We start from the raw sequence: 57,671 nt of genomic DNA, 5'->3' as shown, positions 1-57,671 counted from the left end.
TCTTTTTCATATCTGGAACCGAACTGGTACAACGTGTTGCCACCTTACCAGAACGGCAATTCCTATCACCCGCCATCGAATGTGCTGCCGGGCGAAGTGTTCCTGAAGGAGCTGTATGACGCCCTGACCCGCAACACCAAACTGTGGCAGAAGACGCTGCTGATCATCACCTTTGACGAACATGGCGGCACTTATGACCATTTCCCCCCGCCCTGGGGAGCAATCCCGCCTTGGGGCACCGGCCGGGCACCCCATAAATGTGAGCAGGATTTTGGCTTTGACCGCTTCGGGGTTCGGGTGCCGACCCTGCTGATTTCGCCTTGGATTGATGAGGCGACGGTGTTCCGGTCCACCACCGATGTGCCGTATGATCATACATCCCTGATCGCCACTATCCTGAAATGGAAAGGGATTCCCAAGGATAAATGGGACATGGGGGAGCGGGTCTACCACGCCCCAACCTTCGAAGGGGTGCTCACCCGCGCCACGCCGCGCCGCGATCTGCCGAAAATCGAGGTGTCGGAAGATGAATGGGCGCATCTTGCCGCGTTGGAGGCAAGTACCCATTGCCCTGTAACGCCAATGCAGCTGAAATTTTTGCCCTTCGTGCTGCGCCATCTCTGCGATGACACCCTGGACGAAGCCGGTCTTCTCCAGGCCCTGGCGGATATCCTGAAAGACGCGGAATGTGCGGCTGACCTGAATGCCAGGGTTAAGGATTTCGGCGCCCGTTACGGCAAAGTGTGAGGCCCTGTCCCGGTGATCGGCAGTGATCGCCGGGACCCTTTGAATCTGTTCAGCCGGCGGTTCTGGCGGCATTGCAGCGCCTTCAGCACGAAGGCTGCCAGAACCCCATGCCCGCCCCGCCGATACGGGTGGAAATCTGGGCAAAGGGCATCAACCCCACGCTGCGTAATCAGGCGGCGGTCACCGCCTTCACCAGACTGTCGGCTGAAATCTCGGCGATGGAGCGGGCACCGGTCAGCGTCATCGCCACCTGCATTTCCTTGGCGAACAGATCCAGCAGGTTTTCGACACCGGCGGCACCGGCCGCCGCCAGCGCGTAAACAAAGGCACGGCCGATCATGACGCCATCAGCACCTTGTGCCAGCATCCGCACCACATCGAGCCCGGATTGGAAACCACAATGCCGTCAGCACCGAAGCGAACGGCGTCGCGGGCACCGTCGGGGTCCAGAATGCCCTTGATGATCATCGGGCCTTTCCAGAAGTCACGAATCCATTCCAGATCCTGCCAGCCGATGGAAGGGTCAAAATTCTGGCCGCGCCACCCGACATAGTCGGCCAGATTGGTCTTCTGCTGCCGATAGGCGGAAACATTGCCCAGATCATGCGGCCGGCCCAGCAGCCCGACATCAATCGCCCAGGCGGGATGCATCACCGCCTGAACCATGCGCCGCAAGGGGGCATTGGGGCCCGACATGCCGGAATGGGCATCGCGGTAGCGGCTGCCGGGCACCGGGCGGATTTCCATGACATCCTGCCAATAGCCGCCCTCTGCCTGGGCAAGCGGCTGCCGGGGTTGCATCGCCTGTTCCAAGGCTCGTTCGGCACTGCCGGGGGCGACGGAATTCCCGCCGCCCCGGCGGCTGGCGATCAGGCCGAGGCTGATCAGTTGCTGCATCGCCTCCCGCAGCCATGAGCGGGATACGCCCAGCTCCGCCCCCAGCGTCCGTTCTGGCGGCAATCACGGCCTTGATCTGATCTGTCAATGGGGACATGGATGCTTTTCTTGATATTGGTCATACCAAAACCAGGAGAACTTGCAATATCCTTCACGTATCTAGCCAAATACCGCCGATTCTTCGCAATGGGTTGATATTTGGTGGGACCAATTTTGTTTAGGGTGGCATTCCTTATATTCTGCCACCATGATCAAAATAGCCCAAGGCAGAGGCAGCAACACCCCGCCCTCAAAAGGCCGTGTTCGCCCCTTGATCTGCCCAATGGGCGGCCTTGCTTGTCTGCCCGATGCCGGGGTTAAGGCAGTTGCAAGGATCCAGCGCCTTGTAGAACGCCCGCAGGGCGGGCTTTGCCTGATAGAGATGCCCGACATTGTGCTCTGCGGGGTATTCGGCCCGCCGGGCATCCAGCAATGTCCACATCTGATGTTCAATGGCCAACGGATCACATCCCGGTGCCACAATATAATCCTGGTGAAAGACGTGGCAGAGGAAATGCCCGTAATAGAGTTTGACCGGCAGCAGCCGATCCAGCTCGGCGGGCAATTGTTCTACCCAGTCCGGATCATTTCGGCGCAGCGCCACATCCAGCGCCACCAGGCCCCCCGTGCTGCTGGCATGGACAGCGCAGTAACGTATGGCCGCCCCGGCGGCGGCAAAGCGATGCAGAAAGGCCTTCGCCCCTTCTTCTGCCGTGCATTCGAAATACGCACCCTCGGCCGACTGGAAAAATTCCTTCAGGAAGGCCGCTGTTTCCGCGATGCCGGGGCCGGCCACTTTCAAGATCAGATGATGTTCGTACCGGTCGCGGAATTCGGCCATCCGCCGGGGCAGATGCGGGGGAAACAGCTGGCTGATCGCCTGCAGCACCCGGTCACTGAGATGGGCGGGCAGGAAACCCAGCCGGTCGGCCAGGGCATCGAAACGGCTTTTCAGGCCGAACAGGAGTGGCATCCGCGCGGTGCCGAAATGATTGATGGCCAGGAAAGTATCCTTGCCATACCGTTCCGCGATGTCATAGGCATCGCGGTGCATATATTCACCTGCCACCGGCATATGCTTGAAAGCGGAGAGAATGTGGCGGCGGATGCCGGTCAGCGTTTGGGGCTGGTTGCTGCCAATATAGAAAACCCTGGTTTCCGGTTCGGCCGGAAACGTATCCAGCCGCACGGCGAACATCAGCAACTTGCCGGCGCAACCCGCCACTTCCCGCAATCGCGACGGATCGGCATTGAAACGGGCCGGGCTGTCGGCATCAATATCGCGCACATGGTCCTTGTAGAAGCGGTCTGACGCGGCCCCGGCATCGGGATCAATATCGGACGGCGCATAGGCACCCGCCTCCAGCCGGGCCAGCATCTGTTCCGGATCATCGGGCAGCGTCACCCCCAGATGATTGACCAGCCGCAGCACCCCATCCGCCCCGACCTGACCGAACAGCGACAGTTCGGTATAGGCCGGACCACGCTGAACCAGGGAACCGCCGGAATTATTGGCAATACCGCCAAAGACCGAAGCGCCGATGCAGGAAGAGCCGATGACGGAATGGGGTTCACGCCCCAGGGGTTTCAGCAGCTTCTCCAACTGGTCCAATGTCGTGCCCGGCAGGCAGATGACCTGCCGGCCGTCCTGGATCAACTGCACCTTCCGCAGGCGCAGGCAATTGATCAGAATAATGTCGCGGTCATAATCATCGCCGTCAGGGGTGGAGCCGCCTGTCAGGCCGGTATTGGCCGCCTGCATGATGATAATCTTGCCGGCGGCCACGGCGGCCTGGGCGACCCGCCATTGCTCCACCAGACTGCCGGGCCGGACAACAGCCAGCACCCGCCCCCCACCGAACCGATAGCCCATGCGGTAACGCCGGGTGGCGGCATCATCGGTCAGCACATGCCGGCGCCCGACAATGCCCCGCAGCAGCGCCAGGAAAGCGCCAGCATCGGGTGAGGCGGGCAGGAGGGATGACGTCTTGTTGGTCGATGGCGCCAGTGACATCAGGTTTCTCCATGCCGCGTTGCTATAAGCGAAAGCTATGCAGTTGCGAAATCAGCGTTCAACCGGCAAATACGCCAAAGAAGCCGGCAAACCTATCCAGGTGCTATATCGCTTTCCATTGATATTCATCAGGCCTTTGCAGCCCATGCAGCATACGGCCCAAGGATAACATCCTTCGGCCGTCCGGCAACCGAATGAACTCTGATCTCTGTCAGTAAAGGATCAGGACGTGAAGTCGATGCGCAACATCGCCGCACGCGGGACGCTGTAGGCACGGATCGTCATCTTCTGGCGGTGGCCCCGGTGAGACATTCTCACCGGGGCCGGACAGTCAACCGGCCTGCTGCCACTGGCGTAAGGCTGGCAGCACGTGGCGGCCGAACAGGTCGCATTCGGCCGCGTGCGGATAACCGGACAGCACAAAGGCTTCCAGCCCCAGCGCGTGATAGGCTTTCAGCTTGGCCAGCACCTGATCGGGGTCGCCGACAATGGCCGCCCCACAGCCCGAGCGGGCGCGGCCGATACCGGTCCAGAGATTTTCCTCGATATAGCCATCCTGCTGGCTGGCGGCCTCGCGCAACTCCGCCTGGCGGCGCACACCGTAAGACTGGGCGTCCAGCGACTTGGCCCGGATGGCCGCCCCGGTATCCGCATCCAGCTTGGAGAGCAGCCGGTCGGCGGCGGCGCGGGCCTCCGCCTCGGTTTCCCGCACCACCACATGCACGCGATAGCCGAACCGCAAGGTCCGGCCGTGCTGGCTGGCACGCGCCCGCAAATCGCTGATGATGCCGGCGATGCCGTCCAGCGTGTCGGGCCACATCAGATAGACATCGGCCGCCTTGGCCGCGGCCTCCCGCGCCTCCGTCGACAGGCCGCCGAAATAAAGCGGCGGGCAGCGGCCGGAAACGGTGCGGACGCGGGGCGGCTCCAGCGTCAGCTTATAGAATTCCCCCTGATGATCCAGCGGCTGGCCATTCAGCAGCGTGCGCAGGATGTTCATCACCTCCACCGTGCGGTCATAGCGGGGGCCGGCCGGCAGGCTCTCCCCCGGCAGGTCGCTGGAGATGATGTTGACGGTCAGCCGCCCGCCCAGCATCTGGTCGAGCGTGGCCACCTGCCGGGCGATCTGCGGCGGCCAGAACTCCCCGCAGCGGATGGCCAGCAGCAGCTTGATCTGTTTCAGCAAGGGCGCGATGCCGCCGGCAAAGGCGACATTGTCGATGCCAAGCTGATAGCCGGACGGCAGCAGCAGATTATCATAGCCCAGCTTGTCCGCCGTCTGGGCGATGGTGCGGCAATGGTCGAAGCTGGATTGCAGGGACGGGTCGGGCTGACCCAGGAACTCAAAATCATCGTCGCACAGGGCGGAGAACCAGGCGACTTCAAGCGGGCGGCTGGACATGCGGGCGGACCTTTCGCAAAGGGTGCGTATCGGGCGGTCGGGCTGGATCAGGGCAACGGCCCGCCCATGGCCGCCTGCAGCACGGCGTACCAGTCGGCATCGGTGAACTGCACCTTGAAGGCGTCCGTGGCCTCCCGAATGCGGGCCGGGGTCTGGCTGCCGATCAGCGGAATGGGCCGCGACGGGTGGGCCAAAATCCAGGCATAGGCAACCGCCGACCGGCCCACGCCATTGGCGGCGGCGATCCGGTCCAGTTCGGCGATGACGGCCAGGGTGCGCGCGTCATCCGTCGCACCCAGCAGGCGGCCACCGGCCAGCGGCGACCAGGCCAGTACGGCCAGATCGCGTTCCATCGCCTGATCCAGCACCCCGTCAAACAGGATATCCACGGCGCGGGGGGAGAATTCCGGCTGGATGGACACCAGCTTGAACGGCAGATGCGCCTGCAGCGCCGCCACCTGGGCCGGGCTGTGGTTGGAAACACCGGCGGCCTTGATCTTGCCGTCCTGGCGCAGCTTGTCCAGCGCAGCCGCCACTTCCGCCGGGTGGGCCAGCAGGTCGGGGCGATGCACCTGATAAAGGTCGATCACATCCGTTTGCAGCCTAGCCAGCGAGGCCTCTGCCGCGCGGATCAGGTAATCACCGCGCGAGATATAGGGGATGCCGGGGATGATGCCGCCCTTGGTGGCCAGCACGATCTTGTCACGCAGCCCCGGCGTGGTCTTCAGCACCTGACCGAACAGGGCCTCTGCCGCGCCAAAGGTTTCCAGATTATCCGGGCCATAGACATCGGCGGTGTCGAATAAAGTAATGCCGCTTTCCAATGCCGCTACAGCAAGATCGCGCGCAGAGTCAATATTCGTTCCACGAAAGCGCCACATTCCCCAGCCAAATGGAGAAATGGACGGTGCATTTTCAATAATGGGGCGATATTCTTGATGGACAATGATCTTATTCACTGGTAGTTCTCCTTCATATCCATTCGGATGGCTGTGCATCTCTCGATGGGAATTGGGTGACTTGATGTCTAAGTTGCGGTTCGCGCTGATCGGTACCGGCATGATGGGTGTCGAACATCTGACCAATCTGGCCTTGTTCGCGGAGGCTGAACTGGTGGCGCTGGTGGACCCGGAACCGTCCTCCCTGCGCTATGCGGCGGCGGCGCTGGGGGAACGGGCGGCGGGCGTGGCGCAGTTCGCCAATGTGCCGGACCTGCTGGCGGCGGGGCTGAATCTCGATGCCGTCATCATTTCTTCCCCCAACCATACGCATCATGATGTGCTGGGGCCGCTGTTCGGCACCGACCTGCATATCCTGTGCGAAAAGCCGCTCTGTTCCGATCTCGACGATGCCAAGCGGGTGGCCGACCGGGCAGCCGCGCACCGGGGTGTGTTTTGGGTCGGTATGGAATACCGCTTCATGCCGCCGGCGGCGGAGTTCATCCGCCAGATCCATGATGGCAAGGTCGGCCGGCTGGTGATGCTGGCCATGCGCGAACACCGGTTCCCCTTTCTGCAGAAGGTGGGCGACTGGAACCGGTTCAGCCGCAATACCGGTGGCACCATGGTGGAGAAATGCTGCCATTTCTTCGACCTGATGCGCCTGATTGTGCGGGCGGAACCGGTGCGCATCCATTGTTCGGGGGCCATGGACGTCAACCATCTGGACGAACGCTATGGCGGCGAACGGCCGGATATCATCGATAACAGCTACACCATCGTTGATTTCGACAATGGTGTGCGCGCCATGCTGGACCTCTGCATGTTCGCCGATGGGGCGGAGCAGCAGGAGGAGATTGCCGCCACCGGCGACAAGGCCAAGCTGGAAGTCTTCGTGCCGTCCGGCGAACTGGTCTTCAGCCCGCGCGTCGGTTTCCGCCAGCCCAAGCGGGTGGAGCGGAACATCATCGGCGTGGATGAAACGGTGCTGGCCGCCGGTTCCCACCATGGCGCCACCTACTTCCAGCAGCGCGCCTTCATCGATGCCATCCAGAAGGGCGCGCCGGTACAGGTGACGGCGCGCGACGGGCTGCGCGCGGTCGCCATCGGCACGGCGGCGGAGATCAGTGCGCGGGAAAAGCGCGTGGTGGAATTCGCCGAACTGAATGTGGGGTGAGCCTTCACGCATGGCGTCAGCGGGCTTCCGCTGACGCCGGCGCATCCAGCAGCCGTTCCAGGATCGCCCCTTCCAGGGCGGCGAAGGCGGCATCGCCCCGGCGGCGGGGGCGGGGCAGGTCGATGGGTTGGTCAAGCGCCACCCGCCCCGCATCGATCAGCAGCACGCGGTCGGCCAGGGCCACCGCCTCGCCCACATCATGGGTGACCAGCAGGGCGGTGAAGCCCTGCGCCTGCCAGACATTTTCCAGCAGGGACTGCATTTCGATCCGGGTCAGCGCGTCCAAGGCACCCAACGGCTCATCCAGCGCCAGCAGGGTCGGGTGGCTGACCAGGGCGCGGGCCAGCGCTACGCGCTGACGCTGACCGCCCGACAGGGTGCTGGGCCATTCATCGGCCTTGGTGGCCAACCCGACATCGGCCAGGGCCTCGCGCGCGGCGGCGGTTCCTTCCGGCCCGTCGCCGCGGTCGCCCAGCCCCACCGCCACATTGGCGGCAACACTGGCCCAGGGCAGCAGGCGCGGTTCCTGGAACACCAGCCGCGCATGGGCGGCGTCGCTGTCGCTGCTCACCGTGCCCGTGCTGGCCGGTTCCAGGCCCAGGATCACCCGCAGCAGCGTGCTTTTCCCGCAGCCGCTTTTGCCGATGATGGCAACGAAGCTGCCCGGTTCGATGGACAGCTCGATGCCATGCAGTACGTCCGTATCCCCAAACCGCTTGCTCACCTGGGAGAGGGTCAGGGCGGCACCCTTATGCTTGCTCATCATCCCCTCCATCACCGGCGATAGGCCGGGTTCCAGCGCAGGAAGCGCCGTTCCAGCGCCTTGGTGGCGCTGTCCGCCAGCTTGCCCAACAGGGCGTAGATCAGGATCGACAGCACCACCACGTCCGTGCGCATGAATTCCCGCGCTGCCATAGCCATATGGCCGATGCCGGATTTGGCGGCGATGGTTTCCGCCACAATCAGCGTCAGCCACATGATGCCCAGCGCATAGCGCAAGCCCACCAGGATGGAGGGCAGGGCACCCGGCAGGATGACGCGGCGGAACAGCCGGCGGGGCGACATGCCATAGACCCGCCCCATCTCAATCAATTGAGGGTCAACATTGCGGATGCCGTGCAGCGTGTTCAGATAGATGGGGAAGAACACCCCCAGCGCCACCAGGAACAGCCGCGCCTCCTCCTCGATCCCGAACCAGATGATGACCATGGGGATGAGCGCCAGATGCGGCACATTGCGCACCATCTGCAAGGTGGGGTCCAGCAACCGCTCACTGAGGCGGGACAGGCCGGTCAGCAGGCCGAGGCCAAAACCGATACCCCCGCCGATCACCAGCCCGGCCAGCGCCCGCAAGGTGCTGACGCCCAGATTGGCCGGCAGGGTGCCATCCAGGGTTAAGGCCCAGCCGGCGGCCAGCACCGCAGACGGGGCGGGCAGGATATTGGCCGGCAGCCAGCCCAGGCTGGCGCTGACCTGCCACAGAAACAGCAAAACCCCCGGCACAATCCAGGCCAGGGGGAAGCGTTCCTTGCGATCTTGAAAACGGCTCATGCGCCTTTCCATCCCGTCCAGGCGGCATCAGCGATTTTCACGGGCACAGGGATGATGCCCAGCCGGTGGAACCGGTCGGCCACCGTCTGTTGGGCGGCAATCACTTCCGCCGTGATCGGCGTATAGGCGAAATCAGCCCGTTCCACGGTATCGCGCAGCAGCTCAAGCGACAGGCCGGTCTCCCTGGCCATCAGCTCCGCCATCGCGCCGCGGTTCTGTTCGGCCCAATGGCCATCGGCGGCCAGGGCGTCGAGCGCTGCCGCCAGCAGGGCAGGGCGCTTGGCGGCGAAATCCCGGTGGGCCAGGGCATAGGCGGCCCCACCGGTGCCCGATGCCCCGCCCGGCAACAGGATGCGGGCATTATTCTGCTGCTGCGCCAGCGTGTAATAGGGGTCCCAGATCACCCAGCCATCAATCCCGCCCTGGGCGAAGGCCGCCGCCGCATCCGCCGGCCCCAGATTGACCACCTGCACATCATCCAGCGTCAGCCCGGCACTTTCCAGCACCACGACTGCGATATTATGGGCCGATGAACCGCGCGTGAAGGCCAGCTTGCGCCCCTTCAGGTCGGCGATGCTGTTGATGCCGGAATTGGCCTGGGTGAGGATGCCCCCCGCCTTGCCGGACAGTTTCTGCACAGCGGCATAGAGCAGCGGTGCACCGGCCGCCTGGGCGAAGATGGGCGGGGTGTCGCCCGTCCCGCCCAGATCGATCCCGCCCACGGCCAGGGCTTCCAACAGCGGCGGGCCGGCGGCGAATTCCAGCCATTCCACCTTGGCGGCACCCGCCCGCAGCAGCGCCTTGTCGAATTCACCGCGCTGCTTGGCCAGCAGAAACACACCATTTTTCTGATAGCCGACACGGACCACCGCCGCCCCGTCATCCCCCTTGCCGCAGCCGGCCAACAGGGCCAGCCCGCCAAGCCCGGCGGCGGACAAAAGGGAACGTCGGGAAAGTCTGTTGGAAGCCTGCACCATATTAATCCCCAAACTTCACGCGCAAGGAAACGCCGGCATAGCGATCCGCCTCACGCGGGATAACGTAACGCAGGGCCCCGCCCGGACCACCGGTGACAATCTGCAGCGGGAAGCTCTGGTCGAACAGGTTATTCACGAACAGCGACAGCCGATAGCGGTCCGTCTTGTCCGAAATGGCGATGCCGACATTCACCAGATCATAGGCATGGATATGCAGCAGCGGGTTGTTGCCCAGGTCAGAGGTCTGGCCGCTGGTATAGCTGTAGCTGCCGGTCAGGTGGAAATCGACGGGCAGATTGTCAGGCGCGATGGTGTAATCGCCGCTGACCGACAGCTTCCATTTCGGGGCCAGCGGCAGCGGTTCGCCCTTGCGGGCATTGCTGAGCACGCCGCTGGCATCGCGGAACTTGTCGATCTGCGCGTCGGTATAGGCGACACCGGCCGACAGGTTGAAATCCTGCGTCACGCGGAACTGGCTGTCCAGCTCGATCCCCTTGGTGGAAACCTCGCCGGCATTGGTCAGGCGGGTGATGACGATACCGTTCAGCGTGTCGAAATTATTGGCCTGGAAATTATCATATTTCGACCAGAAGCCGGCAATGTTCACCAGGGCGCGGCGGCCGAACAGTTCCGATTTCAGCCCGACCTCATAGGCATCCACGGTTTCCGCCTCGATCAGGTTGCGCTGATTGGCGGCCTGATTGAAGAAGACGTTGAAGGCTGGGCCCTTATAGCCCCGGCTGTAGGTGGCATAGGTCGATACCGCCTCGCTCACCTGATAGGCAAGGCCGGCCTTGCCGGAAATATTGTCCTTCGACGCCTCGTCCTGCCAGCCGGACAGGTCGCGGCGGATACCCGGCAGATCGATCGGCGCCCTGGATGGGATGCGGTTGTGATAGGTTTCCAGCTTGTCATGCGTCAGCCGCAGGCCGGCGATGGCCGAAAGCTGGTCCGTCAGGCGCAGCGTGCCCTGGGCAAAGCCGGCCACGCTCTCGCTCTTTGATCCGAAGGTGGCGGTGGAGGTGCCGGCCACATAGGTGGAGGCACCGGGCAGGCAGGGGCGCAGCCCCGTGGCATCCACCGCCAGGGTGGTGGCGGTGCAGACGGTGGTATCGCGGGTGAAGGTACGGTCGGCCTTGGCATTGGCGTAATAGACGCCGGCCACATATTCCAGCGTCTGGCCGGAGGGGGAGGCCAGCCGCAGTTCCTGGCTGAAGGTGCGGCTGTCCTGCGGGCCGTAATCATGCAACTGGGCAAAGGCATTGCCGACATAGGCGGCGGTGCGGTCCAGCCAATCGCCTTCGCGCTGGCCCCAGATATCCCATTCGCGCCAGGCGGTGATGGAGGTGATGGTATGGTCACCCAGCGTATAATCGGCCTGGGCGGAGAAGCCCCAGCCTTCTTCCTGCGACAGGCTGGCCTCATTATGGCGGACCTGCCGGGTCTTGTCGCCGCGCAGATCAACGCCGGACAGCAGCGACAGCAAGGCCGCCTGGTTGGGGCCGGCCGTGGGGCTGCTGCCGATCACCTCCGCCAGGCTGTCATCATCGGCCTTGCGGTAATCGCCGATGAAGGTCCATTTCAGGTTTTCCGTGGCATCCCATTCCACCACGCCGCGCACGCCCTTGCGGTCATAGCCATTGACCTTGGACTTCTTGGCGGCCGGATCGGCGGTATAGAGGTTGGTGATATTGCCATCATAGGTGCCGGTGAAACCGGTCAGCCGGGCGCGCACCGTTTCGGACAAGGGCAGGTCGACGGCGACCTTGCCCTTATATTCCCGGCCCTGCGCGGCGGTCAGTTCGACCGTGCCGCCGAATTTATCGCCCGGCCGCTTCGTCACCAGATTGACCACGCCGGCAGAGGCATTCTTGCCGAACAAAGTGCCCTGGGGACCGCGCAGCACCTCGATCCGCTCCACATCATACAGGTCGCCGAAGGCTTCGCCGGCGCGGGCCAGCACCACCCCATCCAGCACGAAGGCGACGCTGCTTTCCGCCGCGATGGCGAAATTGATGGTGCCGACCCCGCGCAGGAACAGCGAGCTGTCCAGCGCCGTGCCGCCCTTGCGGAAATTCAGCGACGGGATCAGCGTCTGCAACCCTTCGATATTGGTGCCTGGCCGGTTGTCCAGCACGCTGGCCGGGACAACGGCGACGGAGGCCGGAACGTCCTGCAGGTTCTGGGTCCGCTTCTGCGCGGTGACGATGATCTCTTCCAGCACAAGGGGGGCATCGCCGCTGGCCTGGGCCAGGGCGGGCAGCGGGGCCAGCGCGGTGGCGCCCATCAGCAGCGAACCGGTAAGGGCGCGGTGGGTCCAGAGCGTCAAGGTCTTTTGTGTCATTTCTTTTCAGGCTCCCCAGAATTCACACAAGCATCGTGTGACGTGGCCGGGATCGTGCCGTTTCATTCCTATATCGTCAATAGGAATTAAATGGAAAAAATGTGGAATGCAAATAATTACAAAATTTTTGGTGTTGTATTTTAAAATGCCAAACACCCGGTCATGAAATTCATGCCGGGGGTGAAGGGAAATGGGCATCCGGAAGGGATGCGCGGGGCTGGATTGATTGGGATGGATCATCATTCTTGGCCGCCCACCGGTCAGATAACCTGCGGATGCCCTTTCATCTCCTTGCTCTTATAGTGAAACCTGCTCAGCCGAAGGTCACCTGCCGCCCGCTGCGCAGCAGCGGGATGGCGTCGCGGCGCAATTGTCGGGTGCCCGGGTTCAGGATGACTTCCGGGCTGTATTGCGCCAGATAGACGCGCCGCATCTGGTCGCTGTGGTTCGGGCCGGAGGCGTGCAGCAACCGGGAGGAAAAGGCGACGACGCTGCCGGCCTTGGCCTCAATCACCACACCCTGATCATCCCCGGCCCAGCCGACCAGATCGTTGGTTCCCGGCTGGCGCACATGGGGGACGATGCCGTCGCGGCTGGCCGGCACGCGGCTGAAGGGCAGCAGGCGGATGGTGCCATTTTCCACTGTCGCATCATCCAGCGGGCACCAGCAGGTGAGATAGGGGGCGTGATCCGCCGGCCCGCCATTGCCAACGACATAGCCGCTATCCTGGTGCCAGGCGAAGGCCATGCCGCCGCCGGACCCCTTCACCACATATTGGTCATAGAAGAAATAGGCCTCATCCCCCAGGGTGGTGCGGCAGATATCGGCCATCACTGGGGCAAACAGCATCCGGCGTAGGGCCGGCTGCACCCGCTGGCACTCCCCGGCGAAATAGCGATTGCCCCGGTGGGTGATCCCGTCGCTATCCACCCCCAGCGCATCCAGATGCGCATCGGCGCGGGCCACCATCTCCGCACATTGGCTGCGCAGGATATCCAGCAATTCGCCCGTCAGCACCCGTTCGAACACGGCATAGCCTTCCTGGCGGAACTGTTCGCGCTGTGCTTCGAAACCCATATTCACACTTCATGAAGTGTTGTTATTGAAAATATCCTCTTACAAAATGGGGTATTCGCTCCAATCCAATTGCTTTGGTCGCCCATACGTGAATACTATGGGTGCATGAGAATGCGACAGATTGAGGCGTTTCGGGCAGTGATGATGAGCGGCGGGGTAACCGCCGCGGCCGCCATGCTGTCCATTTCCCAGCCATCGGTCAGCCGACTGATCGCCGATCTGGAACATGCGGTGGGCTTTCAGCTTTTTGACCGGCGGGGCAGCCGGATGCATCCGACCAAACAGGCCGAAACCCTGTTTGAGGCGGTGCAGCGTTCCTTCACTGGGCTGGATATGCTGGCCCAGGCCGCCCGTCGCATCCGGGCGCATCCGGTGGGCACCGTGCGGCTGGCTGTCTTGCCGACCTTCGCCATCACGGTTCTGCCGCCGGTCCTGGCGGATTTCCAGGCGCTTTACCCCGATGTGAAGGTGACGGTGGAGGTGTTGGGCCATCGCGGTGTTGAAGATCGCCTTTTTCTGGGACAGGCTGATCTGGGAATCGGCGTCACCGCCCCGCCGCGCGATGGCATCCGTACCGAGCTTCTGGCCCGTGCCCATTATCTTTGCGCCCTGCCGCCCGCCCATCGCCTGACGGCACAGGAAGTGGTGCGCATCACCGACCTTGCGGGGGAGCGGTTCATCGGCCCGATGCATGAGGCCGATGCCTTGTGGAACGGTATTGATGCCGCCCTGCTGGCTGCGGGGGTGGAGCCGGTGCGGATGCTGGAATGCCAGCAATCCATGCCGATGTATGCCTATGTCGCGGCGGGTCTGGGGCTGTCGATCGTGGAGCCGTTTTCGGCCCGGCTTTATCGCCGGCTGGGGGTGGTGACCCGCCCGGTGGCACCCGTCATCAGCCTGGATTTCACCTTCCTGGAACCCGATATCGGCCCCACCCCGCCACCCATCCAATGGCTGCGGGATGCCATCCGCCGGGAAGCGGCTGCGGCTATGCTGGAAACCTGAACCGCACGGCCCTTATCGGCGGTTTACCATGAAACCCGCAGGGAAAATTCTACGGCCCGACCGGGCAGGGTACGGGCCGTGATCAGGTTGCCATTGCGTCTGGCCAGAATTTCCCCGCTGTTCGCATCACCCTGCATCACGGCCAGCGCATTGGTCAGGTTACTGCCCCGCAGGGAGAGTTCCACCCCCTCCGCAGGGCGAACGACAAGCCCGGCCCCCAGCAATCGTGCCGATGGCAGGGGCAGGCTGTTGGCATCGTCCCCATAGCGGCGACCGAGATAGCGCCAGTCTGCCTGTACCGTCAGCATCCCATCAAGGAACAGCCATTGCGGGCGGATACCCATCATGGCGCGGGGGATGCGGCGGGGCAGGTTGCCATTGTAATTTTGAAGCCGAAATCCACCCTCCGCCAATGACTGGCGGAACAGATAGTGGCGGAACCGGGCATCCTGGAGCGTGACATCGGCGGCCAGATCAAACCAAGGCGCGGGCTGCCAGTCGGCCTCCAGTTCCAGCCCGACGGTGCGGGCCTTGGCGTTCAAGGTGCGGCGCACCAGTCGGCCCGCTTCATCATCATATTGATCGCTGAAGGCGATGTTGCGGAAATCATTCCAGAACAGGGTCGCATTCAGGCGCAGCTGTCCCGCCGCCGGCAGCCGCTCGCGATGGTTAAGCCCCACTTCGCCTTGCCAGACATGCTGCACCCCCAATCCCGGCGGATTGGTATCATTGCGAAAATTACCCGGTCCCGGCATCCGGAATGTATAGGTTCCGCGTGCGAACAGGCCGGTATCGGGCGACAGTCGATGCATCAGCCCGACCGAAAGCGCGGTGGCGGCAAAATGCCGGCCAAACCCCTTTTCCTCCCCGGTGCCCTGGGCGACCGCGTCATCGGCCAGGGTGGCGGCGTCACCAAGATCAACCAGGGTCCATGGCTCGACAGTGCCATTGAAGCCCAATCTTTCATGTCGCACCCCGCTATCCAGGCGCCAGCCGGGGGCAACGCGCCATTCATCGGCCAGATAGAGTGCCAGGGTGCCGCTTTCCCCGGTTGTATGTTCGTAGGTGGCCAGCGGGTTCAGCACACCGCCATCCGTCGCCCGACCCAGGATGCGGCCGTCACCCGCCAGGGCCAGCACGTCCAGCAGGCGCGGTGATTCCCGCATCTCCACCAGGGCACTGGCGATGCGGCGGCGATAATTGAACCGCGTGCCGGCGGCATAAAGGCCGGCGGTAAAATCATGTCCGCGATCCCCGTCCCCGGTGCGCTGGCCCACAGACAGGTCCAGCACAGCCTCGCGGATGCTGATGCTGGCCAGGGTCGGGCTGACACGGGCCACCAGCCGGCCGGGGGCGGCCGCCGATCCATCATCGCTATAGGCCAGGGTCCAGGCTGTCTGACCGGCAAAGCGGGGGGAGAGGCCGGAAAGTAAATCCACGCCGGTCAAGGGCGGGCCAGCCGAGGCGATGGAATAACGGTCGGTATCCGACTGGCGCAGACGCGCCTTCACCGACATTCTGGTACCCCCGCTCAGGGACTGATCCCAGAGCAGGGTGCCGGCGGTCAGCCGGTTGACATTGTTGCGCCCGAAGGGAACCGCCTGGCCCTGATCTGCCCAACCTTTCAGGCGGAGATGGGAGAGGTCTGGCCCGAACCAGCTGCCATAGAGCGGGTCGAACCCCGCCAGTGCCGAGACCTCTCCGCCCTCCAGCCGCAGCGGGAAGGAGGAGGTGTTGAAGGTCCGGTCATCCAGCCGGCGGAGATTGAGGCGTAATGCCCCGCCTTCCAGCGGATGGGCCAGGGAAAGCCGGACCTGTCCGCCCTGCAACGGTGCCACATGGTCGCGCACCCCGGCATCGCGCGCCCAGAAACCGCCCAATGCCGCCGACCAGCCCTCTTCCCCCTCGCTTGCTGACAGGGGGCCGGCAATCTGCGCATCCAGCCGGCGCAGCTGCCGGTCTGACAGGGTGATGGCGGCACTGCCGCCCGCCTGCTCCGCCGGGCGGGTGGTCAGGTTCAAAGTACCGCCCAGGGCACCGCTGGCGAACAGGGAGGCGGGTCCGCCCCGCACATAGTCGCTGCGGATGATCGTATCATCCAGGCGGAAGAACTGGTCGACATCGGCCCAGGGCAGGCTGACATCCTGCTGTACCGGCAACCCATCTTCCAGCACGGCGATGCCGCTGTAGCCATCCAGCGGAATGCCGCGCGCCCGGATGGTGTTGGCGGCCACCCCAGCGGATGTGTCGGCCCAGATGCCGGGAATGCCCACCAGCAGGGCCGATCCCCCGGCCGAGCGGGGGATGCCGGCCAACTCTTCCAGCCCGCGTGACGACAGGGAATAAGAAAGGTCCAGCCGGTCCAGGGGGGTGATGCCCCGCCGGCCGGTCACCACCAGTTCCTCCATCGGCTCCGCCGGGGTGGATGGGAAAGGGGGGAGGGCGGCGGCCTTGCGGGGGGCGGGGGCTGCCGGCAATACCAGGATGCCGCCCGCTTCCAGTACACAGGACAGGCCGGCCGGCGCGCAGACCCGGGCCAAAGCCTCCCCCAGCGACAGGGATGTCGGCAAGGCCGGGGCCTGCCGCCCGGCCATATCGGCTGGCCGCATCACCAGCGCCAGACCGCTGGCGGCGGCCAGCTGGTCCAGGGTGCGTTCCAGCGGGCCGGCCGGCATGGCGGGTATCTGGGGTTCTGCCGCGCGCACGGGCGAACAGGCCAGCGCCAGGGTCAAACCCAGGCAGAGGCGAACCCGTGAAATGGCGACCCGTTGGGGCATGGGTGGCAGACAATCGGCTGGTCAAAGGCCAGCGACTATAGGGGCGCATACATGACAGTTCCGTGGCGCTGCCCCTGCGACAGGGGCAGCCCGGGGCTGCCTTCGGGTGCCACCTCATTAGAGCGGATCGGTCAGGGATCGGGCTGCGTATATTGCCGACGGGATTCCACGAACCACGCAGGAAAAGCTATCAGCACATCCTCTGTTTCCGGTAAACCCTCTGAAATCGTGGATGCGATACGGACAGTTTCAATCGAATACTCAGCCTCGATTGAATAAATAATTTCCTTTACAGAAGAAAGAGTAATTTCCATTCCGCTGGCTTGAATTCCAGCCAATGACTCCGAAATCCCGTTGATCAAGATAACGGGCGTCCACAAACTGTCGCGAAACATCGTGCGGATAATCCGCAGCTCTTCCAGTAATGGGTAAGGCGTGGAACCTGCCAGAAGCTGCCCGTCCGGAAGACGGAATGGCCGGGCATCAAGCCAGAAAACAATCATGCCACTTATGGCATCAACCATCCCAGCTTTGACCGATGCGCAGATCGCTGGCAGCGATGTTACCGAATCGCCCTGATAAAGCATGATGCGGCTCGGCGTAGGCGAAATACTGGCCGCCTGTTGTATTCTTCCATGGGCGACAGAAAAGACATCATGAAATAACTCAATACTATGAATAGCAGGAAAACCCAGGCGCATCGCCTCTATGACGCGATCCCCCAGACCCGTTCCGGTTTCAACAAGCACACCGAGCTGGAATTCAGCTAGATCAATAACACGCGTCATAAGCTCTGGCTTTCATCATCTGTCAAAAGGCGGTTTGCCTTGGTATGCTCGCGGAGAATTAAGCTGCGTAACCGACCCACCCAGTCCCAGTATCGCTGACTGCGGCGGAAATTATCACGCATTGCATCCATCCGACGCCAATAGTCAGCGGGGGAAAGATTGTTAATTATTTCCACAGCATGTGCATGGGAATCAGCAACAATAATGCCATCCATATTAAAATATTTACTTATATTCGGACAGCCATAATATATGGGTATTGTATACGTGGCAAAACAGTCGCATAGCTTCTCAGTGAAGTAATTTTCATGTCGTGTGTTTTCGATGCAAACATGAAACATGGATTCGAAGAGCTGGTCTTTGCGATCCCCCTCCAGATGCGGCAGATGATCTGCCACCCCTGGCGGAACCCGCCGGCTACGATAGAAGCGTTTGGGAATATTGATTTTATCGGCATTCTCCATAACGCCTGTGCGCTCTGCATAACCGTTGACCTGAATGCCAATCAGGCCAAGGCTATAAAGAAAACTCACCGAAAAGCTCTTCAGCTGCGGCAGGGATTTGACCCATATGCCGCCATAAACATCAAATACGGAATTTGAAAAATTCAAATGTTGTGGATGGCAACTGATTATAAGGTCAAAATATTTATGAGACTCTGAGAGAAGGTCGTGATTTATGCAAAAATCCAAAGGCTCCGTATGCATAAAAAGAACTTTATATTTATCGTTATCTTCTGTCTTATATATCTCTCGACAATGAATTTCACAGGGAAATGGCAGATCCAGAACCAGCCAACTGGCCCCCAAAACTGTCGTCAACATTGGGAGTGATCTTTCTAAGGAACGTTGCCAAGGTAGGTCTTAAAAATGAAAAATTATTATATCGCAGATCTCACGCCGTGTCTATCGTCGCGGTATGCGATCAATAAAAATCCAAGCTCTTCCGATTCTAAATAAAATCATTTATGATTATTTTATAAGATAGTAATTATTTTTCTATATTTAAATTATATTGTATCATTTTTTATAATGATTAATTTATTGTAACCTACAAGTAGATTATCAATCTGACCGTAATCTATATGGCGAGTCGCGCCGGAGTTGGTGCTCACACCTTTTGGCTGAACATCGCACGGTTGACAGCGCGGGTGTCTATCAGCGCCCGCAGGGTTTAATCGCTAAAACCTGCGGGCACTTACGATACAAATGGCTTTCTTATCCCAGCACCATGCCGTCCGCTGTCTCTGCCAGGGGCAGCTTGTGCAGCCGGGCCAGCAGGCGCAGGCTGTCGGCCGGGCGATCCAGGGCGAAGCGACCGCTGACGGGCAGCGCCGCCAATTCCGCCCGCGCCAGCCGCAACCCCGTCGGGGTATAGCGGGCGAGGCGAGCCAGCACCATATCCAGCCGCTGTTCATGCACCACCAGCCAGCCTTGCTGGAAGGAAGGCGCATCAGTCAAGCGGCCGCGTTCCGCCCGGTCGCCCGCGGTCAGCAGCCGTTCCCCGGCAGTCAGATCATAGGTTCGGCCGGCCAGCCGGGCCTGCAGACGGCCGGTGGTGACAGACAGGTCCAGCCGGCCGGCGGCCTGGTCCAGGGTGAAGGCACCATCCGGCATCTCCAGCTCCAGCCCGCCAGCACCGGCCCGGAAAGGCTGCTCGGCCGCCGTGACGGCCAGCGCCATCTGCCCTTCCAGCAGGGTCAGCAGACGTTGTCTGTTCCCAAAACGCCCGGTCACCCGGCTGGCCGCGTCCAGCACCAGCCGGCTGCCATCGGGCAGGATGGCGTCCCGCCGCTGTCCGTGTGGGCTGCTCAGGTCATAGGCTTGGGCTGGCGTGCCACGCAGCCATAGCCCCCCGGCCCCCATGACAGCCAGCCCGGCCAACCCCGCCGCCAGCAGGCGCCGCCGGTCCAGCCCCGTTATATTATTAGCTGGCTGTGCCTTCGCCAGCGGCCGGCTGGGGAAGGGCACCACCCTTTCGGCCGCCGCCTGCCGCAGCAATTGTTCCAGAACGGGGTCATGCCAGGTGGCGCGCACCTGTTCCATGGCCGGGGCATGGGCGGGGTTGGCCGACAGCCAGGCCAGGAAACGGGCCTGGCGCTCCGGCGTCCATTCCCCTTCCCCCAGCAGCCAGTCGGCTGCTTCCTCCAGCGCGGGATCGGCGTCAATCTCCAGATCGAAGCGGTTCATCGCGCCACCCGCCGTACCGTGCCGGCCTGCGGCCCGTCGCAATCCTGTTCCTCCAGCGAACGGGCCAATTGTGCGAGCGCCCGTGTCAGATGTTTTTTCACCGCTTCCTCATTCATGCCCAATGCCTGGGCGATCTCCTCCCGGCTCTGCCCCTGGATACGCTTGCGGGTGAACACCTCCCGCCGCAAAGGCGGCATGGCATCCAGTGCGCGTTTGAAGGCGGCCAGCCGTTGCCGGTCGGAAAGCCGCTGTTCGGCCCCCGGCTGGTCGCAGGCAATATCTTCGTCCAGCAGATCGGACGCGGGCAGCGCTGCCCGGTCCAGGATGACGCTGTGCGCCACCCGCAACGCATAGGGGACGGGTTGCTGAAGCCCGCCCGCCCGAGCGCGCTCCAGCATACGGACCATGGTTTCCTGATAGACATCCTCCGCATCGGCCGGATTGCGAATCCGGTTGCGGATATAGGTCAGCAGCCGGCGATGGCCGGCCATCAGGTCTGCGATGATCGTGGATTGGCCCATCATCGACAGGATTACCCCGCTCCCGTTCCCCATACGCTTGTACCCTGTTGCCATGATCAGAACTTCTTGGTTCTGATCATGGCCCTCAATTGCCGGCGGCGGTCGCTGCCGGGTGCTTACCTCAGTAGCTGTAACGGACGCCCAGCAGATACTGCGCGCCGCTGCGGGTGAAGCTGTAAACCCGGTCGCCGACCGAGTCCACATATTGGTCTTCGGCCTGGTTGGTCAGGTTCACCCCTTCCAGGGTCACCTTCAGCTTTTCATTGATATTGTAGAACAGGCTGACATCCAGGTTGAGCGAGCTGTGATAGCCGGAGACGTCATTGCCATTGCCGCCGGGAATGGATTGCAGATAGCCGTCACGGTAATTGACCGAGACACGGCCACCATAGACATCCGTTTCATAATAAAGCGTGGCATTGGCCGAATTACGCGACAGGCCCGGCAGGTCGTACTTCTTGGTCACGCCCGCCGCCGGCTGGAATTCCGCCCGCGAATAGGCATAGGTATAGTTCAGGATATAGCCCAGCCCGTCAAACGGGGCCGGCAGGAAATCCAGCCCCTGCTGATAGATCAGTTCCAGACCATAGATATTGGCACCCTTGCCATTGACCGGCTGGTTGAAGCTGTAGGTCACATCCAGATCGTCGGCCGGCACCAGGGAGGTCGGCAGACCGGACTGGCGGAAGGTCATGGTCTGCACGCCATCGACGATGAAGCTCTTCACCTTCTTGTAGAAGGGCTGGGCCGCCAGGATGCCCTGCTTGCCGAAATACCATTCGGCCGACATATCCACGCTGTCGGCGCGGAACGGGTCCAGGTCCGGGTTGCCATAGGTGATGGTCTTGCCCGAGGTGTTGACGCTGGAAATGGCCGGCACCAGGGAGTTCAGGCTGGGCCGGGTGACATTGCGGTTGGCCCCGAAGCGCACCCGCGTCTCCTCGCTGGTCTCCAGAACCACGTTGAAGGAGGGCAGCCAGTCCGTATAGGAACGGCTGATCGACACGGCCGGGAAGGACGGGTCGCGGTCATAGGCGGAGGTTTCGGTGCGGATGGCACGCAGGCCGATATTGCCCTTCATCGGCAGGCCGAACAGGCTGCGATCCCAATCGGCCTGCACATAGGCAGCCTTGGTGGTTTCCGCCACCCCCTGCGGGAAGCCGGAGGAGACGGGCTTGACCACAGCGCCGGTGCCCAGCTTGGCAAAGGCATTATCCAGATCGGCCACGATCCAGCCGGTGGGCGTGCCGGCCGGTGCGTCCAGCCCTTTGCCGAACTTATAGGGGGTGGTGGTGAAGGTGCCGGCCAGCGCCGGATCGGTCAGGGAAACGCCGCGCAGGGCGCGACCATTCAGGTTGGTGATGGAATCAAAGGCGTGGCTGGTGCTGTCATAGGTGAAACGGCGCCAATCCAGGCCGCCCTTCAGATGGAACTCATCCGTCAGGGCGTAATTGGCATCCAGCCGGACGGTGCGGAAGCGGTTATCCACGGCCTGGTCGCGCAACCGGGCCTGGAAGAACTGCCAGGCGGCCGGATCGGTGACATTGATGCCATAGGTCTGCGCCGCCACCTTGTCATTCTGGCGGAAATCATAGCTGAAGCTGGTATTGGGGGAGAAAACATACATCCCCTGCTGATCGTCGGTAAACTTGGCTTCCTGATAGCCACCATAGAGATTGATGGTCAGGTCTTCGGTCGGCGTCAGCTTGGTGTTCAGGGTGGCGGCGCGGAAATCCGTTTCATCCTGGTAAAGCTGGCTGTCGGAGCGCACATCCACATCGCGGAACTTGCCGGCGATGATGTTGTTGCGGTCGATGGTGACGTCATCGACCTTGATTTCCGGCAGGCCCTTGCCGCTGCCATTGGTGTTGTTGGTGCTGAAGGCGAAGGCGTCGAAATTATATTCGCGCCGGTCCGACTTCAGCTTGCCATAGAGCAGGTCCAGATCCATCTGCACCCAGTCGGCCGGCTTGGCCTGGAAGGCGGCGGTCACGCCCAGCCGGTCCTGATCATGCACATATTCATTATAGCGGGCAAAGCGCGGGTAATAGAGCGCATCGGCAGCACTGGAGGTCTTCAGCAGCCGGGTCTTGGTGGCCGCATCGATGCTGTTGGAAATATTGCCCGGTGTCCAGCCGCCAGCCGCCCAGCGCACCGTGCTGTAGCCCTGCTCCACCGTGTTGCGCTTGCTGTAGGCGGCGGAGACCAGCGCGCCAAAGCGGCCATCGGCGAAGGTATCGGCGATCAACACCGCGCCGCGGGGGTCCACCTTGTCGGCATTGGCGCTATAGGAGCCCTTGGCGGCGGCCGAGAAGGTGAACTTGTTATAGTCAAACGGCTTGGCCGTGCGCAGATCAATGGCGCCGGCGATGCCGCCTTCCTCCTCTTCCGCCGAGGTGGATTTGACAATATCCATCCGGTTGAACAGTTCAGAGGCGAACAGGTTGAAATCGAAGGAGCGGGACCGGTTGGTGCCGCCACGGCTGTCGATGGATTGGGTGGTGCCCAGCACTTCCATCCCGTTCAGCTTCACGCGGGTGAAATCCGGCCCCAGGCCGCGCATGGAGACCTGACGGCCTTCACCGGCATCACGGGTGATGGTGATGCCGGGCACGCGCTGCAGCGATTCCGCCAGATTGAGGTCGGGGAAGGCGGCGACATCGTCACCGACGATGCTTTCGCGGCTGCCGACGGCATCACGCTTCAGGTCGCGCGCCTTGGCCACGCTGCCCCGGAAGCCGGTGACGATGATTTCTTCCAGTACGTCACCACCGGCATCGGCGCCATTGGCCACCTGTGCCTGGGCAGATAAGGACAGGGCGGAAACGCCCGCCGCGAGAACCAGATAAAATGCACGATTAATCTTCATGATATTGGTCATTCTCTTCATCCATGGAAGTGTTTTCCCATGAAAAAGAGTGACGGATACTTATTTTTACGGGGTTCGAACAAGTTTATATTTGTTATTTTTCTGTGACGTCTTCTTGTGTCCGTTCTGCCGCTCTGCTGACAGGCGGATGTCGCCTCTCACCAGGGTAAGAGGGTGGGGCGTGGAAAAAGGGGACAGGGGAAAATGAAAAATTTTTCCGCCCACACGGCAGGTGGGCGGATGGCGGCCGCTATTGCGTGGCCAGCATATAGCTGCGGCCGGCGCGCTTTGCCCCCGTTTTCACCTCAATCAGCTGGGCGGTGCCGGCCGGGGCGCAGGTGGCGGAACGCAGCCAGGCGGGCAGGCCGGTTGCTGTCCCATCCAGGGGGCGGGGCACGAAGAACCAGTCGCCGCCGCTGCGCAGCTGCACCCGATGGTCATTGCCGGCATCCCGCGCATCGATCACCAGCAGCCAGACACTGCCATCCCCCGGCAGGGGTCGGCGGGTCAGCATGGCGGTGGCGCGCTGGCCCGGTTCGCCATTTTCCGCGCTGGCCAGATCGCTGGCTTTGCTGTTGCCGCCAGCGATGCAGACATGCCCGCCATTCAGGGCCAGCGCCGGCCCCAGCGCGATGCCACCCCCGGCCGCCAGGGCCGGGCCGATATCCAGACTGGTATCACCATCGCACGCCGTCAGCGACAGCAGGGCCAGCAGAGGGAACAGCAGATATTTCCGGCGCATTGGTTCCATCCAGATATGATCTGACATCCATATCGGCTGCCCGCTGTGGCTGGCAAGGTACCACGCCACCGCACTACATAGTCTGACATTCCGGAAAGCCGCCTGTCTGGTTTTCCGGAATGTCAGAAAATCCCGCAGCGCAGCATAGATTTTTTGCAAACGCGAAATTGTTTTGTTTCAAACGATTATCAGGATGGCCTCCCAACCCGGCCGGTTGGCACGCCGTGTGCCTATAAGGCTCCCAAGCCGCCCTTTCCTGTCCGGGGTGGTCATGGTTTAAACGGGAGGCAAAGAATGGCCCAGGAAATGACCGGTGGTGCCGTGGCAGCACCAAAGCCCAAGAAGTTCTATCAGAGCCTCTATGTCCAGGTGCTGACGGCGATCGCCATCGGTATCGCGCTTGGGCATTTCTATCCCGAGCTTGGCACCGCCATGAAGCCGCTGGGCGATGCCTTCATCAAGATGATCAAGATGCTGATCGCGCCGATCATCTTCTTCACCGTCGTCCACGGCATTGCCGGGATGGAGGATATGAAGAAGGTGGGCCGCGTCGGCCTGAAGGCGCTGATCTATTTCGAGGTGCTGACTACCCTGGCGCTGGTCATCGGTCTGCTGGTTGTCAATCTGTGGCAGCCGGGCGCCGGCATGAATGTCGATATCGCCACGCTGGATACCAAGGCCATTGCCACCTATACGGCCAAGGCCAAGGAACAGGGCACGATCGAATTCCTGATGCATGTCATCCCCTCCACGGTGGTGGGTGCCTTCGCGGAAGGTGAGATCCTGCAGGTGCTGTTCATCGCCATCCTGTTCGCCTTCGGCCTGCATTCCATGGGTGAGCGCGGCCGCCCGCTGCTGCACATGATCGACAGCGCCTCGACCGTCTTCTTCAAGATCGTCGGCATCATCATGAAGGTGGCCCCCATCGGTGCCTTCGGTGCCATGGCCTTTACCATCGGCAAGTATGGCGTCGGCACGCTGGTGTCGCTGGGTCAGTTGATGGCCGCCTTCTATCTCACCTGCCTGCTGTTCATCTTCCTGGTGCTGGGCGCGGTTGCCCGCGCCACCGGCTTCTCCGTCTGGCGCTTCATCAAGTACATCAAGGAAGAGCTGCTGATCGTGCTCGGCACCTCCTCCTCTGAAAGCGCGCTGCCGCGTCTGATGACCAAATTGCAGAAGCTGGGGGCGGAAAAGTCTGTCGTCGGTCTGGTGGTGCCCACCGGTTATTCCTTCAATCTGGATGGCACCTGCATCTATCTGACCATGGCCGCCATCTTCCTGGCCCAGGCCACCAACACCGACCTGACCATCTGGCAGGAACTGTCGATCCTGGCCGTGCTGCTGCTCACCTCCAAGGGGGCGGCGGGGGTCACCGGTTCCGGCTTCATCGTGTTGGCGGCCACGCTGGCCACGGTGGGCCATATCCCGGTTGCCTCCATCGCGCTGATCCTGGGTGTTGACCGCTTCATGTCCGAAGCCCGCGCCCTGACCAACCTGATCGGCAATGGCGTCGCCACCCTGGTGGTCGCCAAGTGGGAAGGTGCGCTGGATCAGGACAAGCTGACCCGGGAGCTGGCCAACCCGTCCCCGGACGTGGAAGCCGCACCGGCTACCCGTTTGGCCCCGGCTGAATAAGCCCCAGGGTCTCCCGGCCAGGGCCGGCGGTGCGGAAAGGGCAGGGGTGTTAAGCGAGACCACCCCATCGCCCGTTCCGTACCGCCGGCCCTTTGTTTATGGTGGTAAAGATCGCCCAACCCAAGCGAGGCCCATCCTGAAACCGCATTGGCGCCGTGCCCTGTTCTGGTTGATCCCCGCCCTGATCGCGGTGCTGGCCGCTGGCGGGGCGGGATGGCTGGCGGAGCGGCTGGCCATTGCCCAGCTGCTGGAACAGGCCGGCCCCCGCCGTGACATCTATGTCGAAGGTTTGCGCAGCGAGCTGGGGCGGTATGAGACCCTGCCGTCGGTCATGACCTATTCCACCACCCTGCGCCAGATGCTCTCCGCCCCCGGCAATGAACCGCTGAGCCAGCGGGCCAGCACCTATCTGGAGCAGGTGGCCACCGTGTCGGGTGCCGCCGCCATCTATGCCATCGACACAGAGGGCACGACGCGGGCCGCCAGCAACTGGCAGGGGCCGGCCAGCTTTGTCGGCATGAATTTCTCTTACCGTCCCTATTTCCGCGATGCCATGGCCAAGGGCTATGGCCGCTTCTATGGCATTGGCACCACCAGCGGGGAGGCGGGATATTACTTTGCCCGCTCCATCCCCGGCCCTGAGGGGGTGCTGGGGGTGGTGGTGGTGAAGGTGACCTTGACCGGCATGGAACGCACCTGGGGCCAGGCTGCTGACCGGGTGCTGGTGAAGGATGGGCATGGCGTGACCATCCTGTCCTCCGTGCCGGGCTGGACCTTCCGCACCCTGGAACCGCTGTCCGATGGTTTGCGCGAGCGGCTGGCGGCCACCCGCCAATATGACCGGGTGGAGCTGCAGGGGCTGGCGGTGCAGCAGCTGGCCGATCTGGGGGCCGGGGCCTCTGTCCTGCGCATTGGCGGGCCGGGGGCAAAGCCGCTGCTGGCCACGGCCCGCAATGTGCCGGGCACCGATTGGCAATTGCTGCTGCTGACCGACATGGCCCCCGTGGCCAATGCCCAGCGCATCGCCTGGGCGGCGGGGGCGGCGTTGGTGTTGCTGCTGACGCTGGTGGCCATGCTGGTGCGCCAGCGCCGCCGCACCCGCGCGGCCGAACGCGCCACCCGTGCGGCCCTGGAACGCTCTGCCCAGGCCTTGGAACGGGAGGTGGCGGCCCGCACGGCAGAGCTGGTGGCGGCGAACGACGATCTGCGCCGCGCCCAGGATGGGCTGGTGCAGGCGGCCAAGCTGGCAGCCTTGGGCCAGTTGGCCGCCGGCATCACGCATGAGTTGAACCAGCCGCTGGCGGCCCTGCGCACCCTGTCGGATAATGCCGCCGCCTTCCTGGCGCGTGGCAAGGCCGACCGGGTGACGGAGAATCTGACCATGATCGGCCAGTTGACCGAGCGCATGGCCCGCATCACCGGCCAGTTGCGCGGCTTTGCCCGCAAGTCGGAAAACCGGCCGGAACCGGTGCGGCTGGCCGTGGCCGCCAGCAACAGTCTGGCCCTGCTGGCGGAAAAAAGCCGGCGGCTGGATGCGACGGTTGAAACCGCCATCGACCCCGACCTCTGGGTGCGGTTTGATCCGATCCGGCTGGAACAGGTGCTGGTCAACCTGTTGGGCAATGCCCTGGATGCCGTGGCCGGCGGCCCGGTGCGGGAAGTGCGGCTGGAGGCGGTGCGCGACGGTGGCCGCGCCCTGGTGCGGGTGCTGGATAGCGGGTCCGGCATTGCGCCGGAAAGCCTGCCCCACCTGTTCGAGCCCTTTTTCACCACCAAGCCGCCGGGCCAGGGGCTTGGATTGGGGCTGGTGATTTCCGCCGGGATGGTGCAGGACCATGGGGGAAGCATCCATGCCGCCAACCGCCCGGAAGGAGGGGCAATGTTCACGATCGACCTGCCCGCCCATGGCTGAGAGACCCCCGCGCATCCTGCTGGTGGAGGATGAGGACGCCGTGCGCCTGGGCATTGAACAGGCGCTGGAACTGGCCGACCTGCCCGTCACCGCCTTTGCCGCCGCAGAGCCGGCGCTGGCCGCCCTGAAGGCGGGGCCCGCCGACCTGCTGATCACCGATGTGCGCCTGCCCGGCATGGACGGGATGGATTTGCTGCGCGCCGCCCAGGGGCTGGACCCCGATCTGCCCGTGGTGCTGATGACCGGGCATGGCGATATCAGCATGGCCGTTGGGGCCATGCGCGACGGGGCCTATGATTTCATTGAAAAGCCCTTTGCCTCTGAGCGCTTGACCACCACCGTTCACCGCGCCCTGGAACGAAGCCGCCTGTCGGCGGAGGTGCGGCGGCTGCGCGCGGCGCTGGATGGCGACCATGGCATTGACAGTTTGATCCTGGGCCGGTCACCCGCCATGCAGGCGCTGAAACGCACCATTTTGCAGGTCGCCGATACCGGGGCCGATGTACTGGTACTGGGGGAGACGGGCAGCGGCAAGGAAATGGTGGCCCGCGCCCTGCACCAGTTTTCCAGCCGCGCCAACCGGCCCTTTGTGGCGCTGAATTGCGGGGCCATCCCGGAAAGCATGTTTGAAAGTGAGCTGTTCGGGCACGAGGCCGGGGCCTTCACCGGGGCCGGCAAGCTGCGCATCGGCAAGCTGGAATATGCCGATGGCGGCACCGTCTTCCTGGATGAGATTGAGAGTATGCCGCTGGCCCTGCAGGTGAAGCTGCTGCGGGTATTGCAGGATCGCAAGGTGGAGCGGCTGGGGGCCAACAAGGCGATTCCGCTGGATTTGCGCTTTGTCGCCGCCACCAAGGCCGATCTGGGGGAATTGTCGCGCGCCGGCAAGTTCCGGGAGGATTTATATTACCGCCTGAACGTGGTGCCCCTGACCATCCCGCCCTTGCGGGAGCGGCCGGAGGATATCGGCCTGCTGCTGGACCATTTCATGGGCCAGACGGCGGGCCGCCTGGGCCGCGTGCCGCCCTTTGTATCGGAGGCGGAACGACAGGCCCTGTTCGCCCATGGCTGGCCGGGCAATGTGCGCGAACTGGGCAACCTGGCCGAACGCGCGGTGATCGGCCTGCCCCTGCTGCCCGCCGGGCTGGGCGGTGGGGCAGGGGCACCCCCGGCCACGGCCCCCGCTGGCACCCCCGGTTCAGCCAGTCTGGCCGATCTGGTGGACGGCTTCGAACGCCGCCTGATCGCGGACTCCATGCGCCGCCACAAAGGCGATGTGGCGGCGGTGAGTGCCGAGTTGCAGGTGCCGCGGAAGACGCTGTACGATAAGCTAAAACGGTTTGGGTTGGAGATTGAGACGTTTCGGTGAGGTGGAGGAATTACCTAAAACTGTACTTTTCTGGGGAGGGTGTGAGTCAGAGTATTATTATAGCGTGCATTTGTTGGTGTTTTGCGCAACTTTTTTCTTGGAGCAACATTAGAATTATGTTATTATAACCTGATTTTTCAAAAAGTGAGCGGTAAATGGTTGTTCGCTATAAAAACGGTTCATTGACAGACACAGAAAAAGCTATTGTCAAAGCTTTGTTGGACAAGGGTTGGCGCAATCAAGACATCCAGGCCCTTGTAAATATTGGTAGAGATTCCACCATTAATAGTGCTCGCGTTACCGAAGTGAAAAAAGATAAGGACATTTTACCGGCAAGCGATGAGCTTGTAGAATTTTTTAAAATTAAAAAAGAATCTTACAGCTCTAAGACAGGATTAAATTTATTTGATCATGAGCGTTTGATTCGGGCTCGTGAGGCAATGATTTTAGCGGTGCAGATTTTTAATAGCCCTGCGATTTGCTTTAAAACAGAAGTATTCTCTATGTTATCGTATGTGGCTTGGACATATCTCATGCACGAGTATTATGAGCGCAGAGGAGTTAGAATAGTTGGAAAGGACGATCGATCGCTGCTGTTAAGTCAAATAATTGACCGACAGGATTGTCCTTTGTCGAAAGGCGTTAAAGATAATTTACGATCCTTGAAAATTATACGTGACAATGTAGAGCATAAGATGCTTGGCAGGGCTGACAAAAAATGGTTTAGTTTGTTTCAAGCTTGTTGTTTAAATTTTGATAAATCTATACGTGAGCTATTTGGTGAAAAATTAACGTTGTCTCATGACCTTTCTTTTGCGTTGCAATTTACGAAATTTGATTTTGAGCAGGCTTCCACCTTCAATAGCTATGAAATACCAGGGTATATTAATGCTTTGGATGCGCGATTAATTGAGGGGATGACTGAATCACAGATAGATGATCTTGAGTATCAGTTCCGTGTTGTTTACACGCTTGATTCGGCAAACAAATCTCGATCTCATTTCCAGTTTATTCAGCCAGAATCTGCAGAAGGAAAAAATATCCGAAACGTTCTAGTTCAGCATAAACTAGCAGATCATCTTTATCCTCATAAGCCGAAGGATATTGTAGATGCTGTTAAGGAGAGAACCGGGAAGGATTTTACAATACACAATCACACACAGGCATGGCGAAAACTTCGAGTAAGACCAAAAAAAGGTTCACTTCAGCCGGAGAATACTAATAAAGACTATTGTATTTATCATGTAGCGCATAACGATTACACATTTTCAGATTCTTGGATTCGGCGTTTGGTAGATGAGGTTAGTGATGAGTGTAAATTTATGGAAATAAAATCATTTAAGATATAGTTTGCTATATTCATTTGAGTTCTTTGTGTGAATATTTTCTTGAATCAAATTTATCGTGGTTTTGAATATTGGCTGAAGATTGATAAAAATCGACACTATTTTTGATGTGATCAAGGGCTTCTCGAAGCCCTTGTAGAATACGATTAACACTGTCACTCATTTCTTGTCTCTTTCTCATTAGAACCCTTAACCTCAACCGCCCACCCCTCACCCCAAAACCTCCCCCAACGCCGTCACCAGCCGCGCGCACTCGGCTTCCGTCCCCACCGTAATCCGCAGGAAGTCCCCGATCCGGTCCTTTTGGAAGTGCCGGATCAGGATGGCCTTTTCTCGTAACGCGGCGGCCAGCTCCTTGCCGGCGCGGTCCGGGTGGCGGGCGAACAGGAAGTTGGCGGCGGAGGGCAGCACCTCGAACCCCAGCCTCTGCAGCGCGACCGTCAGCGTCTCCCGGCTGGCGATGATGCGCTGGCGCTGGGTTTCGAACCAGTCCTGGTCGGTCCAGGCGGCCACGGCACCGGCCAGGGCCAGCCGGTCCAGCGGGTAGGAATTGAAACTGTCCTTCACCCGTTCCATCGCCTCAATCAACGGGCGCTGGCCCACGGCAAAGCCGACGCGCAGCCCCGCCAGGCTGCGCGACTTGGAAAAGGTGTGGATCACCAGCAGGTTGGGATAGGTCTTGACCAGCGGGATGGCGCTTTCCGCGCCGAAATCCACATAGGCCTCGTCAATCACCACCACCTGATCGGGATGGTCGCGCAGCAGCGTTTCAATCTCGGCCAGCGGCAGGGCAATGCCGGTGGGGGCGTTGGGGTTGGGCAGGATGATGGCGCCACAGGGCCCCTTGTAATCCGCCACCTGCACCTGCATCGCCGCATCCAGCGGGATGGTGCGGAAATCAATGCCGTATAGCCGGCAATAGGTGGGGTAGAAACTATAGCTGATATCGGGGAACAGCAGCGGCTGATCATGGTTCAGCAGCGCCTGGAAACAGTGGGCCAGCACCTCGTCCGACCCATTGCCGACAAACACCTCATCCACCGACAGGCCGTGGCTGTCGGCAATCACCTGCCGCAGGGCCAGCCCCGTCGGGTCTGGGTACAGGCGCAGCGTGTCATCCACCGCCGCCTTGATGGCCGCCAGCGTGCGGGGGGAGGGGCCATAGGGGTTCTCATTGGTGTTCAGCTTGATCAGACCATGAATCCGGGGCTGTTCACCGGCGACATACGGGGTCAGGCTGTGAACAATGGGGCTCCAGAAACGGCTCATTCCCAATCACCAATCGTCGTAGGCGGCCCTGGCCGCACCGGAAAGCAGGGTTGAGTAACATAGGGATATTGCTGGCCGATTGCACGCCCCTCCCAGGGGAAGGCTGCTGCCCATCCGCCGCACGGCTGCTACCCGCCGCAATAATTTGATAATGAGAACGACTCTTATTATTTATGTGCGCGAATTATGAATGTCGATAATAGGGGTGGGGGTACCGATGAATGTGAAGGGGATTTTGCGGGCGGGTGCCGCCCTATGGTTGCTGGGCGCATTGACGGCACCCGTTTCGGCGCAGCAGGAACAGGCGGCGGAGCAAGTGGCCCAGCGGGCGACGGCGGAGGATATTGTCGTCATCGGCACCCTTGAACGGCTGAAACAGCCGGTCAGCAGCGGGGCGCTGGGGGAAAAGAGCATTCTGGACACGCCTTATTCCGTTACCCTGGTGGATAAGGACGAAATTGCGCGGCGTCAGGCCACCAGCGTCGGCCAGATCTTCATCAATGATCCCGGCGTCTTCTCCTATGCCAGCCCCGGCACCACCAATTGGTGGGGCACCCAGATCCGGGGGCTGGGCGTGCGCAATTACTATATCGATGATGTGCCGCTGGTGCTCTATTGGGGTAGCGACTTCCCGTTGGAATCGGTGGAAACGGTGCAGGCGCTGAAGGGGCTGACCGGCTTCATGTATGGTTTCGGCGCGCCGGGCGGGGCTATCCTCTATCAGACCAAGCGTCCCACGGCGCAGCCGCTGCTGACCACCGAACTGGGCTATCGCAATCCCGGCGTCCGCTATGGCCATATTGATGCCGGTGGCCCGGTGGGGGATGGCAGGCTGGGTTATCGCCTCAATCTGGCCGGGGAACAGGGGAAGGCCTATAGCAAGGCGGGGGTCAATCGCTGGGTCGGGTCGCTGGCCCTTGATTACGCCATCACGCCCGATCTGCGCTGGCACGCCACCGCCACGCATGAGGCCAGCAAGCTGGAGCATGAGCCCTTCCATTTTTATTGGGCCCGGTATCAGGGCACGGTTCTGCCGGAACCGACCTATGATTATGACAATTTGAACGTCGATAATTCCTATTACCGCACCCGCACCACCAGCGTTGCCACCGGGCTGGATTGGGATCTGGCGGATGATTGGACCGCCAAGCTGAATTACGGCTATACGCGCAAGAACCATCAGTCGAACAAGATGTTCGCCTATATGCTGAATCGTGCCGGCGATTATCAGGGCTACGCCTATAATTTCGCCGAGACCGACCAGGCGCATTTCGGCCAGGGGATGGTGCAGGGCAAGGTGGAGACGGGGCCGATCCGGCATGAACTGGTGGCAGGCGTGGCGCTGCACCGGACCCTGTCCGATTTCGGCGCGCTCACCTCCTACTGGAATAACGATTTCAACGGCAATATCTATCAGCCGCAACGTTTCCTGGTGACCCGCGATCTTGATTTCAGCACGGCGGGCAGCCCGTCGGACCAAAGGCAGACGGCTTTGTTCGTCTCCGACACGCTGCATTTCGGCTCGCAATGGCAGGCGATTATCGGTGCCCGTCACACAAAGTACAAGCTGCTGGATCTGGATGGCGACCCCACAGTGGATAGCGGCTATCGCACCACCGCCACCACCCCCACCTTCGCGCTGATCCACAAGCCGGCGGAATATATCTCGCTCTACGGTTCTTATGTGGAATCCATGGAGGGGGGCACGCGTGTGGGCGGTGAATATGCCAATGCCGGCGAGGTTCTCGACGCCACCATCTCCAAACAATATGAGGGTGGGGCGAAATATGACCATGGCGGGGTCAGCCTGACGGCGGCGGCCTTCCGGGTTGAACGGGCCAACCAGATCATCAATGAGAGGGAGGGCCGCCGCTATCTCACCCAGGATGGTTTGAATATCTATAAGGGGGTGGAATTCACCGGCGCCTACCGGGTGAATGATGATCTGCGCCTGGGCGTGGGCACCCTGTATCTTGATCCCACCATCGACAAAGTATCCGCCGGCAATGAGGCGCTGCGCGGCCATATCCCGGCAGAGGCATCGCGCTGGCAGTGGCTGGCCAATGCCGAATATCAGGTGCCGTGGGTGGAGGGGCTGCGCCTGCATGGCAATATCCGCTATTTCGGCCGGGGGCCGGTGGCGGATGATAACCAGCTCTATGTGCCCAGCCGGGTGGTGGCCAATGCTGGCTTCCAGTACAGCACCAGCATTGCCGGCCGCCGGGCCGACATCACGGGCAATATCAACAACCTGTTCAATCGGAAATATTGGAGCTTCAGCAGCGTCGGAGAGGCGCGCAACGCCTCTCTCAGCGTAAAATTCTACTGGTGACAATGATGGGGCGGCGGGTGATCGCCGCCCCATGGCGCCCTGACGTTTTGATTGTAAAACACCATCGATTGTTCTCTGAAATCTTGCGCACGACGCATATGCCCTGATAAACCTATGCGATAAGTTATCGGAGGCATCATGCTACGCAAAATTGAACATAACCGCCGTTCTTTTCTGGCTGGCCTGGGCGGGCTAGCCGTTGCCACACAGATGCCGGGGCCGATACGGCTGGCCCGCGCCGCCGATGGCGACCGTGCCTATTGCCCCCCACCTTCCGCCTGGACTGATCTGGCCAAGGCGATGCAGGGGCCGGTGCTGCGCCCGGAAGACCCGAATTTCGCCGATGTCTGCCGTCCCAACAATCTACGCTACAATATCCCGCCCCAGGGCATCGCCCGCTGTGAGAAGGCGGAGGATGTGCTGACCTGCATCCAATGGGTGAAGAAGCATAACAAGCCGTTCGCCGTGCGCTCCGGCGGGCATAATTATGCCGGCTTCTCCTCCACCCCCGGTCTGCTGATCGACATGTCGCTGATGAAGGGGGTGGAACCCGTCGGCAAGGATGGGCTGGTGCGGGTGGAGGGCGGCATCTCCAATGCCCTGGTCTATAAGTCACTGGAACGTATGGGCCGCACCATCACCCATGGCCGCTGCGATGCGGTGGGGGCGGCGGGCTTCCTGCTGGGCGGCGGCATCGGCTTCAACATGCGCCTGCTGGGCATCGGCTCCGACCTGTTGACGGCGACCGATCTGGTCACGGCGGAGGGGGAGCTGCACAGCGCCAACGATACCCATGACCGCGACCTGTTCTGGGCCTGCCGCGGCGGGGCCGGCGGCAATTTCGGCATCAACACCGCCTTTACCCTGCAAACCTATCCGGTAAGCACGGTCAGCGTGTTCAAGCTGACCTGGGAGGGGGGCAACCTGACAGAGGTGCTGACGGACTTGCTGGAACAGCTGAACAGCGCGCCGAAGGAATTCGGCAGCAAGATCAGCGTCACCATGCCCAGCCTGGCCGAACGCTGCGCCGGCAAGGGGATCAGCCTTTCGGTGCTGGGCCAGCTGCATAAGTGCGACAAAACCCTGGAAACCATCTTTGGCAAATGCTGGGAAACAGCCACAAAAAAGGTGGTGAAGCCGGACATCGCCTATTGGGAAGGCCAGGATTTCCTCAGTGAATCCCCCTATCCCTATTATTATCAGGAAAAATCCAGCTACATGATGGCCAACCGCCTGACCAAGGCCGCTGTCGGGGAGATGATGGAGCTGGCGCACAAGCTGCCCGGCACGGCCATGCCGGTGGCCTTCAAGTTCTTCCAGCTCGGCGGGACCATCAACCAGATGAAGCCGACCGAAACCGCCTATGTGCATCGCGGGTTTGACTGGCTGTTCACGGTGGAAATGAACTGGTGGCAGCCCACCGATCCGCCAGCCCAGGTGGAGGCCAACCTGATCTGGCAGCAGAATTTCTACAATCTGGCCAATCAGCAGACGGGGGCGGTGGGGGCCTATCAGAACTTCTCCGACCCCACGCTGGGTGATTGGCCCATCGCCTATTATGGGGAGAATTATCCCCGCTTGCAGAAGGTGAAAAAGCAGGTGGACCCCAAATCGCTCTTCACCTTTGCCCAGGCCATTCAGCCGGCGTAACAGGGCTGCCCCGCCGTTACGGGGGGCTATCCTGGCTGCCCGTAACGGTATGTAACTTGTGCCCCGCTTTCCCCCCGCCGGATATCGGCAGCAGAACAGGCAAGGGAGGAAAGCCATGCACGACCAACCGCAAAGGGTTCTATCGCTACGACAAGCCAGGGGGCTCCCCGCCCTGAAACTGGCGTTGCTGGCCGGTATTCTGCTGCCGGCCAGCAGCCCGGCCGCCCCCGCCGCGACGGAGGTGGCGGCGGTGGAAGAGGTGGTGGTGACCGCCCAGCGGCTGGACCTGATCGGCACGGCTGTTACCTCCAGCCAGGGCGTGGTGGTGAAGGAGGAGCTGGACCTGCTGCCGGCCTATCGGCCGGGCCAGATGCTGGAAACGGTGCCGGGCCTGGTTGTCACCAGCCATAGTGGGGAGGGTAAGGCCAACCAGTATCTGCTGCGCGGTTTCAACCTGGACCATGGCACCGACATGGCCACCAGCGTGGACGGGATGCCGGTCAATATGCGCACCCATGCGCATGGCCAGGGCTATACCGATCTGAACTTCATCATTCCCGAACTGGTCAGCGGCATCGGCTATACCAAGGGCCCTTATTTCGCCGCCCAGGGGGATTTCTCCGCCGTGGGCTCCGTCCAGTTGGGCTATCTGGACCGGATGGACCCGCAGGCGGCCCTGACGGTCGGCACGCTGGGATATAAGCGCCTGTTCGGCGCTGGCAGTGCCGAGATGGGGCAGGGCCGTCTGCTGGCCGGTGGGGAACTGGTGCGCTATGACGGGCCGTGGGACCATCCCGACAATCTGCACAAGACCAACGCGGTCTTGCGCTATGCCCAGGGCGACCGGGAGGATGGGTTTGGCCTGACCGCCATGTATTATCGGGGCCGCTGGAATGCCACCACAGACCAGCCGCTGCGCGCCATCGAACAGGGGCTGATCGGCCGTTATGGCACGCTGGACCCCACCGATGGCGGGCAGGCCCGGCGCATCAGCCTGTCCGGCAATGTCGCCCGGTCGCTGGAACGGGGCTGGCTGGCCGGCGGCCAGCTGACGGCCAATGCCTATGTTATCGACAGCAAACTGACGCTGTGGAACAACTTCACCCATTTCCTGGATAATCCCGTCGATGGCGACCAGCACGCCCAGAATGAGAACCGGACGGTGATCGGCGGGGCCATCCGCTATGGCCAGAAACTCGATTTCCTGGGCGTGGAGCATGAGCTGGCGGGCGGCCTGGACGGCCGCTATGATGATGTGCGCGTGGATCTGCAGACCACCAAGGCCCGTGTTACCACCGGTTTTCTGAAGGATGATACGGTCCGGCAGACGGGGGCGGGCGCCCATCTCCAGCTCACCAGCCGCTGGACGCCCTGGCTGCGCACCGTTGTCGGGCTGCGCGGGGACTATATGCGCGCCACCGACCGTGGCAGCAATGCCGGGAAGGTGAGCGCGCACCTGTTGCAGCCCAAGGGCAGCGCCATTGTCACCCTGTGGAAGGACACGGAATTCTATGTCAGTGCCGGTCGCGGTTTTCACAGCAATGATGTGCGCGGCGTCACCCAGGGCGGTGCGGCCCTGCTGGCCAAGGTGGATGGGGAGGAGGTGGGGCTGCGTTCCACCATCCTGCCCAACCTGACCGCCACGCTGACCGCCTTCCAGATGGATTTCGGTTCTGAGCTGACCTACAGCGCCGATGCCGGACAGACAGAGGCCGGCCGGCCCAGCCGCCGGCGCGGCCTGGAACTGAACAGCACCTACGCCCCCTGGTCCTGGCTGGAATTCTACAGCAGCATCGCCTTCAGCCATGCCCGCTACCGGGATGCTGACCCGGCTGGAAAATTCATCCCCGACGCGCCGAAATATATCGGCTCGCTGGCGATCTATCTGAAGGAACTGGGGCCGTCCGGCAGCGGCAGCCCCTGGCTGGCCGGCACCTGGGCGGCCGGGCGTCTGTCTGCCGGTGCGGAGTTCCGTTACCTCGGCACCCACCCGCTGATCGAAGATAACAGCATCCAGTCCAGCGGCTACAAGGAATGGAACCTGTTGACCAACTATACGCTGGAAAGTGGGATGAGCCTGGGGATCGGGGTCTATAACCTGTTTGATAGCAAGGATGATGCCGCCGTCTATCACTATACGGACCGGCTGCCGGGCGACCCTGCCGAAGGGGTCAGCGACCGGCATGTCCACCCGCTGGAACCGCGTTCGGTCCGCTTCACCGTGGCGCAGAAGTTCTGACCTTCCCTTATCTGCTAAATTTTAAGACCAATTTAAGATTTATGCAGACATGAATATAACAATCATGCAACCGTAACCAAACCACAGCCAAAGCGTCATCGGCCAACTTTATACCCCGCTTCGCCATTCTGATTGATGAGCACCCGCCGCCTTGCCGGCGCGGATGCTCCAGAAACGAAGCGAGTCTGATGATGAAGATGCGTACCGGTACCGCCATCACGGCGGTGATGCTGGCCTCCAGCCTTTCCACCGCCTTTGCCCAGGAGGCCACGCAAATGGCCGCCAATGAGCCGGTGGTGCTGGAAGAAATCATCGTCACCGGGACGCGCGGCAGCCAGCGCACCGTCTTTAACAGCCTGTCCCCCATCGATGTGGTGGGGGGCAGCACCATTGACAGCACCGTGTCCAGCGAGCTGGTGGATGCGCTGGCCCAGGCCATCCCCAGCTTCAATGTGCAGCGCCTGCCGGCGGCTGACGGGCAGGCCTTTGTTCGCCCGGCGCGGCTGCGCGGCCTGTCGCCGGACCAGACCCTGGTGCTGGTCAATGGCAAGCGTCGCCATCGCTCGGCCCTGCTGGGGTCGCGCGGGGCGCAGGCCGTCGATCTGGCGCAGATCCCCAACTTCGCCATCAAGCGGATTGAGGTGCTGCGCGACGGCGCAGCGGCGCAGTACGGGTCGGACGCCATTGCCGGCGTGATCAATGTCATTCTGGATGATCAGCCGGGCTTCCAGGCTTTCAGCCAGGTGTCGCAATATTATGAAGGCGATGGCACCGAATATCAGGCCGGCGCGCAGGGCGGCTGGGGGATCGGCCAGGGCGGCCATGTCACCGGCACGGTGGAATGGACCAAGGCCGACGCCACCTCGCGCAGCCGCCAGCGTGCCGATGCCATTGCCTTCCAGCAATCATCCGGCCTGCAGGTGCCCAACCCGGTGCAGCGCTGGGGCCAGCCCGATCTGGAAACCATCCGGCTGGCGCTGGACAGTGCGCTGCCGCTGGGGGAAAAGGCCGAAGCCTATCTGTTCGGCACCTATGGCGAAGGCGATGGCTGGACGGATTTTAATTGGCGCAACCCCGCCAATACCAGCAATGTCTATAAGGCGACCAAGGCGTTCCCCGGCTGGAATGCCAACCGGCTCTATCCGGCCGGCTTCACCCCCCGCTTTGGCCAGGAAGATCAGGATTACAGCCTGGTCGGCGGTGTGCGCGGCAATCTGCTGGGCGATCTGCGCGCCGATCTTTCCGCCTCCTATGGCCGCAACCGCATCGATTACAAGATGAAGGAGAGCCTGAACGCCTCCCTCGGCCCCAACAGCCCGACCCGCTTCGATGCCGGTTCGCTGATCCAGGAAGAAAAGAACCTCAATCTGGATTTCAGCTATCCCTGGGAAAGCGGTCTGCTGGCCGGCCCGGTGAATATCGCCTTTGGCGGGGAGCGGCGGCAGGAAATCTACAAGGTTGTGGCCGGCGACTACGCCTCCTACGCGGTTGGCCCTGGTGCGGCGGAGGGGCTGGCCACCGGCTCCAACGGTTTCCCCGGCTACAGCCCCGATCAGGCCGGCCGCTTCGACCAGACCAGCTATGCCGCCTATATCGATGTCGAAGCGCCGATCACCGCTATCTGGACCGTCGGTCTGGCCGGCCGGTATGAGGATTTCTCCGAATTCGGCCACACGACCGACGGCAAGATTTCCACCCGGATTGAGCTGATGGAAGGGCTGGCCCTGCGCGGTTCCGCCTCCACCGGTTTCCGCGCCCCGACGCCGGCGCAGGTTTACAGCACCCGCACCTCCCAGGGGCTGGATACGGTGACGCTGAACACCTTCACCTCGGGCCGGCTGTCGCCGTCCAACCCGGTGGCGCAATATTTCGGTGCCCAGCCGCTGAAGCCGGAGGAATCCACCAACCTGTCGGCCGGCTTTGCCTATCAGAACGGCGATGGCTTCACCGCCACGGTCGATGCCTATCAGATCAAGCTGACCGACCGGTTTAGCCAGTCGGCCAGCTTCACCGTCACGCCGGCCATCCGCAGCCGGTTGATCGCCCTGGGCGTGCCGGGGGCCAATACCTTCACCTCTGTCAGTTTCTTCACCAATGATTTCGACACCCGCACGCGGGGGCTGGATATTGTCGCATCCTACGCGCTGCCGGTATCCGATGGCACGCTGCACCTGTCCGCCGCCTATAATTTCAACCAGACCAGGGTGACCGGCGGCGGGTTGAATGCCAGCGATACGCAAAAGCGCCTGTTTGAGGAAGGCTTGCCGGAACATAATGCCAGCCTGTCGGCGGAATATCGCTGGGGGGATTTCAGTGTGCTGGCCAAGCTGCGCTATTACGGCAAATGGACCGACAGTTCCGGCAATGCCACCGGCGACCTGTTCCAGAGCTTCGGGTCGCAGAGCTTTGTCGATCTGGCTGGAAGCTGGAACGTGACGGAAAATGTCACCCTGCGGGTCGGCGCCGAAAACATCTTCGACAGCTACCCGGAAGAGGCGACCTTCCAGGCCAGCCGCGGCCTGGTCTATTCCCGCAACGCGCCCTATGACACCGATGGCGGCCAATATTATGCGCGGGTGGAGGTGCGGTTCTGATGCCGGGTTGGACACGGCGACATCTGTTGCAAGGTGGCGGGCTGGCCCTGGGGGCCGGCCTGCTGCCGGCCGCCGCCGCAAGCCCGGTTCCGCCGCCGCCGGCCACGGGCGGTGCGCCCGCTGACAGTGCCTTCTGGCGTTCGGTGGCGGCACAGTATGACGTCACACAGCAGGTCACCCAGCTGGAAAACGGCAATTGGGTGATGATGGCGCGGCCGGTGCTGGCGGAATATCAGCGCCAGCAGGCGCGGGTGAATGCCGAAACCTCCTTCTATGCCCGCCGCAGCTTCGGCCCCGATGCCAAGCGGGTGGTGGAGCGGGTGGCCGGCCTGATTGGCTGCGGGCTGGATGAAATTACCCTCACCCGCAATGCCACAGAGGCGCTGCTGGCCCTGATCGGCGGTTATAACCGGCTGCGGCCGGGCGATACGGTGATCTATGCCGATCTGGATTATGATGCCATGCAGGCCGGCATGGCATCGCTGCGCCAGCGGCGCGGGGTGGAGGTGGTGCGCATCGACCTGCCGGAACCGGCAACCTATCAGGGACTGATCGATGCCTATGCGGCGGCACTGACGGCGCATCCGAAGACCCGGCTGCTGCTGTTGACCCATCTGACCCACCGCACTGGGCTGATCCTGCCGGTGGCGGAGATCACCGCCATGGCACGGGCGCGCGGGGTGGATGTGATTGTCGATGCCGCCCATTCCATCGGGCTGGTGGAATTCACCGCCGACAGTCTGGGGGCCGATTTCGTCGGCTACAACCTGCATAAATGGATCGGCGCGCCGGTGGGGGTGGGGGCGCTTTACATCCGGCGCGGCCGGGTGCCCGATATTGATCCCAGCCCGGCGGAGATGGACCCCGCCCCCGACAATATCCGCGCCCGCGTGCATACCGGCACCCGCGATCTGGCAGCATTGCTGGCCGTGCCGGCGGCCATTGATTTTCACCAGTCCATCGGCACCAATCGCATTGCCGCCCGGCTGCGCCATCTGCGCGACCGTTGGGCGGAGCCGCTGCGCGACCATCCGGCCTATGAGATATTGACCCCAACTGACCCGCGCCTGACCGGCGGGCTGACCAGCTTCCGCCGGCGTGGCGTGACGGGGGAGGCGGAAAACGCTGCCATCTCCCGGCAATTGCTGGAAAAATACGGCATCTTCACCGTGCATCGCGCCGGCGTGGCGCGGGGGGCCTGTGTCCGCGTCACGCCGGCCCTGTTCAATCAGGAAGCCGATATGGACAAGCTGCTGGCTGCCCTGCGGCATATGGCGGGATGACTTTCCGTATCTGATAGCCATTATCATCTGCTAGGAGAGGGGCCCCCTTTCCGTGGAATAAGGACCCAGGCAGATGCAGGCACCCAATCCGGCCCCGGCCCGCAAGATCATGCTGTTGACCGGCGCCAGCCGGGGCATCGGCCATGCCACGGTGAAGGTTTTCTACCGCAATGGCTGGCGCGTGCTGACTGTTTCCAGGGCGGCCTTCAATCCGGAATGCCCCTGGCCCGGCGGGCGGGAAGATCATATCCAGGCCGATCTGGCCGACCCGGCGGGGTATGAGGTGCTGGCGGCAGAGGTGCGGCAGCGTCTGGGCGGGGCGGGCCTCAGCGCCCTGGTCAATAATGCCGCCGTCTCCCCGAAAATGCCCGGTGGCGGGCGGCGCGGCGTGGCCGACACCAGCTATCAGGACTGGCTGTCAGTCTTTAATATCAACCTGTTCGCCGCCGCCACGCTGTCACGTCACCTGCTGCCGGAATTGCGGGCGGCGGGTGGCAGCATCGTCAATGTTACCTCCATTGCCGGGTCACGGGTCCACCCGTTCGCCGGCCCGGCCTATGCCTGTTCCAAGGCGGCGCTGGCCGCGCTGACCCGTGAACAGGCCTTTGATTATGGCCGGCTGGGCGTGCGGGTGAACGCCATTGCGCCGGGGGAGATTGACACCTCGATCCTGTCCCCCGGCACAGAGGAAATCGTCAAAACCCAGATCCCGATGCAGCGGCTGGGCGACCCGATGGAGGTGGCAAAGACCATCCTTTTCCTCTGCTCGCCCGATTCCGCCTATATTAACGGGGCGGAAATCCATATCAATGGCGGTCAGCATGTATAGCTGGCAGTTCTATACCCGCGGACGCAAGTATCCCTGATACCAAGGGGCGTGGGACATGACCCTTGGAGGCCGGCGACCGCCGCATGAGGGAGCGCACAATCTCCCTGGATCGCTCACGATCAAGGGAGATTTGCATCAGTCTGCTACCTCAACCGTCATCCCGCTGGCCTGCGCTGCCTCGCGGATGGCGGTGGGGGGCTGCGCGTCGGTATAGAGCGCCTTCACCTCAGCGAAGTCGGCCACCTGGATGAAACCGGGCTTGGTGAATTTCGTCGAATCGGCCAGCACGACGACGCGACGGGAGCGGTCCAGGATGGCGCGCTTGAACGTCGCCTCGTCGGAATCGAAATCCAGAAAACCACAGGCGGCATCAATCGCCCCCATCGACAGGATGGTGATATCCGGCACAAAACGCCGGCAAAAGGCGATGGCCTCCGGCCCGAAGGCGGCATGGTAATCCGGCTTGATCGGGCCGCCGGCGACAAACAGGCGCTGGCCGGGCCGGCCCAGCACCTCATGTGCCACTTCCATGCTGTTGGTGATGATGGTCAGGTCACGGAAACCGGCCAGCGCCCGCGCCAGCCAGAGGCAGGTGGTGCCGGAATCCAGCAGCAGGGTCATCCCCTCCGTCACCATGCGGGCGGCGTGCTGGGCGATGCGCTGCTTGGCATCTGACTGTTCGCGCAGACGGATGCGATAAGGTGCCTCCAGCTCACTGCTGGGGATGGAGACGCCGCCATGGGTCTTCTGCACCCGTCCTGTCCGCTCCAACTGGCGGATATCGCGTCGGATCGTTTCCTCCGACACATCGAAATGCACCGCCAGTTCGGCAACGGAGCAATGGCCCCGTTCCCCCAGCAGTTTCATCAGGGAGGTGAGCCGCGCGACCTGAATGGGCCGCGCGCCGCTCTTGCTGTCCAGCGTGTCGATCTCAGTCATGTGAACATGATACCCACATTGATCCGGGCGATAAAGTCACAAAATTCCACACATAACCACATGAATCTCACAATTTGTCACACGACTGTCATCGCTGGCGGTTAGTGTTCGCTCCGTCTCGCAGTTGCAGCACTGCGATCATGGGGGAATAGGGGATAGAACGATGTTACGGAACAAGCCGGCCCTGCTGTCATTTCTGGCAGTCACCACCGCCCTGATGCCGCTGATGGCCATGGCGCAGGAAAATAATGGGTCTGAAACCCTGGAAGAGATTGTCGTTTACGGCTTCGTCCAGTCGCTGTCCAAGGCGCGGGAAGAGAAGCGACAGGCCAATATCGTCAAGGATGTCATCGTGGCCGAGGATATGGCCAAGTTCCCGGAGCTTAACCTGGCGGAAAGCCTGCAGCGCCTGCCGGGCGTCGCCATCAACCGTGAGGCGGGGGAGGGGCGCCGCATCACCCTACGCGGCCTGGGGCCGGATTTCACCCGCGTGCAGTTGAACGGCATGGAAGTGCTGGGCAATGTGGATTCGGCCATGGACAGCCGTGGCCAGCGTTCGCGCGACCGGGCCTTTGACTTCAATATCTTCGCCTCCGAACTCTTCTCCAAGGTGGAGGTGGAGAAGACCTTCCAGGCGGCGCAGAATGAAGGCGGCATGGCCGGCACCGTCGGCCTGTTTACCGGCAAGCCCTTTGATTACAAGGATGGCGCCACCGGTGCGGTGACGGCCAAGATCGGCACCAACTCCTATACCGAGGATACGCAGCCCCGCGTGGCGGCGATGATCAGCCAGAACTGGGGCGACCGGTTCGGTGTGCTGCTGTCCGCCGCCTATTCGGAGCGCACGACCCAGGAACAGGGCTACAACACCTATTCACCCAGTCAGCTTTCGGCCAGCCAGTTGAAGGGCTATGTCGCCAAGGGGCTGGATATTTCCACCCTCAGCGCGGCGCAGCAGCAGAAGTTCCTTTCCGGCGAGTTGGTCTTTGCCTCCGGCAACCGCCTGTCGGTGTGGGATGCCAAGCAGGAGCGGCTGGGCCTGACGGCCGCCGCGCAATGGCGCCCCAGCGATGAGGTTCTGTTCACGCTGGATGGGCTGCATGGTGAATTCACCACCCGCCGCGATGAATATCATCTGGCGACCCGCCCCGCCTCCACCTCCGGCTCGGTGGCGTTCGATGTCGGCTCCAAGATCAAGGCGATCAGCTGGGACAACAGCAATTTCGTCAATGATATTGATGTCGAAAACCTGACCTATGCCAGCGAGCATCGCCGCTCCCGCAACGAGAACGAATTCAACCAGATCGCCCTGACCGGCGAATGGGAACCCAATGACCGTTTCAAGCTGGATGGCCATATCGGCTATGAGAAATCCAGCTACACCACGCCTTATGACGACAAGCTGTATCTGCAGGCCAAGGGCGGGATGCGCACCCGCTATGATGCCGACGGGACCGGTGCGACCAATTTCTATAATTGGAACACGACGGACATGTCCCGCTACAGCTTCAAGGAATTCTATTTCCGGGAATTCTGGAACGAGACCAGCCTGAAGGAAGGCGTGTTGAACGGCCGTTACACGCTGACCGACGGGCTGACCCTGCGCGGCGGTCTGGCCTATCACCGCTACACCTCCTCCGGGTCGGAAACCTATAATGACGGGAAGTTCCGGCAATTTGGCGGCACGCCGGTCACGGCTTATGGCTATGTCTATGACGGCAATAACAAGCAGTCCTGGATCGCCGGCGATTATGACAAGGCCTTTGCCCAGTATAACGCCTTCCATACGGTGGCGGGTGCCACCGATATTGAGAACACCTATCGCGTGACGGAAGAAACCAAGGCTGGCTATGGCCAGCTGGATTGGGATCAGCCGCTGGGGGATATGCGTCTGCGCGGTAATATCGGTGTACGCGGCTATTTCACCGATACCAACAGCACCGGCAATATCAATAACAGCAGCGACACGCCGCTGGGCAGCAACAAGAACAAGTCCGATTATTCCGGTGTGCTGCCGGCGCTGAACATGGCGCTGGAGGTGACGCCGGACTTCCTGGTGCGCTTTGCCGCCACCCAGAATATCAACCGCCCTTCCATCTCCTCCATGTCGGCGGCCGGTACGCTGACCCAGACGGACGGCCGCTACACGGTCAGTGTCGGCAATCCCAATCTGAAGCCCTATAAGGATACGTCCTTCGATCTGGCGGGCGAATGGTATTTCAGCACCATCGGCATGGTGTCGCTGGGCGTCTTCAACAAGGATATCAAGAACCTGATCTCCACGGAGACGCTGTATAATGTGCCCTACAGCGCCACCGGCCTGCCGGCCACGCTGATGGCCGGCGTCACCCCCAACACGGTGGTGGCCGAATATTCTCGCCCGGTGAACTTGGATGATGCCCGCATCACCGGGCTGGAAGTGGCGGCGCAAACCGATTTTGCCTTCCTGCCGGCACCGTTCGACAAGCTGGGCGTTCTGGCCAACCTGACGCTGATCGACAGCAACAGCAAGATCAAGGGCCTGAAGGGCCCGATCACCGGCCTGTCAAAGACCAACGCCAATGGCACGCTCTATTACGAAACGGAGGAATGGGGGGTGCGCGTTTCCGCCAATTACCGTTCCTCTTACCTGCGCAGCCGCTATGACGGGTCCAACCCGGCCAGCGAGGATGGTTTTGACGGCAGCGTCTATATGGATGCCGCCGCCTTCGTCGCCCTGACGCCCAGCATCCGGCTGACGCTGGATGCCATCAACATCACCAATGAAAAGGAAGTGCAGTACAACAGCATCTATCACCGCCTGCATAATGTGACGCAGAGCGGGACCACGGTGTTTGCAGGCGTCAGCCTGGATTTCTGATCCTGTTACGGGGCGGCGGGTTGCCGCCGCCCCGCTTTTGATTCTGATACCAAGGGGCATGGACCATGCCCCTTGGAGGCCAGCGACCGCTGGCCCGCGGGCACGTGCCCGCGTGAGCCAAGGCGGCGGATGCCGCCGCCCGGCACTTGAGGGAACTGATAAACACCAAGAGGTGAGAGTGATGGCGACCCTGCATGATCGGCGCAGCTTCCTTCGGGGCCTGATGGCCAGCGGTGGTGCGGCCAGCACCCTGATGCCTTCCATCGTGCGGGCCGCCTCCATCGGGCCGGACCGGCGCAGCGGCAGCATCCGCGATGTGCAGCATGTTGTCATCCTGACGCAGGAAAACCGCGCCTTCGACCATTATTTCGGGTCGATGAACGGGGTACAAGGCTTTGGCGACCGGTTCGCCATTCCCGCCCCGCCACTGCCCGAGGCGCCCGACCGCACCGTTTTCGTGCAGCCGGCGGAACAGGACAAGCCCGGCCCCCGCCTGCTGGCCCCGTTCCGGCTGGATACCAAACAGGATTTCCGCCTGATCCGCCCGCTGGGCACGCCGCACGGCTTCCCCGACAGCCAGGCCGCCTGGGACAATGGCCGTATGGCGGACTGGCCGCGTTACAAGCATAACCACGCGCTGGCCCATTTCACCCGTGCGGATATTCCGTTCCAATATGCGCTGGCCGAGGCGTTCACCCTGTGCGACGCCTATCATTGTGCCCTGCATCTCAGCACCAATCCCAACCGGCTTTATATCTGGACCGGCACGCATGACCCGCAGGCCAGGGCCAATGGCCCTGCCATCGATAATGGCTATGACGGGTTCGAAGACCCGCGCGGCCATGGCGGCTATGCCTGGACCACCTATCCGGAGCGTCTGCAGGCGGCCGGGGTCAGCTTCCAGATCTATCAGGACATGTCGGATAATTTCAGCGACAATCCGCTGGTCGGCTTCAAGGCCTATCGGGCGGCGCGCGGGGCGATGGAGGGGCCGGCGGCGGAACTGGCCCGCCGCACGCTGACCAGCCGCACCCTGGATGATTTGCGCCAGGATGTTGTGTCGGGCAAACTGCCCCAGGTTTCCTGGATCGTGGCACCGGCGGTCTATTCCGAACATCCCAGCGTTTCCACGCCCTTGCAGGGGGCCGAATATACTGCGCGCGTGCTGGATGCGCTGACCGCCAACCCGGATGTCTGGTCACGCACCGTGCTGCTGATCAATTTTGATGAGAATGACGGGCTGTTCGACCATGTGCCGCCGCCGGCACCCCCGGCCCGCGACCCTGCCAACCCGGACCGGCTGCTGGGCGGTTCCACGGTGGAAGCGGGGGACGAATATCACTGCCATTCGCAGGGGGAGAAGGACGCGCCCTATCTCAACCGGCCCTATGGGCTGGGGCCGCGCGTGCCGATGTATGTTGTCTCCCCCTGGAGCACTGGCGGCTATGTGGCACCGGAGGTGTTCGACCATACCAGCGTCATCCGCTTTCTGGAGACGCGGTTCGGCGTGATGGAGCCGAATATCAGCGCCTGGCGGCGGGCCGTCTGCGGCGATCTCACTTCCTGCTTTGATTTCGCCCGCCAGGTCAGCCGGCCCTTCCCGGTCAAGCTGCCGCCCACACGCGCCCTGTCGGACCGGGCGGCCGGGTTGAAGGAGGTGGACCCGCCGCTGCCGGCTGCCCTGACCGCGCCCAGCCAGGAAATCGGCCCCCGCCGCCGCCGCGCCACCCCCTATCGGCTGGATGTGGCGCTGGGGGCGGGGCTGCGGTTCCGGAATGAAGGGCAGGCGCGGGCGGCCGTTTTCCATCTCTATAGGCTGGGCCAGTTGGATCAGGCGCCCGCCCGCTACACCGTAGGGGCGGGGGCAGCGCTGGAGGCGGTGCTGGAGCCAGGGCGTGACCTGTTCATTGTCGGCCCTAATGGCTTCCACCGGCGCCTGACCGGCTGGAATGGGGTTTTCGGGGCGGCCTTTGAACAGGGGCGCGGCCGTCAGGCGCTGCTGCGGCTGAGCAATCCGGGCACGGCCGGACTGACCCTGACTCTGGCTGACCTTGCCTATGGCCAGGGCACGCGGCAGGTGAAAGTGCCGGCGGGCGGGGAGACCAGCCTGCCGCTGGATTTCGCCGGCAGCCATGGCTGGTACGATTTGCTGCTCTCTGCCGCCGGCCAGTCCTGGCGCATGGCCGGCCATCTGGAGGATGGAGCGGAATCCTTCTCCGACCCGGCCACCCTGGCGGCGGCACCGTTGCGGGTGGTGGGGCTTTGATGATTGTATCGCCCGCCTATTTGTGCCTCCCCCGCGTAAGCGGGGGTCCAGGGGCCAAGGGCACTGAAGCGTCTGTTTCTGTGACCCCTGGTTCCCCGCTTGCGCGGGGAAGGCACAATGGGTGATGCTGCTGCCCTCCCCCCGCTTAATGCGGGGCGGCAGCCTGCTGCGGCATGGTCCAGATTGGCACGCCCGTCATGTCCGGCAGGCGGTGGGCGATGCCCTTGTGACAGTCGATGCAGGTGGCCTGACCGGTGAACAGGAAGCGCTGGTGCGCCTCGGCACCGCGCGCCCCCTGGCGGGTGATGTCCATGCTGTCGGCACTGTGGCAGTTGCGGCATTCCAGGGAATTGTTGGCCTTCAGCCGTGCCCATTCGTGGCTGGCCAGTTCCTTGCGCTTGGCCTCGAACTTCTCCGGCGTGTTCACGGTGCCGAAAATCTTGCCCCAGACCTCTTTGGAGGCCTGCATCTTGCGGGCGATCTTGTCGGTCCATTTATGTGGCACATGGCAATCGGGGCAGGTGGCCCGCACGCCCGACCGGTTGGAATAATGGATGGTCTGTTTCAGATCGGCATAGGGATTGTCCCTCATCTCGTGGCAGCCGATGCAGAACGCCTCCTTGTTGGTCATTTCAAGCGCGGTGTTGAAGCCGCCCCACCAGAGCACGCCGGCGACAAAGCCGCCGATGGTGAGGAAGCCTAAGGAGAGATGGCCGGCCGGGCGGTTGAAGGCCCGCCAGGCTGCCAAGGCCAGATCCAGCGCGCGGCGGATGATGCCCATCATTGGCCCCCTTTGGCGGCGGCATCCTTTTCGCGGATGACGCTATCGACATCGCGGAAGCTGTTGGGCACGCGCGGTTGCACATCGGCTTGCGGCACATGGCATTGCAGGCAGAAATAGCGCCGCGCCGACACGGCACCCAGCACCTGCCCATCCCGATCCTGGAAATGGGTGACGGAGATCATCGGCGCCTGGCTGTCACCGGTAAATTCCCGCGCGTGGCAGGTCAGGCACTTATTGGCGCGCAGGTCCAGCTGATAGCCCACGATCTGGTGCGGGATCACCGGGGGCTGTTCGGGGTAATTGCGCTGGCGGCGGCGGTCGTCGGTGGCATCCTTCGGGATGGGCGGGGCTTCCTGCACGGTCAGCCCTTCGGCCCCGGTGAAGGCCGGGCGGCCGCTGGCCTTGACATCGCGCACGCTGGCGCTGGGCGCGGCAGCAACCTGGGCCGGGGCCGGATCGGTGGCCAACGCCCGTTGCGCCACTGGCACGCCCAACACGGGCAAGGCCGCCAGCAGGGAAAGGATCAGGGCGGTGCGGAGGTTTTTCATGATTACGCCCCCTGGACCGGCGTGATGCGCACGGCGCATTTCTTGAAGTCGGTCTGTTTGGAGATCGGGTCGGTGGCGTCCAGCGTGACGCGGTTGATCAGCACATCGGCATCAAACCAGGGCACGAAGACCAGCCCGCGCGGCGGCTTGTTGCGGCCGCGCGTTTCCACCCGCGCCCGCACCTGACCCCGGCGGGAGGCCACCAGCACTTCCTGCCCGCGCCGCACATTCATCGCTTGGGCATCATCGGGATGCATGTAGCAGAGCGCCTGCGGCACGGCGCGGTGCAGTTCCGGCACGCGACGCGTCATGGAACCGGAATGCCAATGTTCCAGCACCCGGCCTGTCGACAGCCAGAACGGATAATCCGTGTCCGGGCTTTCGGCCGGCGGTTCGTAGGGCAGGGCGAAGATGCGGGCCTTGCCATCCTTATGGCCATAGAAACGCATCCCTTCGCCGGCCGGTACATAGGGATCGCTCCCCTCCCGGAAGCGCCAGCGCGTTTCCTGCCCATTCACCACCGGCCAGCGCAAGCCGCGTTCTTCGTGATAGCGCTCATAGGGGGCCAGATCATGGCCATGGCCCCGGCCAAAGCTGGCATATTCCTCAAACAGCCCCTTTTGCAGATAGAAGCCCAGTTCCTTGGACTCGCGGTTTTCATAGGCAGGGTCACATTCGCTGACCGGGAACCTGTCCACCTGCCCGTTGCGATAAAGGATGTCGAACAGGGTCTTGCCGCGGAATTCCGGGGCCTTGGCCAGCAATTCCTCCGGCCAGACCTCTTCCACCTTGAAGCGTTTGGAGAATTCCACCAACTGCCACAGGTCCGACCGCGCCTCACCAGGGGCGTTCACCAACTGGTGCCAGACCTGGGTGCGGCGTTCGGCATTGCCATAGGCCCCTTCCTTTTCCACCCACATGGCGGCGGGCAGCACCAGATCGGCCGCCATGGTGGTGACGGTGGGATAGGCATCGGAGACGACGATGAAATTGTCCGGGTTGCGATAGCCGGGCCAGGTCTCGTTGGCGGTATTGGGGGCCGCCTGCATGTTGTTGTTCACCTGCACCCAGTAGCAGTTCAGCTTGCCATCCTTCAGCATCCGGTCCTGCTGCACGGCATGGAAGCCGGGCTTGGCCGGGATGGTGCCTTCCGGCAGCTTCCACAGATGTTCGGTATGGGCGCGGTGTTCGGCATTCGTCACCACCATGTCGGCGGGCAGCCGGTGGGAGAAGGTGCCAACCTCCCGCGCGGTGCCGCAGGCGCTGGGCTGACCGGTGAGGGAGAAGGGGCTGTTGCCCGGCTGGGCGATCTTGCCCGTCAACAGATGGATATTATAGGCAAGGTTATTGGCCCAGACGCCGCGCGTATGCTGGTTGAAGCCCATGGTCCAGAAGCTGGTGACCTTGATCTTCGGGTCGGCATACAGCTCCGCCAGCGCCTTCAGCCGGGCCGCCGGCACACCGGATTGGGCGGCCACCTTTTCCAGCGTATAGGGGGCGACGAAGGCGGCATATTCCTCAAAACTGATCGGGTCGGAATCATTGGCGTTGCCGGCATTCTTGGCCGCCTTTTCCAGCGGATTATCGGGCCGCAGCCCATAGCCGATATCGGTGCGTCCCTTCACGAACGTCGTGTGCTTGTTGACGAAATCCTTGTTCACCCGCCCGGTCTGGATGATGTGGTTGGCGATATAGTTCAGGATGGCCAGATCGGTCTGCGGCGTGAACACCATGGGGATGTCCGCCAGCTCGAACGACCGATGTTCGAAGGTGGACAGCACCGCCACCTTCACATCCGGGTTGGACAGGCGGCGGTCGGTGACGCGGGTCCACAGGACCGGGTGCATCTCCGCCATGTTGCTGCCCCACAGCACAAAGGCGTCGGCGGCTTCGATATCGTCGTAACAGCCCATCGGTTCATCAATGCCGAAGGTGCGCATGAAGCCGGCCACGGCGGATGCCATGCAGTGCCGAGCATTGGGGTCGATATTGTTGGAGCGGAAACCGGCCTTCATCAGTTTGACGGCGGCATAACCTTCATGCACCGTCCATTGCCCGGACCCGAACATGCCGATGGCTTCCGGCCCCTTGGCCTTCAGCGTGGCCTTCCATTTCTGGGCCATGATGTCAAAGGCCTGATCCCAGGTGATGGGGGTGAAATCCCCCTCCTTGGCGTACTGGCCGTTTTTCATGCGCAACATGGGCGTGGTCAGCCGGTCCTGGCCATAGATGATCTTGGACAGGAAATAGCCCTTCACGCAGTTCAGGCCCCGGTTCACCTCAGCCTTCTGGTCGCCATGGGTGGCGACAATGCGGCCTTCCTTCACCCCCACCATGACGCCGCAGCCGGTGCCGCAGAAGCGGCAGGCGGCCTTGGACCATTTCACCTTGGCATCCATGCCGGTGGGCAGTTGCGTGGCACCGGCCTGCAGGGTGACGCCGGCGGTGGCGGCTGCCGTTGCGGCAGCCTGGGCCTTCAGATAATCGCGGCGGGTCAGTGTCATGGCATGGGCTCCGCAAGGGACAAGGCAGGTTCGGCGTGGTGATAGACGGGAAGGGCGCTGTAGACGCCCTGAATGGCATTGATGGCATCCAGCAGGTCCGCCGTGGCGCGGGCGCTGGGCTGTTCGATCAGCACGATCAGCCGGCTGGCATCGCCGGCACTGGGCACGATCTCACCCCCCAGCGCCTGGATGCGGGCGGCGATGCCGGCCAGCGCATCGGGGCGGGCATGGACGATCAGGCTGGAAATGTGGATTTCATCGCTCATGCGCTGTCTCCATCGCGGGGGGCAAGCTGGATGGCGCCGGCAGGGCAGGGGGCCAGGCACTCACCGCAGCCGGTGCAGCGATCCCCATCCACATTCGCCCGCGCCCGCCCGCGTGGCTGCAACAGGAAGCGGATGGCCGCTTCCGGGCAGGCATCCCCGCAGGTCCGGCAATAGGCGCCGGTTTCCGCCAGACAATGGGCGGCAATGACGGCCAGCGGCGGGCCGGCAGGCGGTGCGGAGGTGGGGTCTGGTCCACGCCCGAACAGGGCGCGGCGGGAAAGCCTGGGTTCCATGGTGCGCTCCCCCCGTCACATGCCCGGTGGGCCCGCGAACATCTGGTAGATCCAGACGGCGAAGCCATAGGCGGCCACCACCCCGATCGACAGAACCGGGATGAAAACGAAAGCCAGGAAGACGAACTTCAGCAGTTCGGCTTTTCTGGAGTCCGGAGCGGGGGTTGCATCCATGACATCCTGCCAGAATCTATTGTTTGCTAGGAAAACCATACAGTGCGATGGAGTGATCAAGCATTGATCAGAATCAATTTGGCGTCATCTCAATAATGTTGATTTAATATCGCTGTATAGATTGCGATACATCGACATTGATTTTTGATTTATTTAAAATTGACATTTATCAATTCAGACCATGCTTGTTTTCTTTTGTGCTTGATGGCCGGCGCCGGCAGCGCAAAAAAGCAAAGCGCTTGCCGACAAATTTGCCGAAGCGCAAGGACGCTGCGGCGGCGGCCTGCTTGGATGGGGCACTTTCCTCCCTGCAAGGCTCTGGCCCGATGAAAACCCAGTTCATCCAGTTCCGGCGCGATGCCGCCCACCTTCTTCTGCCGCAGCCCGATACCGTTCCGGGAGAACTGCCGGATGGGTCGATCATCTGCGCGATTGATGATTGCCCGGATGCCTTGCCGCCGGAACGGTTGCTGCGACGGCTGCAGGGGTTGTTCCCCACGCCCGGTACCAGCCGCATCCGCTTTGCTGACCTGCCCGAGCGCGACGGCGGTTGCTGTGGCGGCCATTGCGGTGGTTGAGCCCCCTCCCCAAACCCAGAGAAACGCCATGACATCGCTGATGCAACCCGTATCGCTGTTCGCCGCCACCATCCCCGGTGCCACCGCTATCTTCCGCCGCCACGGCATTGATTTCTGCTGTGGCGGCGGCCTTCCCCTGGCCGATGCCGCCCAGGCCCATGGGCTGGACCCGGCCGGATTGCTGCGGGAGTTGATGGATCAGGGCGGGGCGGCGGACCCGGCCCCGGCCTGCCTTTCCACCCCCGCCCTGACCAGCCTGATCCTGGACTGCTTCCATGCCGGCCACCGGCAGCAACTGGATGAACTGCTGTACCTGTCGCAGAAGGTTGAAAGCGTTCACGGCCAGCATCCGGATTGTCCCAAGGGCCTGCACGCCCTGCTGGCGCAGGTGGCGGGTGAGCTGGAGGAACATATGCAGAAGGAAGAACAGGTGCTGTTCCCGGCCATGCTGTCCGGCGGATCGTTTTTTCTGGCAGCCCCCATCGCCTGCATGATGCAGGAACATGATGTGTTCGGTGATCAGTTGCACCAGATGGCGGCGCTGACGCGGGATTTCACCCCACCGGCCCGGGCCTGTGCCACCTGGCGGGCCCTGTACAGCAGCCTGCAGCATTTCGTGCAGGAGGCGCAGGAACATGTGCATCTTGAAAACGATGTGCTGTTTCCCCGTTTTGGCGCTTCCGCATAGTCTATCCCGGTGACTGATCCGGTGATATGACGGGGCCCGCCGGATAGCACCCCTAATCGGCAGCCCCCTTCGGTTATCCAGCCCATCTTGATAATGAAGCCTGACGATCTCCATCTGGTGCGCAGCCTGCCCATGTTTGCCAAGGTCACTGACGCGCAATTGTCGGTGCTGGTGGCGCGTGGGTCTTTGCAGCGCTATCCACGCGGCACCTTGTTGTTCAACGAGGGGGAGCAGGCGGATTTCCTGATGGTGCTGCTGGAAGGCGGGGTGGAGCTGTTTGCCCGCGACCAGGATGATAACGAGGCGGTGGTGGACATCCTGTTCCCCGTTGACAGCTTCATCCTGGCAGCCGCCCTGACCGGCGCCCCCTATCTGATGTCGGCCCGCACCTTGGTGCCATCGCGCATATTGCTGTTGGAAACCGGTGCCTTCCGTCGCGCGGTGGCCGCCGACCCGGACCTGTCCACCCCGGTGATGGCGGAACTGGCCCAGCATTTCCGCCGTCTGGTCCGCCAGATCAAGGATTTGAAGCTGCGCACCGGTGTGCAGCGCCTGGGCTGCTATGTGCTGGCCCTGGCGGGGACGGCAGATGAGGTGATGTTGCCGTTTGATAAACGCATTCTGGCGTCCCGCCTGGGCATGACGGCGGAAAACCTGTCGCGTGCCTTCTCCGCCCTGCGCGATCAGGGCTTGTCGGTGCAGGGCAGCCGGCTGGTGATCCAGGACCGGGAGAGGCTGGTGGCCTTCTCCCGCCCGGCCCCCCTGATCGATGCGGCGGAGGGACCGCTTTCGATCATTGCGGATTGATCGTCGTCAGGCCGGGCGGGGCAAATCCTCCGCGATGGCCAGCAGCGTGTCGGGCTTCACCACCACGATCTGCTGCCGCCCGCCGGCGGTGAGGCCATCGCTCTCCCAGGCGGACAGGATGCGGCTGACCGTGTGCAGGGTGGTGCCGGTCATTTCCGCCAGATCCTGCCGGGTCAGCGGAAAGCTGATTTCCACCCCTGCCGACACTTCCCGCCCGGCCTGACGGGCCAGCCGCAGCAGGGCATAGGCAACCCGCCGCTCCACCCGCTGCGTTGAAAGCTGGCGCACGCGGGTCTGCAAATCCTCCAGCCGGTCGCCCAGCATGGCCATGCTGTTCATGGCGATCTGCGGATAGGTCAGCATCAGGCCCTTCATGGTCTCCACCGACCAGACCAGATCGACACTGTCCGTCACCGCCACGGCGTCGCCGGGATATCCGGAAAGGAACATGGCCAGCGTGCCATACATCTCCCCCGGTCCCACGAACTGCACCACCACCTGCTGGCCATCCGGCCCTGTCTGTTGAATCTTGATCCGCCCGTCGATCAGGGCATGGCAGGTGCTGGCGCTGTCGCCCTGTTTGAAGACGATGCTGCCCTTGGCCACGCGCCTGGCCTGGCCATGTTCCATCACCGCACTCAAGGCGGCGGCGTCCAGGCCGGCAAACATGCGCATCGGCCGCAGCAATGACGGGTCGGGTTTCGGCTTTTCCATGGGGGCTGCCTTGGCCGGTTCGGGGAAGGGCGTGCAGCATAGACCCATCATGGCGGACAAATCCATCGCCCTCACCCCGGCCGGCCGTCGGCGCGGCGTGTGATCAGGATAGGGGCATAGGCAAGGCTGTAGAGAATGAAGGCCGCCACCCAACACAGGCCGGCGACGCTATAGGCCATACCCATATCCGGCAACACGGGGGCCAGCACCCGCACCAGGGCCGCCAGGGTCAGCAGAATATAGGCCGCCACGGTGGGTTTGGCCGCCACAATCTCCCGTCCCGTGTGGCCAAGGGCGGCCCGCGACATTACAGCCAGGATCATGCCGGAAAAAGCGCCCGCCGTCAGGGCATGAACCCAGGTCTGGCCGATGGCCAGCCCGCCCAGCAACCAGCCCGCTTTCAGCAGCAGACCCAGTGGGATCCAGGCATAGGCCAGATGCAGCGACCAGAGAATGGGCTGATCCAGCGCTTTCACCCCCTGCCAGCGGGCCAGCCGCAGCGCATGGGCGATCCCGGCCAGCAGGGCGGTGACGCCCGGCAGCCAGCCCTGCGGCTGGACCAGATCGGCCAGCGTCAGCAGGGCAAGGCTGATCAGGGCTGCCCGGTCCAGCAGCCCAAACGGCGGCACCACCGCCAATCGGCCAAGCCGCTTCAAGGCACTGCTGGTGAAGGATGGCACGATGCGCCCCCCGATCAGCGCCACCATCAGCAGCACCATGTCGATGGCCAGTGCCTGGCCCCAGGCCCAGCCGCCGGCCAGCCAGCCCAACCGCTCGGCGTGGTAAAGGCTGCTGGCCAGTGTCAGCAGGCCCAGCATCAGCAGCATCACATAATTGCGCCTGTTCCTGGCCCGGATGATGGAGGGGAGCACCATGGCGCCCAGGGCCGGGAAGAAGGTCAGATCGATCATCGCCGCCGGCAGCGCCGGCAAAGGGGCGATGGGATTGAGCGCGACCCGCCCGGCCAGCCATAAAAGGGTCAATGCGATCAGTTTGCCACCGGCAAAGCCGCGCTCACCTGTCCAGTTCGGCACGGCCGTCAGCAGAAAACCGGCAATGGCAGCCCCTGCGAAGCCGAACAGCATCTCATGCCCGTGCCAGGCCATGGGGCTACCCAACCCGTCCGGCCAGCGGCCCGTGTGCAAAACCATCAGCCACAGCATCACCACGCCGATGGCATAGAGCCCCGCGGCCAGAAAGAACGGCCGGAAGCCATAGGCGAACAGCGCCAGCCGCGTGGGACGTGGCTGGGCGATGTCCTGAAAAGGGGTGGTCATGATGGGGAACCTCCTGGCCGCTGATCTGGGCCCTTCCCTCATACCCCCTCCCGGCCCCCCTCAATTTGTGCCGCCACAAACTCAGGCCCTATCCCCCTCATGTGGGGCTGCTTTGCGTGACGCGAGTATTTTCACTTTTCCTCAAAAAACCTATTGCAACGTCGTTCGTCCCCGCCTATACAGCGCCTCCCACGACGACGGGCCGGACGGTTTGTCAAGTTGTGGGGCGGGGTGATAGTGGTTTTGGCCAGTATCACCGACGGTTCTTTGAAGGTTTCGGCCTTCGGACAAGTGGAATGATCTATCGTGCTGTTGGGTGAGCTGTTCACCAGACTTTGTTCTGGTGGGCGTTTTGCTTGATGGTCCGTTGACCGGATTGGTTCTGTGCTTTTTGTAGCGCTTCGGCGCTGCGGAGAAAAAAGTTCAGGACGGTGAAAAAAAACGGTTGACGGGTTGGTTG

General features: G+C 62.4%; 44 protein-coding genes and 2 pseudogenes (1 of these 46 running past the window's edge). 18 read left to right on the top strand and 28 right to left on the bottom strand.

Features of this window, described 5'->3' with window-relative positions:
- On the top strand, window positions 1-747 hold the end of the coding sequence (locus PCJ49_RS21445) for an alkaline phosphatase family protein (RefSeq protein WP_269912753.1). It extends 882 nt beyond the left edge of the window; 747 of the gene's 1,629 nt are visible here — the last part of the coding sequence; the start codon falls outside the window, past its left edge; the stop codon is at window positions 745-747.
- Window positions 748-916: 169 nt separating this feature from the next.
- On the opposite strand, the pseudogene PCJ49_RS21440 reads toward PCJ49_RS21445, so the two are convergent.
- The 5 genes and pseudogenes from PCJ49_RS21440 to PCJ49_RS21425 form a co-directional block, all read right to left on the bottom strand.
- Window positions 917-1,482 (bottom strand): annotated as a pseudogene (locus tag PCJ49_RS21440) (alpha-hydroxy-acid oxidizing protein); the annotation flags it as partial.
- 120 nt (window positions 1,483-1,602) lie between these two features.
- A pseudogene (locus PCJ49_RS24795) lies at window positions 1,603-1,707 on the bottom strand (GntR family transcriptional regulator); the annotation flags it as partial.
- A gap of 226 nt (window positions 1,708-1,933) precedes the next feature.
- Complete coding sequence (gene dld, locus PCJ49_RS21435) at window positions 1,934-3,697, bottom strand: D-lactate dehydrogenase (protein WP_269912752.1); 1,764 nt, start codon at window positions 3,695-3,697, stop codon at window positions 1,934-1,936.
- Between the two features lie 331 nt (window positions 3,698-4,028).
- On the bottom strand, window positions 4,029-5,099 hold the full coding sequence (locus PCJ49_RS21430; RefSeq protein ID WP_269912751.1) for an LLM class flavin-dependent oxidoreductase: 1,071 nt from the start codon (window positions 5,097-5,099) through the stop codon (window positions 4,029-4,031).
- Window positions 5,100-5,146: 47 nt separating this feature from the next.
- The gene (locus tag PCJ49_RS21425) at window positions 5,147-5,980 is read right to left on the bottom strand and encodes an aldo/keto reductase (RefSeq protein WP_269912750.1); all 834 of its coding nucleotides are present in this window, start codon (window positions 5,978-5,980) and stop codon (window positions 5,147-5,149) included.
- Window positions 5,981-6,122: 142 nt separating this feature from the next.
- Here PCJ49_RS21425 and PCJ49_RS21420 point away from each other — a divergent pair, with 142 nt between their 5' ends.
- Window positions 6,123-7,214: a Gfo/Idh/MocA family oxidoreductase gene (locus PCJ49_RS21420; RefSeq protein WP_269912842.1), complete on the top strand. Its 1,092-nt coding sequence runs from the start codon at window positions 6,123-6,125 to the stop codon at window positions 7,212-7,214.
- Between the two features lie 16 nt (window positions 7,215-7,230).
- On the opposite strand, the gene PCJ49_RS21415 is transcribed toward PCJ49_RS21420, so the two are convergent.
- The 5 genes from PCJ49_RS21415 to PCJ49_RS21395 all read right to left on the bottom strand — a co-directional run bounded on the left by PCJ49_RS21415 (window position 7,231) and on the right by PCJ49_RS21395 (window position 13,164).
- Complete coding sequence (locus PCJ49_RS21415; protein ID WP_269912749.1) at window positions 7,231-7,980, bottom strand: ATP-binding cassette domain-containing protein; 750 nt, start codon at window positions 7,978-7,980, stop codon at window positions 7,231-7,233.
- 8 nt (window positions 7,981-7,988) lie between these two features.
- On the bottom strand, window positions 7,989-8,765 hold the full coding sequence (ssuC, locus tag PCJ49_RS21410) for an aliphatic sulfonate ABC transporter permease SsuC (RefSeq protein ID WP_269912748.1): 777 nt from the start codon (window positions 8,763-8,765) through the stop codon (window positions 7,989-7,991).
- Window positions 8,762-9,742 (bottom strand): aliphatic sulfonate ABC transporter substrate-binding protein, encoded by a 981-nt coding sequence (locus tag PCJ49_RS21405; RefSeq protein ID WP_269912747.1) that lies wholly within the window; start codon window positions 9,740-9,742, stop codon window positions 8,762-8,764. Before PCJ49_RS21405 ends, ssuC begins: the two co-directional genes overlap by 4 nt.
- Window position 9,743: 1 nt before the next feature.
- On the bottom strand, window positions 9,744-12,086 hold the full coding sequence (locus tag PCJ49_RS21400; protein WP_269912746.1) for a TonB-dependent receptor: 2,343 nt from the start codon (window positions 12,084-12,086) through the stop codon (window positions 9,744-9,746).
- A gap of 313 nt (window positions 12,087-12,399) precedes the next feature.
- Window positions 12,400-13,164, bottom strand: coding sequence for a phytanoyl-CoA dioxygenase family protein (locus tag PCJ49_RS21395; protein ID WP_269912745.1), 765 nt, complete (start codon window positions 13,162-13,164; stop codon window positions 12,400-12,402).
- 111 nt (window positions 13,165-13,275) lie between these two features.
- Here PCJ49_RS21395 and PCJ49_RS21390 point away from each other — a divergent pair, with 111 nt between their 5' ends.
- Complete coding sequence (locus tag PCJ49_RS21390; RefSeq protein ID WP_269912744.1) at window positions 13,276-14,169, top strand: LysR substrate-binding domain-containing protein; 894 nt, start codon at window positions 13,276-13,278, stop codon at window positions 14,167-14,169.
- A gap of 23 nt (window positions 14,170-14,192) precedes the next feature.
- Here the strand turns inward: PCJ49_RS21390 and PCJ49_RS21385 are convergent, their stop codons facing one another.
- The 7 genes from PCJ49_RS21385 to PCJ49_RS21355 all read right to left on the bottom strand — a co-directional run bounded on the left by PCJ49_RS21385 (window position 14,193) and on the right by PCJ49_RS21355 (window position 24,055).
- On the bottom strand, window positions 14,193-16,946 hold the full coding sequence (locus PCJ49_RS21385) for a TonB-dependent receptor (protein ID WP_269912743.1): 2,754 nt from the start codon (window positions 16,944-16,946) through the stop codon (window positions 14,193-14,195).
- A 131-nt stretch (window positions 16,947-17,077) separates the two neighbouring features.
- On the bottom strand, window positions 17,078-17,734 hold the full coding sequence (locus PCJ49_RS21380) for a hypothetical protein (protein WP_269912742.1): 657 nt from the start codon (window positions 17,732-17,734) through the stop codon (window positions 17,078-17,080).
- On the bottom strand, window positions 17,731-18,558 hold the full coding sequence (locus PCJ49_RS21375) for a glycosyltransferase family 10 (protein ID WP_269912741.1): 828 nt from the start codon (window positions 18,556-18,558) through the stop codon (window positions 17,731-17,733). The genes PCJ49_RS21380 and PCJ49_RS21375 overlap by 4 nt, the downstream gene beginning before the upstream one ends.
- 393 nt (window positions 18,559-18,951) lie before the next feature.
- Window positions 18,952-19,923, bottom strand: coding sequence for a FecR domain-containing protein (locus tag PCJ49_RS21370; RefSeq protein ID WP_269912740.1), 972 nt, complete (start codon window positions 19,921-19,923; stop codon window positions 18,952-18,954).
- Window positions 19,920-20,447: a sigma-70 family RNA polymerase sigma factor gene (locus PCJ49_RS21365; RefSeq protein WP_269912739.1), complete on the bottom strand. Its 528-nt coding sequence runs from the start codon at window positions 20,445-20,447 to the stop codon at window positions 19,920-19,922. Before PCJ49_RS21365 ends, PCJ49_RS21370 begins: the two co-directional genes overlap by 4 nt.
- Window positions 20,448-20,565: 118 nt before the next feature.
- Window positions 20,566-23,313 (bottom strand): TonB-dependent receptor, encoded by a 2,748-nt coding sequence (locus tag PCJ49_RS21360; protein WP_269912738.1) that lies wholly within the window; start codon window positions 23,311-23,313, stop codon window positions 20,566-20,568.
- 250 nt (window positions 23,314-23,563) lie between these two features.
- Complete coding sequence (locus PCJ49_RS21355; RefSeq protein ID WP_269912737.1) at window positions 23,564-24,055, bottom strand: hypothetical protein; 492 nt, start codon at window positions 24,053-24,055, stop codon at window positions 23,564-23,566.
- Between the two features lie 306 nt (window positions 24,056-24,361).
- Here PCJ49_RS21355 and PCJ49_RS21350 point away from each other — a divergent pair, with 306 nt between their 5' ends.
- From PCJ49_RS21350 to PCJ49_RS21335, 4 genes are all read left to right on the top strand, one after another.
- On the top strand, window positions 24,362-25,690 hold the full coding sequence (locus PCJ49_RS21350; protein ID WP_089289180.1) for a dicarboxylate/amino acid:cation symporter: 1,329 nt from the start codon (window positions 24,362-24,364) through the stop codon (window positions 25,688-25,690).
- Window positions 25,691-25,736: 46 nt separating this feature from the next.
- Window positions 25,737-27,602 (top strand): ATP-binding protein, encoded by a 1,866-nt coding sequence (locus PCJ49_RS24790; protein ID WP_269912736.1) that lies wholly within the window; start codon window positions 25,737-25,739, stop codon window positions 27,600-27,602.
- Window positions 27,595-28,971, top strand: coding sequence for a sigma-54 dependent transcriptional regulator (locus PCJ49_RS21340; protein ID WP_269912735.1), 1,377 nt, complete (start codon window positions 27,595-27,597; stop codon window positions 28,969-28,971). The genes PCJ49_RS24790 and PCJ49_RS21340 overlap by 8 nt, the downstream gene beginning before the upstream one ends.
- Before the next feature lie 155 nt (window positions 28,972-29,126).
- On the top strand, window positions 29,127-30,320 hold the full coding sequence (locus PCJ49_RS21335; protein WP_269912734.1) for a DUF3644 domain-containing protein: 1,194 nt from the start codon (window positions 29,127-29,129) through the stop codon (window positions 30,318-30,320).
- Between the two features lie 10 nt (window positions 30,321-30,330).
- Here the strand turns inward: PCJ49_RS21335 and PCJ49_RS21330 are convergent, their stop codons facing one another.
- A complete protein-coding gene (locus tag PCJ49_RS21330) occupies window positions 30,331-30,480 on the bottom strand; it encodes a hypothetical protein (RefSeq protein ID WP_269912733.1) in 150 nt (49 codons plus the stop codon).
- 47 nt (window positions 30,481-30,527) lie between these two features.
- Window positions 30,528-31,586, bottom strand: coding sequence for a histidinol-phosphate transaminase (gene hisC, locus PCJ49_RS21325; protein WP_269912732.1), 1,059 nt, complete (start codon window positions 31,584-31,586; stop codon window positions 30,528-30,530).
- 190 nt (window positions 31,587-31,776) lie between these two features.
- On the opposite strand from hisC, the gene PCJ49_RS21320 reads away from it, so the two are divergent.
- The 6 genes from PCJ49_RS21320 to PCJ49_RS21295 all read left to right on the top strand — a co-directional run bounded on the left by PCJ49_RS21320 (window position 31,777) and on the right by PCJ49_RS21295 (window position 42,513).
- Window positions 31,777-33,918, top strand: coding sequence for a TonB-dependent siderophore receptor (locus tag PCJ49_RS21320; protein ID WP_269912731.1), 2,142 nt, complete (start codon window positions 31,777-31,779; stop codon window positions 33,916-33,918).
- Between the two features lie 138 nt (window positions 33,919-34,056).
- Entirely contained in the window at window positions 34,057-35,568 is a 1,512-nt protein-coding gene (locus tag PCJ49_RS21315; RefSeq protein WP_269912730.1) for an FAD-binding oxidoreductase, read from the top strand.
- Between the two features lie 115 nt (window positions 35,569-35,683).
- Window positions 35,684-37,807 carry a TonB-dependent receptor gene (locus PCJ49_RS21310; protein WP_269912729.1) on the top strand — a complete coding sequence of 708 codons (2,124 nt, stop codon included), beginning with the start codon at window positions 35,684-35,686 and terminating at the stop codon, window positions 37,805-37,807.
- A gap of 188 nt (window positions 37,808-37,995) precedes the next feature.
- Window positions 37,996-40,401 (top strand): TonB-dependent receptor, encoded by a 2,406-nt coding sequence (locus tag PCJ49_RS21305; protein ID WP_269912728.1) that lies wholly within the window; start codon window positions 37,996-37,998, stop codon window positions 40,399-40,401.
- A complete protein-coding gene (locus tag PCJ49_RS21300; RefSeq protein WP_269912727.1) occupies window positions 40,401-41,684 on the top strand; it encodes an aminotransferase class V-fold PLP-dependent enzyme in 1,284 nt (427 codons plus the stop codon). Before PCJ49_RS21305 ends, PCJ49_RS21300 begins: the two co-directional genes overlap by 1 nt.
- A 73-nt stretch (window positions 41,685-41,757) precedes the next feature.
- Complete coding sequence (locus PCJ49_RS21295; RefSeq protein ID WP_269912726.1) at window positions 41,758-42,513, top strand: SDR family oxidoreductase; 756 nt, start codon at window positions 41,758-41,760, stop codon at window positions 42,511-42,513.
- Window positions 42,514-42,648: 135 nt separating this feature from the next.
- Here PCJ49_RS21295 and PCJ49_RS21290 read toward each other — a convergent pair whose 3' ends face one another.
- A complete protein-coding gene (locus tag PCJ49_RS21290; RefSeq protein WP_269912725.1) occupies window positions 42,649-43,452 on the bottom strand; it encodes a DeoR/GlpR family DNA-binding transcription regulator in 804 nt (267 codons plus the stop codon).
- A 163-nt stretch (window positions 43,453-43,615) separates the two neighbouring features.
- Between PCJ49_RS21290 and PCJ49_RS21285 the strand changes: the two genes are divergently transcribed.
- Together PCJ49_RS21285 and PCJ49_RS21280 are read left to right on the top strand one after the other, a co-directional pair.
- On the top strand, window positions 43,616-46,312 hold the full coding sequence (locus PCJ49_RS21285) for a TonB-dependent receptor (protein WP_269912724.1): 2,697 nt from the start codon (window positions 43,616-43,618) through the stop codon (window positions 46,310-46,312).
- Between the two features lie 181 nt (window positions 46,313-46,493).
- Window positions 46,494-48,578, top strand: a complete 2,085-nt coding sequence (locus tag PCJ49_RS21280; protein ID WP_269912723.1) for a phospholipase C, phosphocholine-specific — start codon at window positions 46,494-46,496, stop codon at window positions 48,576-48,578.
- 145 nt (window positions 48,579-48,723) lie between these two features.
- Here PCJ49_RS21280 and PCJ49_RS21275 read toward each other — a convergent pair whose 3' ends face one another.
- The 6 genes from PCJ49_RS21275 to napE are packed head-to-tail and all read right to left on the bottom strand — an operon-like array spanning window position 48,724 to window position 53,147.
- Complete coding sequence (locus tag PCJ49_RS21275; protein WP_269912841.1) at window positions 48,724-49,359, bottom strand: NapC/NirT family cytochrome c; 636 nt, start codon at window positions 49,357-49,359, stop codon at window positions 48,724-48,726.
- The gene (locus PCJ49_RS21270) at window positions 49,359-49,910 is read right to left on the bottom strand and encodes a nitrate reductase cytochrome c-type subunit (RefSeq protein WP_269912722.1); all 552 of its coding nucleotides are present in this window, start codon (window positions 49,908-49,910) and stop codon (window positions 49,359-49,361) included. The genes PCJ49_RS21275 and PCJ49_RS21270 overlap by 1 nt, the downstream gene beginning before the upstream one ends.
- A 2-nt stretch (window positions 49,911-49,912) precedes the next feature.
- Window positions 49,913-52,414: a nitrate reductase catalytic subunit NapA gene (gene napA, locus PCJ49_RS21265; protein ID WP_269912721.1), complete on the bottom strand. Its 2,502-nt coding sequence runs from the start codon at window positions 52,412-52,414 to the stop codon at window positions 49,913-49,915.
- Window positions 52,411-52,680: a chaperone NapD gene (locus PCJ49_RS21260; RefSeq protein WP_269912720.1), complete on the bottom strand. Its 270-nt coding sequence runs from the start codon at window positions 52,678-52,680 to the stop codon at window positions 52,411-52,413. The genes napA and PCJ49_RS21260 overlap by 4 nt, the downstream gene beginning before the upstream one ends.
- On the bottom strand, window positions 52,677-52,973 hold the full coding sequence (locus PCJ49_RS21255) for a 4Fe-4S dicluster domain-containing protein (RefSeq protein WP_269912719.1): 297 nt from the start codon (window positions 52,971-52,973) through the stop codon (window positions 52,677-52,679). The genes PCJ49_RS21260 and PCJ49_RS21255 overlap by 4 nt, the downstream gene beginning before the upstream one ends.
- A gap of 15 nt (window positions 52,974-52,988) precedes the next feature.
- On the bottom strand, window positions 52,989-53,147 hold the full coding sequence (napE, locus tag PCJ49_RS21250) for a periplasmic nitrate reductase, NapE protein (protein ID WP_089290097.1): 159 nt from the start codon (window positions 53,145-53,147) through the stop codon (window positions 52,989-52,991).
- A gap of 137 nt (window positions 53,148-53,284) precedes the next feature.
- On the opposite strand from napE, the gene PCJ49_RS21245 reads away from it, so the two are divergent.
- From PCJ49_RS21245 to PCJ49_RS21235, 3 genes are all read left to right on the top strand, one after another.
- On the top strand, window positions 53,285-53,725 hold the full coding sequence (locus PCJ49_RS21245; protein WP_269912718.1) for a hypothetical protein: 441 nt from the start codon (window positions 53,285-53,287) through the stop codon (window positions 53,723-53,725).
- Between the two features lie 28 nt (window positions 53,726-53,753).
- On the top strand, window positions 53,754-54,413 hold the full coding sequence (gene ric / locus PCJ49_RS21240) for an iron-sulfur cluster repair di-iron protein (RefSeq protein ID WP_269912717.1): 660 nt from the start codon (window positions 53,754-53,756) through the stop codon (window positions 54,411-54,413).
- A 93-nt stretch (window positions 54,414-54,506) separates the two neighbouring features.
- Complete coding sequence (locus PCJ49_RS21235) at window positions 54,507-55,220, top strand: cyclic nucleotide-binding domain-containing protein (RefSeq protein ID WP_269912716.1); 714 nt, start codon at window positions 54,507-54,509, stop codon at window positions 55,218-55,220.
- Window positions 55,221-55,226: 6 nt separating this feature from the next.
- Here PCJ49_RS21235 and PCJ49_RS21230 read toward each other — a convergent pair whose 3' ends face one another.
- Window positions 55,227-55,985 carry a Crp/Fnr family transcriptional regulator gene (locus PCJ49_RS21230; protein WP_269912715.1) on the bottom strand — a complete coding sequence of 253 codons (759 nt, stop codon included), beginning with the start codon at window positions 55,983-55,985 and terminating at the stop codon, window positions 55,227-55,229.
- Window positions 55,986-56,005: 20 nt separating this feature from the next.
- Window positions 56,006-57,211, bottom strand: a complete 1,206-nt coding sequence (locus PCJ49_RS21225) for an NnrS family protein (RefSeq protein WP_269912714.1) — start codon at window positions 57,209-57,211, stop codon at window positions 56,006-56,008.
- Window positions 57,212-57,671: the final 460 nt, after the last annotated feature.

Origin of the sequence: Niveispirillum sp. BGYR6 (assembly GCF_027568365.1) — a bacterium.
GTDB lineage: Bacteria > Pseudomonadota > Alphaproteobacteria > Azospirillales > Azospirillaceae > Niveispirillum.
This window is presented reverse-complemented; position numbering and strand designations above follow the sequence as displayed.

Coding starts and splice junctions, on each gene's coding strand:
- dld (WP_269912752.1), bottom strand. CDS start 3,697: ATGTCACTGGCGCCATCGACCAACAAGACGTCATCCCTCCTGCCCGCC.
- PCJ49_RS21430 (WP_269912751.1), bottom strand. CDS start 5,099: ATGTCCAGCCGCCCGCTTGAAGTCGCCTGGTTCTCCGCCCTGTGCGAC.
- PCJ49_RS21425 (WP_269912750.1), bottom strand. CDS start 5,980: ATGTGGCGCTTTCGTGGAACGAATATTGACTCTGCGCGCGATCTTGCT.
- PCJ49_RS21420 (WP_269912842.1), top strand. CDS start 6,123: ATGTCTAAGTTGCGGTTCGCGCTGATCGGTACCGGCATGATGGGTGTC.
- PCJ49_RS21415 (WP_269912749.1), bottom strand. CDS start 7,980: ATGATGAGCAAGCATAAGGGTGCCGCCCTGACCCTCTCCCAGGTGAGC.
- ssuC (WP_269912748.1), bottom strand. CDS start 8,765: ATGAGCCGTTTTCAAGATCGCAAGGAACGCTTCCCCCTGGCCTGGATT.
- PCJ49_RS21405 (WP_269912747.1), bottom strand. CDS start 9,742: ATGGTGCAGGCTTCCAACAGACTTTCCCGACGTTCCCTTTTGTCCGCC.
- PCJ49_RS21400 (WP_269912746.1), bottom strand. CDS start 12,086: ATGACACAAAAGACCTTGACGCTCTGGACCCACCGCGCCCTTACCGGT.
- PCJ49_RS21395 (WP_269912745.1), bottom strand. CDS start 13,164: ATGGGTTTCGAAGCACAGCGCGAACAGTTCCGCCAGGAAGGCTATGCC.
- PCJ49_RS21390 (WP_269912744.1), top strand. CDS start 13,276: ATGCGACAGATTGAGGCGTTTCGGGCAGTGATGATGAGCGGCGGGGTA.
- PCJ49_RS21385 (WP_269912743.1), bottom strand. CDS start 16,946: ATGCCCCAACGGGTCGCCATTTCACGGGTTCGCCTCTGCCTGGGTTTG.
- PCJ49_RS21380 (WP_269912742.1), bottom strand. CDS start 17,734: ATGACGCGTGTTATTGATCTAGCTGAATTCCAGCTCGGTGTGCTTGTT.
- PCJ49_RS21375 (WP_269912741.1), bottom strand. CDS start 18,558: ATGTTGACGACAGTTTTGGGGGCCAGTTGGCTGGTTCTGGATCTGCCA.
- PCJ49_RS21370 (WP_269912740.1), bottom strand. CDS start 19,923: ATGAACCGCTTCGATCTGGAGATTGACGCCGATCCCGCGCTGGAGGAA.
- PCJ49_RS21365 (WP_269912739.1), bottom strand. CDS start 20,447: ATGATGGGCCAATCCACGATCATCGCAGACCTGATGGCCGGCCATCGC.
- PCJ49_RS21360 (WP_269912738.1), bottom strand. CDS start 23,313: ATGAAGATTAATCGTGCATTTTATCTGGTTCTCGCGGCGGGCGTTTCC.
- PCJ49_RS21355 (WP_269912737.1), bottom strand. CDS start 24,055: ATGCGCCGGAAATATCTGCTGTTCCCTCTGCTGGCCCTGCTGTCGCTG.
- PCJ49_RS21350 (WP_089289180.1), top strand. CDS start 24,362: ATGACCGGTGGTGCCGTGGCAGCACCAAAGCCCAAGAAGTTCTATCAG.
- PCJ49_RS21340 (WP_269912735.1), top strand. CDS start 27,595: ATGGCTGAGAGACCCCCGCGCATCCTGCTGGTGGAGGATGAGGACGCC.
- PCJ49_RS21335 (WP_269912734.1), top strand. CDS start 29,127: ATGGTTGTTCGCTATAAAAACGGTTCATTGACAGACACAGAAAAAGCT.
- PCJ49_RS21330 (WP_269912733.1), bottom strand. CDS start 30,480: ATGAGTGACAGTGTTAATCGTATTCTACAAGGGCTTCGAGAAGCCCTT.
- hisC (WP_269912732.1), bottom strand. CDS start 31,586: ATGAGCCGTTTCTGGAGCCCCATTGTTCACAGCCTGACCCCGTATGTC.
- PCJ49_RS21320 (WP_269912731.1), top strand. CDS start 31,777: ATGTCGATAATAGGGGTGGGGGTACCGATGAATGTGAAGGGGATTTTG.
- PCJ49_RS21315 (WP_269912730.1), top strand. CDS start 34,057: ATGCTACGCAAAATTGAACATAACCGCCGTTCTTTTCTGGCTGGCCTG.
- PCJ49_RS21310 (WP_269912729.1), top strand. CDS start 35,684: ATGCACGACCAACCGCAAAGGGTTCTATCGCTACGACAAGCCAGGGGG.
- PCJ49_RS21305 (WP_269912728.1), top strand. CDS start 37,996: ATGATGAAGATGCGTACCGGTACCGCCATCACGGCGGTGATGCTGGCC.
- PCJ49_RS21300 (WP_269912727.1), top strand. CDS start 40,401: ATGCCGGGTTGGACACGGCGACATCTGTTGCAAGGTGGCGGGCTGGCC.
- PCJ49_RS21295 (WP_269912726.1), top strand. CDS start 41,758: ATGCAGGCACCCAATCCGGCCCCGGCCCGCAAGATCATGCTGTTGACC.
- PCJ49_RS21290 (WP_269912725.1), bottom strand. CDS start 43,452: ATGACTGAGATCGACACGCTGGACAGCAAGAGCGGCGCGCGGCCCATT.
- PCJ49_RS21285 (WP_269912724.1), top strand. CDS start 43,616: ATGTTACGGAACAAGCCGGCCCTGCTGTCATTTCTGGCAGTCACCACC.
- PCJ49_RS21280 (WP_269912723.1), top strand. CDS start 46,494: ATGGCGACCCTGCATGATCGGCGCAGCTTCCTTCGGGGCCTGATGGCC.
- PCJ49_RS21275 (WP_269912841.1), bottom strand. CDS start 49,359: ATGGGCATCATCCGCCGCGCGCTGGATCTGGCCTTGGCAGCCTGGCGG.
- PCJ49_RS21270 (WP_269912722.1), bottom strand. CDS start 49,910: ATGAAAAACCTCCGCACCGCCCTGATCCTTTCCCTGCTGGCGGCCTTG.
- napA (WP_269912721.1), bottom strand. CDS start 52,414: ATGACACTGACCCGCCGCGATTATCTGAAGGCCCAGGCTGCCGCAACG.
- PCJ49_RS21260 (WP_269912720.1), bottom strand. CDS start 52,680: ATGAGCGATGAAATCCACATTTCCAGCCTGATCGTCCATGCCCGCCCC.
- PCJ49_RS21255 (WP_269912719.1), bottom strand. CDS start 52,973: ATGGAACCCAGGCTTTCCCGCCGCGCCCTGTTCGGGCGTGGACCAGAC.
- napE (WP_089290097.1), bottom strand. CDS start 53,147: ATGGATGCAACCCCCGCTCCGGACTCCAGAAAAGCCGAACTGCTGAAG.
- ric (WP_269912717.1), top strand. CDS start 53,754: ATGACATCGCTGATGCAACCCGTATCGCTGTTCGCCGCCACCATCCCC.
- PCJ49_RS21235 (WP_269912716.1), top strand. CDS start 54,507: ATGAAGCCTGACGATCTCCATCTGGTGCGCAGCCTGCCCATGTTTGCC.
- PCJ49_RS21230 (WP_269912715.1), bottom strand. CDS start 55,985: ATGATGGGTCTATGCTGCACGCCCTTCCCCGAACCGGCCAAGGCAGCC.
- PCJ49_RS21225 (WP_269912714.1), bottom strand. CDS start 57,211: ATGACCACCCCTTTTCAGGACATCGCCCAGCCACGTCCCACGCGGCTG.